Source organism: Streptomyces sp. NPDC040545 (assembly GCF_055595065.1).
The window spans coordinates 169,281-226,468 of record NZ_JBVIWA010000013.1 but is presented as its reverse complement, the minus strand read 5'-3'; the positions used below and the strand labels follow the sequence as shown (position 1 = coordinate 226,468).

Annotated in this window: 48 protein-coding genes, 10 tRNA genes and 1 other RNA gene (2 of these 59 cut by a window edge); 27 read left to right on the top strand and 32 right to left on the bottom strand. The window is 72.2% G+C overall.

Annotated features, from left to right (window positions below; translation table 11 throughout):
* A protein-coding gene (locus tag ACZ573_RS24585; protein WP_471307470.1) for an asparagine synthase-related protein crosses the window boundary here: on the bottom strand, positions 1-1,771 show its 5' portion. The gene continues 446 nt to the left of window position 1, outside the view; the window shows 1,771 of its 2,217 coding nt (coding positions 1-1,771); it begins with the start codon at positions 1,769-1,771; its stop codon lies off the left edge, out of view.
* 630 nt (positions 1,772-2,401) lie between these two features.
* Between ACZ573_RS24585 and ACZ573_RS24580 the strand changes: the two genes are divergently transcribed.
* The 4 genes from ACZ573_RS24580 (at position 2,402) to ACZ573_RS24565 (ending at position 7,966) form a co-directional block, all read left to right on the top strand.
* Positions 2,402-4,225 carry a sporulation protein gene (locus ACZ573_RS24580; RefSeq protein ID WP_471307468.1) on the top strand — a complete coding sequence of 608 codons (1,824 nt, stop codon included), beginning with the start codon at positions 2,402-2,404 and terminating at the stop codon, positions 4,223-4,225.
* A 44-nt stretch (positions 4,226-4,269) separates the two neighbouring features.
* Positions 4,270-5,502, top strand: coding sequence for an L-2-hydroxyglutarate oxidase (gene lhgO, locus ACZ573_RS24575; RefSeq protein ID WP_471307466.1), 1,233 nt, complete (start codon positions 4,270-4,272; stop codon positions 5,500-5,502).
* A gap of 234 nt (positions 5,503-5,736) precedes the next feature.
* Positions 5,737-6,483, top strand: a complete 747-nt coding sequence (gene trmB, locus ACZ573_RS24570; RefSeq protein WP_471307502.1) for a tRNA (guanosine(46)-N7)-methyltransferase TrmB — start codon at positions 5,737-5,739, stop codon at positions 6,481-6,483.
* 43 nt (positions 6,484-6,526) lie between these two features.
* Positions 6,527-7,966 (top strand): PrsW family intramembrane metalloprotease, encoded by a 1,440-nt coding sequence (locus ACZ573_RS24565; protein ID WP_471307465.1) that lies wholly within the window; start codon positions 6,527-6,529, stop codon positions 7,964-7,966.
* On the opposite strand, the gene ACZ573_RS24560 is transcribed toward ACZ573_RS24565, so the two are convergent.
* The 10 genes from ACZ573_RS24560 to ACZ573_RS24515 form a co-directional block, all read right to left on the bottom strand.
* Positions 7,875-8,897: a M23 family metallopeptidase gene (locus tag ACZ573_RS24560; RefSeq protein ID WP_471307462.1), complete on the bottom strand. Its 1,023-nt coding sequence runs from the start codon at positions 8,895-8,897 to the stop codon at positions 7,875-7,877. The genes ACZ573_RS24565 and ACZ573_RS24560 overlap by 92 nt on opposite strands.
* 306 nt (positions 8,898-9,203) lie before the next feature.
* Positions 9,204-10,316, bottom strand: a complete 1,113-nt coding sequence (locus ACZ573_RS24555; RefSeq protein WP_471307460.1) for a PP2C family protein-serine/threonine phosphatase — start codon at positions 10,314-10,316, stop codon at positions 9,204-9,206.
* A gap of 265 nt (positions 10,317-10,581) precedes the next feature.
* Positions 10,582-10,655 (bottom strand) — tRNA-Met (locus ACZ573_RS24550).
* A gap of 140 nt (positions 10,656-10,795) precedes the next feature.
* The gene (locus ACZ573_RS24545; RefSeq protein ID WP_471307458.1) at positions 10,796-11,314 is read right to left on the bottom strand and encodes a GNAT family N-acetyltransferase; all 519 of its coding nucleotides are present in this window, start codon (positions 11,312-11,314) and stop codon (positions 10,796-10,798) included.
* Between the two features lie 131 nt (positions 11,315-11,445).
* Positions 11,446-11,518, bottom strand: a tRNA-Lys gene (locus ACZ573_RS24540).
* Positions 11,519-11,736: 218 nt separating this feature from the next.
* A complete protein-coding gene (locus ACZ573_RS24535) occupies positions 11,737-14,082 on the bottom strand; it encodes a DEAD/DEAH box helicase (RefSeq protein WP_471307456.1) in 2,346 nt (781 codons plus the stop codon).
* A gap of 307 nt (positions 14,083-14,389) precedes the next feature.
* A complete protein-coding gene (locus tag ACZ573_RS24530) occupies positions 14,390-14,926 on the bottom strand; it encodes a hypothetical protein (RefSeq protein WP_471307454.1) in 537 nt (178 codons plus the stop codon).
* Between the two features lie 122 nt (positions 14,927-15,048).
* Positions 15,049-15,423: a fluoride efflux transporter CrcB gene (gene crcB, locus ACZ573_RS24525; RefSeq protein WP_471307453.1), complete on the bottom strand. Its 375-nt coding sequence runs from the start codon at positions 15,421-15,423 to the stop codon at positions 15,049-15,051.
* Positions 15,420-15,944 (bottom strand): FluC/FEX family fluoride channel, encoded by a 525-nt coding sequence (locus tag ACZ573_RS24520; protein WP_471307451.1) that lies wholly within the window; start codon positions 15,942-15,944, stop codon positions 15,420-15,422. Before ACZ573_RS24520 ends, crcB begins: the two co-directional genes overlap by 4 nt.
* On the bottom strand, positions 15,941-16,291 hold the full coding sequence (locus ACZ573_RS24515; RefSeq protein WP_471307449.1) for a metallopeptidase family protein: 351 nt from the start codon (positions 16,289-16,291) through the stop codon (positions 15,941-15,943). Before ACZ573_RS24515 ends, ACZ573_RS24520 begins: the two co-directional genes overlap by 4 nt.
* A 103-nt stretch (positions 16,292-16,394) precedes the next feature.
* Here ACZ573_RS24515 and ACZ573_RS24510 point away from each other — a divergent pair.
* The 3 genes from ACZ573_RS24510 to ACZ573_RS24500 all read left to right on the top strand — a co-directional run bounded on the left by ACZ573_RS24510 (position 16,395) and on the right by ACZ573_RS24500 (position 16,679).
* A tRNA-Glu gene (locus ACZ573_RS24510) sits at positions 16,395-16,467 on the top strand.
* Between the two features lie 39 nt (positions 16,468-16,506).
* Positions 16,507-16,580: transfer RNA gene (locus ACZ573_RS24505), tRNA-Asp, on the top strand.
* A 22-nt stretch (positions 16,581-16,602) separates the two neighbouring features.
* Positions 16,603-16,679, top strand: a tRNA-Phe gene (locus ACZ573_RS24500).
* A 38-nt stretch (positions 16,680-16,717) separates the two neighbouring features.
* Here the strand turns inward: ACZ573_RS24500 and ACZ573_RS24495 are convergent.
* The 3 genes from ACZ573_RS24495 to ACZ573_RS24485 are packed head-to-tail and all read right to left on the bottom strand — an operon-like array spanning position 16,718 to position 18,782.
* A complete protein-coding gene (locus tag ACZ573_RS24495) occupies positions 16,718-17,563 on the bottom strand; it encodes a cytochrome c biogenesis CcdA family protein (RefSeq protein WP_471307448.1) in 846 nt (281 codons plus the stop codon).
* On the bottom strand, positions 17,560-18,309 hold the full coding sequence (locus tag ACZ573_RS24490) for a DsbA family protein (protein WP_471307447.1): 750 nt from the start codon (positions 18,307-18,309) through the stop codon (positions 17,560-17,562). The genes ACZ573_RS24495 and ACZ573_RS24490 overlap by 4 nt, the downstream gene beginning before the upstream one ends.
* Before the next feature lie 53 nt (positions 18,310-18,362).
* Positions 18,363-18,782: a hypothetical protein gene (locus ACZ573_RS24485; protein ID WP_471307446.1), complete on the bottom strand. Its 420-nt coding sequence runs from the start codon at positions 18,780-18,782 to the stop codon at positions 18,363-18,365.
* Between the two features lie 111 nt (positions 18,783-18,893).
* Here ACZ573_RS24485 and hrpA point away from each other — a divergent pair, with 111 nt between their 5' ends.
* Positions 18,894-22,826, top strand: a complete 3,933-nt coding sequence (hrpA, locus tag ACZ573_RS24480) for an ATP-dependent RNA helicase HrpA (RefSeq protein WP_471307444.1) — start codon at positions 18,894-18,896, stop codon at positions 22,824-22,826.
* A gap of 81 nt (positions 22,827-22,907) precedes the next feature.
* Positions 22,908-22,981: transfer RNA gene (locus ACZ573_RS24475), tRNA-Asp, on the top strand.
* Between the two features lie 698 nt (positions 22,982-23,679).
* On the opposite strand, the gene bldC is transcribed toward ACZ573_RS24475, so the two are convergent.
* Both bldC and ACZ573_RS24465 read right to left on the bottom strand, forming a co-directional pair.
* Positions 23,680-23,886, bottom strand: a complete 207-nt coding sequence (gene bldC, locus ACZ573_RS24470) for a developmental transcriptional regulator BldC (RefSeq protein ID WP_003949541.1) — start codon at positions 23,884-23,886, stop codon at positions 23,680-23,682.
* A gap of 567 nt (positions 23,887-24,453) precedes the next feature.
* On the bottom strand, positions 24,454-25,308 hold the full coding sequence (locus ACZ573_RS24465; RefSeq protein ID WP_471307442.1) for a DUF8083 family protein: 855 nt from the start codon (positions 25,306-25,308) through the stop codon (positions 24,454-24,456).
* Between the two features lie 179 nt (positions 25,309-25,487).
* On the opposite strand from ACZ573_RS24465, the gene ACZ573_RS24460 reads away from it, so the two are divergent.
* Positions 25,488-26,597, top strand: coding sequence for a Leu/Phe/Val dehydrogenase (locus tag ACZ573_RS24460; protein WP_301369321.1), 1,110 nt, complete (start codon positions 25,488-25,490; stop codon positions 26,595-26,597).
* 290 nt (positions 26,598-26,887) lie between these two features.
* A complete protein-coding gene (locus tag ACZ573_RS24455; RefSeq protein ID WP_150261950.1) occupies positions 26,888-27,151 on the top strand; it encodes a DUF3073 domain-containing protein in 264 nt (87 codons plus the stop codon).
* 80 nt (positions 27,152-27,231) lie between these two features.
* Here ACZ573_RS24455 and purM read toward each other — a convergent pair whose 3' ends face one another.
* Entirely contained in the window at positions 27,232-28,302 is a 1,071-nt protein-coding gene (gene purM / locus ACZ573_RS24450) for a phosphoribosylformylglycinamidine cyclo-ligase (protein WP_301369319.1), read from the bottom strand.
* Positions 28,303-28,393: 91 nt separating this feature from the next.
* Positions 28,394-29,911: an amidophosphoribosyltransferase gene (gene purF / locus ACZ573_RS24445; protein WP_030009390.1), complete on the bottom strand. Its 1,518-nt coding sequence runs from the start codon at positions 29,909-29,911 to the stop codon at positions 28,394-28,396.
* Positions 29,912-30,033: 122 nt separating this feature from the next.
* Here purF and ACZ573_RS24440 point away from each other — a divergent pair, with 122 nt between their 5' ends.
* The 3 genes from ACZ573_RS24440 to ACZ573_RS24430 all read left to right on the top strand — a co-directional run bounded on the left by ACZ573_RS24440 (position 30,034) and on the right by ACZ573_RS24430 (position 32,320).
* Positions 30,034-30,156, top strand: coding sequence for a putative leader peptide (locus ACZ573_RS24440; protein ID WP_351150916.1), 123 nt, complete (start codon positions 30,034-30,036; stop codon positions 30,154-30,156).
* A gap of 117 nt (positions 30,157-30,273) precedes the next feature.
* Positions 30,274-31,707 carry a sulfatase-like hydrolase/transferase gene (locus tag ACZ573_RS24435; protein WP_471307438.1) on the top strand — a complete coding sequence of 478 codons (1,434 nt, stop codon included), beginning with the start codon at positions 30,274-30,276 and terminating at the stop codon, positions 31,705-31,707.
* Positions 31,708-31,726: 19 nt separating this feature from the next.
* Entirely contained in the window at positions 31,727-32,320 is a 594-nt protein-coding gene (locus ACZ573_RS24430) for a hypothetical protein (RefSeq protein WP_471307436.1), read from the top strand.
* Between the two features lies 1 nt (position 32,321).
* On the opposite strand, the gene ACZ573_RS24425 is transcribed toward ACZ573_RS24430, so the two are convergent.
* The 5 genes from ACZ573_RS24425 to purS form a co-directional block, all read right to left on the bottom strand.
* The gene (locus tag ACZ573_RS24425) at positions 32,322-33,128 is read right to left on the bottom strand and encodes an META domain-containing protein (protein ID WP_471307434.1); all 807 of its coding nucleotides are present in this window, start codon (positions 33,126-33,128) and stop codon (positions 32,322-32,324) included.
* Positions 33,129-33,178: 50 nt separating this feature from the next.
* A complete protein-coding gene (locus ACZ573_RS24420; protein WP_471307432.1) occupies positions 33,179-33,970 on the bottom strand; it encodes a maleylpyruvate isomerase family mycothiol-dependent enzyme in 792 nt (263 codons plus the stop codon).
* Positions 33,971-34,061: 91 nt separating this feature from the next.
* Positions 34,062-36,311 (bottom strand): phosphoribosylformylglycinamidine synthase subunit PurL, encoded by a 2,250-nt coding sequence (purL, locus tag ACZ573_RS24415; RefSeq protein WP_301369308.1) that lies wholly within the window; start codon positions 36,309-36,311, stop codon positions 34,062-34,064.
* Positions 36,308-36,988 carry a phosphoribosylformylglycinamidine synthase subunit PurQ gene (purQ, locus tag ACZ573_RS24410; RefSeq protein ID WP_030768819.1) on the bottom strand — a complete coding sequence of 227 codons (681 nt, stop codon included), beginning with the start codon at positions 36,986-36,988 and terminating at the stop codon, positions 36,308-36,310. The genes purL and purQ overlap by 4 nt, the downstream gene beginning before the upstream one ends.
* A 2-nt stretch (positions 36,989-36,990) precedes the next feature.
* On the bottom strand, positions 36,991-37,236 hold the full coding sequence (gene purS / locus ACZ573_RS24405; protein ID WP_030009438.1) for a phosphoribosylformylglycinamidine synthase subunit PurS: 246 nt from the start codon (positions 37,234-37,236) through the stop codon (positions 36,991-36,993).
* Positions 37,237-37,563: 327 nt separating this feature from the next.
* On the opposite strand from purS, the gene ACZ573_RS24400 reads away from it, so the two are divergent.
* From ACZ573_RS24400 to ACZ573_RS24365, 8 genes are all read left to right on the top strand, one after another.
* On the top strand, positions 37,564-37,881 hold the full coding sequence (locus ACZ573_RS24400; RefSeq protein WP_468119389.1) for a histone-like nucleoid-structuring protein Lsr2: 318 nt from the start codon (positions 37,564-37,566) through the stop codon (positions 37,879-37,881).
* An 88-nt stretch (positions 37,882-37,969) separates the two neighbouring features.
* Positions 37,970-38,041: transfer RNA gene (locus tag ACZ573_RS24395), tRNA-Gly, on the top strand.
* Positions 38,042-38,115: 74 nt separating this feature from the next.
* Positions 38,116-38,188 (top strand) — tRNA-Gly (locus ACZ573_RS24390).
* 151 nt (positions 38,189-38,339) lie between these two features.
* The gene (locus tag ACZ573_RS24385; RefSeq protein ID WP_471307430.1) at positions 38,340-39,287 is read left to right on the top strand and encodes an ABC transporter ATP-binding protein; all 948 of its coding nucleotides are present in this window, start codon (positions 38,340-38,342) and stop codon (positions 39,285-39,287) included.
* Entirely contained in the window at positions 39,284-40,048 is a 765-nt protein-coding gene (locus ACZ573_RS24380; protein WP_471307427.1) for an ABC transporter permease, read from the top strand. The genes ACZ573_RS24385 and ACZ573_RS24380 overlap by 4 nt, the downstream gene beginning before the upstream one ends.
* A gap of 22 nt (positions 40,049-40,070) precedes the next feature.
* On the top strand, positions 40,071-41,318 hold the full coding sequence (locus ACZ573_RS24375) for a sensor histidine kinase (RefSeq protein WP_471307426.1): 1,248 nt from the start codon (positions 40,071-40,073) through the stop codon (positions 41,316-41,318).
* Entirely contained in the window at positions 41,315-41,926 is a 612-nt protein-coding gene (locus tag ACZ573_RS24370) for a response regulator transcription factor (protein WP_030009443.1), read from the top strand. Before ACZ573_RS24375 ends, ACZ573_RS24370 begins: the two co-directional genes overlap by 4 nt.
* A gap of 24 nt (positions 41,927-41,950) precedes the next feature.
* Positions 41,951-42,023: transfer RNA gene (locus ACZ573_RS24365), tRNA-Gly, on the top strand.
* Between the two features lie 50 nt (positions 42,024-42,073).
* Here ACZ573_RS24365 and ACZ573_RS24360 read toward each other — a convergent pair.
* From ACZ573_RS24360 to ffs, 6 genes are all read right to left on the bottom strand, one after another.
* Entirely contained in the window at positions 42,074-42,979 is a 906-nt protein-coding gene (locus tag ACZ573_RS24360; RefSeq protein ID WP_471307424.1) for a phosphoribosylaminoimidazolesuccinocarboxamide synthase, read from the bottom strand.
* A gap of 154 nt (positions 42,980-43,133) precedes the next feature.
* Positions 43,134-44,621: a N,N-dimethylformamidase beta subunit family domain-containing protein gene (locus tag ACZ573_RS24355; RefSeq protein WP_471307422.1), complete on the bottom strand. Its 1,488-nt coding sequence runs from the start codon at positions 44,619-44,621 to the stop codon at positions 43,134-43,136.
* Positions 44,622-44,862: 241 nt separating this feature from the next.
* Positions 44,863-46,671 (bottom strand): M48 family metalloprotease, encoded by a 1,809-nt coding sequence (locus ACZ573_RS24350; protein WP_471307421.1) that lies wholly within the window; start codon positions 46,669-46,671, stop codon positions 44,863-44,865.
* Between the two features lie 288 nt (positions 46,672-46,959).
* Entirely contained in the window at positions 46,960-48,213 is a 1,254-nt protein-coding gene (purD, locus tag ACZ573_RS24345; RefSeq protein ID WP_471307419.1) for a phosphoribosylamine--glycine ligase, read from the bottom strand.
* Between the two features lie 60 nt (positions 48,214-48,273).
* Positions 48,274-50,451, bottom strand: a complete 2,178-nt coding sequence (locus tag ACZ573_RS24340; protein ID WP_471307418.1) for a DNA polymerase III subunit gamma and tau — start codon at positions 50,449-50,451, stop codon at positions 48,274-48,276.
* Positions 50,452-50,528: 77 nt separating this feature from the next.
* An RNA gene (gene ffs, locus ACZ573_RS24335) (signal recognition particle sRNA small type) lies at positions 50,529-50,627 on the bottom strand.
* Positions 50,628-50,734: 107 nt separating this feature from the next.
* Here ffs and ACZ573_RS24330 point away from each other — a divergent pair.
* The 3 genes from ACZ573_RS24330 to ACZ573_RS24320 all read left to right on the top strand — a co-directional run bounded on the left by ACZ573_RS24330 (position 50,735) and on the right by ACZ573_RS24320 (position 54,075).
* Positions 50,735-50,822 (top strand) — tRNA-Ser (locus tag ACZ573_RS24330).
* Positions 50,823-51,309: 487 nt separating this feature from the next.
* Complete coding sequence (locus ACZ573_RS24325) at positions 51,310-53,736, top strand: helicase-associated domain-containing protein (RefSeq protein WP_471307415.1); 2,427 nt, start codon at positions 51,310-51,312, stop codon at positions 53,734-53,736.
* Between the two features lie 114 nt (positions 53,737-53,850).
* Entirely contained in the window at positions 53,851-54,075 is a 225-nt protein-coding gene (locus tag ACZ573_RS24320; protein WP_471307414.1) for a hypothetical protein, read from the top strand.
* 47 nt (positions 54,076-54,122) lie between these two features.
* On the opposite strand, the gene ACZ573_RS24315 is transcribed toward ACZ573_RS24320, so the two are convergent.
* Both ACZ573_RS24315 and ACZ573_RS24310 read right to left on the bottom strand, forming a co-directional pair.
* Positions 54,123-54,470: a DoxX family protein gene (locus ACZ573_RS24315; RefSeq protein WP_471307412.1), complete on the bottom strand. Its 348-nt coding sequence runs from the start codon at positions 54,468-54,470 to the stop codon at positions 54,123-54,125.
* A 145-nt stretch (positions 54,471-54,615) separates the two neighbouring features.
* A complete protein-coding gene (locus ACZ573_RS24310; RefSeq protein ID WP_471307410.1) occupies positions 54,616-55,428 on the bottom strand; it encodes a VOC family protein in 813 nt (270 codons plus the stop codon).
* Positions 55,429-55,540: 112 nt separating this feature from the next.
* Here ACZ573_RS24310 and ACZ573_RS24305 point away from each other — a divergent pair, with 112 nt between their 5' ends.
* Together ACZ573_RS24305 and ACZ573_RS24300 are read left to right on the top strand one after the other, a co-directional pair.
* Complete coding sequence (locus ACZ573_RS24305) at positions 55,541-56,143, top strand: HhH-GPD-type base excision DNA repair protein (protein ID WP_471307408.1); 603 nt, start codon at positions 55,541-55,543, stop codon at positions 56,141-56,143.
* 135 nt (positions 56,144-56,278) lie between these two features.
* The gene (locus ACZ573_RS24300; RefSeq protein WP_471307407.1) at positions 56,279-56,752 is read left to right on the top strand and encodes a cupin domain-containing protein; all 474 of its coding nucleotides are present in this window, start codon (positions 56,279-56,281) and stop codon (positions 56,750-56,752) included.
* On the opposite strand, the gene opcA is transcribed toward ACZ573_RS24300, so the two are convergent.
* Positions 56,701-57,188, bottom strand: partial view of a glucose-6-phosphate dehydrogenase assembly protein OpcA gene (gene opcA / locus ACZ573_RS24295; RefSeq protein ID WP_471307405.1) — the 3' portion only. It continues 445 nt past the right edge of the window; the window shows 488 of its 933 coding nt (coding positions 446-933); its start codon lies beyond the right edge, outside the window; its stop codon occupies positions 56,701-56,703. The two genes, ACZ573_RS24300 and opcA, sit on opposite strands and share 52 nt — an antisense overlap.

The window sequence follows — 57,188 nt, the reverse complement described above, 5'->3', positions numbered from 1 at the left end:
GGAAGGGGGCGTGCAGCCGCTGGCTGCGGACCTCTACGGCCTGCTCGAAGACCCGGTGGTCGGCGGCGTGGCGGGCGAGCAGCGAACGGGCGCGGGCCTCCCCCGGCCGCAGCGACAGCGGCGGCCGGCCGGCCGCGACCGTCAGACGGATCGATACTTCCGCCAGTGCCTCCCCCGTGAGCCAGCCCGCCGCCGGTCCCGGGCGGGACCAGGTCAGGGCGGCGAGGGAAGCGTCCACCGGACCGGAGGATCTCTCGGTGACCCCGCCCTCGCGGAGCCGGGCCGCGGCGGCCTCCATGCCCGCGCGGTACGTCGTACGGGCAAGTCTTCGGGCCGCCGAGTACACGGTGAGCGGGACCAGCAGGGACTCCCCGGCGGCTCCGGAGGCGGAGGCCGACCGGGCCAGTGCCGCCACCGGGCGCAGCAGGTGCCGCCGCCGGCGGTCCATCAGGAGGTCGGCCATGCGGGCCGGGTGGGCGTCGAGGACCTGGCGGGCGCCGTGGCCGGTGAAGTGGTCGGCGGACCCGGCGGCCAGCCGGCGCCGCTCGCGGGCGGCGAAGACCAGCGAGGGGCCGGGTTCGTCGGTGAGCGGGCCGTCGAGTTCGGCGTACGGGAGGGCCTCCGCGGCGGCGGCCACCACGACGTGGTGCAGGCGCGGGTCGGCCGCGATGGCCCTGGCCCGTTCCAGTTCGGCCTCGCGCCCCTGCGGGGTGGCCAGGTCGTTGAAGGTGACGGCCAGCAGCCGCGCCCCGGCGGGGCTCAGCAGGGTGCCGGGTGCCCCCGGCAGACCGGCTGCCAGCAGCGCCAGCGTCGCGGAGGCGCTGCCGCCGGAGAGGTCGGCGCCCACCCCGGGGGCCGGGGCGCCACGGGCGGCGCGCCGGTCGGCGGGGCCCATTCCGGGCACGGGGCCGGGATCGTACGGTGGCAGCGTGTCGGGAGCATGCCGCGGAGCCGTGAGCCGGGCGCGCACCGCGTCCACCAACGCTTCCCGTACGCCCTCCACCGCGCGCTCGGCATCGGCCTCGGGGGCGGCCACGGCGAGCGAGGCGACCTGCTCGTAGCCGGTGATCTCGCGGGAGCCCTCGCGCAGGATGAGCGCGTGCCCGGGCGGGATGCGCCGGACCCCGGCGTACGGTGTGCCGTCGCCCAGTGCCTCGGGACTGTCGGGGCAGGCCAGCAGGGCGGCGAGATGGCCGATGTCGAGCTGGGCCTCGATGAGGTCGGCGAGCGGGAGGGCGGCGGTGGCGTAGGCCGTGCCGCTCGCCCAGGGGGTGTAGAAGACGGGCCGGGCGCCCGCGAGGTCGCCGAGGACGGTGATGCGGCGGCCGGCCTGGACGACGGCGGTGTAGCTGCCGGACCACTGGGTGAGGTGGCGCAGGGCGCCACCGCGGGCGGCGTAGAGGGCGCGGCGCAGTTCGGCGTCGGTCGCGCCGCAGCAGCCGAGGACGGCGAGCCTGGTGAAGGGGTCCGCCGGGTCGGCGGTGAGCGTGCGGATCTCGTCGGGGCGCCAGTCGCCGACGGCCCACAGGGGGTCTGGGTCTCCCCAGAGCAGCTGTGCGCCGACGGGGTGGACGGTGCGTTCCGCGTCCGCTCCCGGGTCGTCCGGATGGGCGGCGTCCGCGAGGCCGCCGCGCAGGGGCGCACCGCCGTCGCCGTAGCCGCCCTGGCCGTATCCGCCCTGGCCGGAGGCATGGCCGGAGCCCTGGCCGGAGACCCTTCCGGCCGTGCCGAAGCTCGCGGCGATACTGCTCCAACCCACCAACCAGCGCACCGCCGCCTCCCCAGCCCGTGGGCACATGACCGGGGCACAGGCAGCACGGACAGCGCTGAGGGCGCGGCCGCGGGACCCCGGGTGGCTCGGGGTCCATGCTGCCACGGGACAGGCGTGCGAGAGTGGTTAAAGGGGGCGCACACGCAAACGAACACGCCCCGGCAACTCGGTATTTGGCGTTCCGTTCCCACCGCCCCATAGGTCGCTTTCAGCCATTCTTCGGCTGCCTGAAGGGCCGTCACGGGCGGTCGGCGCCCGGCCGCGGGGGCGCGGTCCGGGGGGCGCGTTCCACCCCCCGGACCGTTCCGCCACCCGCGGGGATTGAGGCAGCGGCATCCCCCGACCCGCCCGGTCAGGCGGCGGGCCGACCCACGCACCGCACATCGAATCGCCGGGTCCGGGGACCGGCCAGAGCGCACGGGCGGGCGCACGGCCACACGGGCGGAGCACGCGATGACACGTGCGCCCCGGCGCCGGGTCCGGGGCGGACTGTGCAAACGGACAACAATCCCGCCATACGGAAGTAAGGGCCTTAACGCTTGGGAGGCGGGGAACTACGCTGGGTTTACGAAATGCCGGGCGCCTATGCCCCGGCGGCGTCTGCGTTCCGCGTGTGACGAGGGGTGGCGCATGTCCAGGGAGCTCCGCGAGCCCAATGAGAAGCTCGGCGCCGTCCTCGCCCTCGCGGGCATCAGCAACGCCGGGCTGGCCCGGCGGGTCAACGACCTCGGCGCGCAGCGCGGCCTGACGCTCCGGTACGACAAGACGTCGGTGGCCCGGTGGGTGTCGAAGGGGATGGTGCCCCAGGGCGCCGCCCCGCATCTGATCGCCGCGGCCATCGGCGCGAAGCTGGGGCGGCCGGTGCCGCTGCACGAGATCGGGCTGGCGGACGCCGATCCCGCGCCCGAGGTCGGGCTGGCCTTCCCGCGCGACGTGGGCGCGGCGGTGCGCTCGGCCACCGACCTCTACCGGCTCGACCTCGCCGGGCGGCGCGGCGGCGGCGGGATCTGGCAGTCGCTGGCGGGCTCGTTCTCCGTGGCGGCGTACGCGACGCCGGCCTCGCGCTGGCTGATATCTCCCGCCGACAGCTCGGTGGCGCGGGAGCCGGCGGGCAGCCGGGCTCCGCACCTCACGGCCGGCGCCCCGGCGACCGGAACCCCGGCCACCGGCAGCGAGACCAGCGGCAGCGCGGCGCCGGACCACGCGGCACCAGGCAGCGCGGCACCCGACAATGCGACGGCCGACAACGCGACGGCCGACAACGCGACGGCCGACGACCCGCCGGCCGGTACCTCCGCGGCGCTCGACCCCGCGGCGCGGCACTCCATGGTCCAGAGCCCCGTATCAGCGCCCCCCTCGGCTCACGACGCGCCGGCGCGCGAGGCGACGGCGGCATCAGGTCCCCGGTCCTCCCCGGACGGCCGCACGACCGGCCCGATGACAGGTCTGGCAGGACCGATGGCAGGCTCGGCGACAGGCCCGCCGTCCACCGTTGTGCCCGCCCAGCCCAGCCCCGAAACGCCGCGCGACCACGGCCAGCGCGTGGGCCACAGCGATGTGTCCAAGCTGCGCGAGGCCGCGGAGGACGCGCGCCGCTGGGACTCCAAGTACGGCGGCGGGGACTGGCGTTCGTCGATGGTGCCCGAGTGCCTGCGGGTGGACGCGGCGCCGCTGCTGCTCGGCTCGTACACCGACGAGGTGGGCCGCGCGCTGTTCGGCGCGACCGCCGAACTGACCCGGCTGGCCGGGTGGATGGCCTTCGACACCGGCCAGCAGGAAGCGGCCCAGCGCTACTACATCCAGGCGCTGCGGCTCGCCCGCGCGGCCGCGGACGTACCGCTCGGCGGCTACGTGCTGGCCTCGATGTCCCTGCAGGCGACCTACCGGGACTTCCCCGACGAGGGGGTGGACCTCGCGCAGGCCGCCGTCGAGCGCAACCGCGGCCTGGCCACCGCCCGCACCATGAGCTTCTTCCGGCTGGTCGAGGCGCGGGCGCATGCGAAGGCCGGCGATTCGACGGCCGCCGGGGCGGCGCTGCGGGCCGCGGAGGGCTGGCTGGAGCGGTCCCGGGAGGGCGATCCGGATCCGACATGGCTGGGTTTCTACTCGTACGACCGTTTCGCGGCAGATGCTGCAGAATGCTACCGGGATCTGAAATTGCCCCGACAGGTAAGGCGGTTCACCGAGCAGGCCCTGTCGCGCCCCACCGAGGAGTACGTACGGTCGCACGGGCTGCGGCTGGTGGTGAGCGCGGTCGCCGAGCTGGAGTCGGGCAATCTCGACGCGGCGTGCGCGGCGGGCACCCGGGCGGTTGAGGTGGCGGGGAGGATCTCCTCGGCACGGACGACCGAATACGTACGGGACCTGCTGCACCGCCTGGAACCGTACGGGGACGAGCCGCGTGTGGCGGAGCTGCGGGAGCGGGCCCGGCCGCTGCTGGTGGCGCCGGCGTAGGACCTGTCTTCCGGGGGCCGCGTGGCGGCGTTGTCGGTGCCGGGGTGCAGTATGCAGGGGTGGGAGGTGTCAGCGTGGGTGGCGGCGTGGACTGCGATGTGCTGGTGATCGGCGGCGGAATCGTCGGCCTGTCGACGGCGCATGCATTGTCGCGCCTGGCTCCGGGGACCAGGGTCGTGGTCCTGGAGAAGGAGTCGGGGCCGGCCCGGCACCAGACGGGCCGCAACAGCGGGGTGATCCACAGCGGGATCTACTACCGCCCGGGTTCCCTGAAGGCGCGCTTCGCGGTGAGCGGGGCCGCCGAGATGGTCAAGTTCTGCGCGGAGCACGGGATCGCGCACGAGGTGACGGGCAAGCTCATCGTCGCCACGGAGCGGGAGGAGCTGCCGCGGCTGCACGCGCTGGTCCAGCGCGGCCGGGAGAACGGCATTCCGGTGCGCGAGCTCGGCCCGGCGCAGATCACGGAGTACGAGCCGGAGGTGCGGGGGCTGGCGGCGATCCATGTCGGCAGCACCGGGATCGTCGACTACGGCCGGGTGAGCGCCCAGCTCGCGGAGTCCTCCGGCGCGGAGATCGTCTACGGCGGCGCCGTGGACCTGATCTCGCGGCGCCCCTCGGCCGTGGCGGTCCGCACGACGTCCGGCCTGGTGGTCAGGGCGCGGGTGCTGGTGAACTGCGCGGGCCTCCAGTGCGACCGGATCGCCCGTCTCGCCGGGGACGACCCGGGCATGCGGATCATCCCCTTCCGCGGCGAGTACTACGACCTGGCGCGGCCGGACCTGGTCCGGGGCCTGGTGTACCCGGTGCCCGACCCGGCTTTCCCCTTCCTCGGGGTGCACCTGACCCGGGGCATCGGCGGCGGCGTCCACGTCGGCCCCAATGCCGTGCCCGCGCTGGCCCGCGAGGGATACGCCTGGTCGACGGTGCGGCCCCGGGACCTCGCGGACGAGCTCGCCTGGCCGGGATCCTGGCGGATGGCCGCACGCCACTGGCGGTACGGGACGGGCGAGATCCACCGCTCGCTGTCGAAGCAGGCCTTCACCCGGGCGGTACGGCGCCTGCTGCCAGCCGTCACCGCCGCCGACCTGCGGCCCGCCGCGGCCGGGGTCCGCGCCCAGGCCGTGCTGCGCGACGGCACCCTGGTGGACGACTTCCTGATCCGCGACGCCCCGCGTACGGTCCATGTCCTCAACGCCCCCTCGCCCGCGGCCACCGCTTCGCTCCCGATCGGCCGCGAGATCGCCTCCCGGGCCCTGCGGACCCTCGGCTCGGCCTGAGCGGTCCCGAAGCCCGGGCGACGGCCGCGAACGTCCCGCTGCGCGGAGCCTTCTCCCCGCCCCGCCCTTTCACCATCCCCCGGACTCCGTCCGGGGGGACCCCCAGCCGACCGGCCGGAGCCCCAGGTCGGGCGGCCGCGCTGACCCCCGTCGTAGAATCACGGCATTGTGTCTGAGTCCCTGAATCCCCAGTCGCCCCGCCTCCCGGACGCCGCGCCGGAGACGAACTCGTACGTGCCGCCCAAGTGGCGCACCGAGCCCCGCTTCCCCGACGGGCCCGCGCCGGACCCGGCCGGCTCGCACCACGAGCGGCGGATCCGGAGCTTCCAGCCCCGGCGCAGCCGGGTCACCACCGGGCAGGGTGAGGCCCTGAAGCGCCTGTGGGGCACCTGGGGCCTGGACATCGACGGCCACCGGGTCCTCGACCTCGAGGAGCTCTTCGGCGGCCTCCCGGTCGTCCTGGAGATCGGCTTCGGCATGGGCGAGGCCACGGCCCAGATGGCAGCCGACGACCCCGGCACCGGGATCCTCGCCGCCGACGTGCACACCCCCGGGCAGGGCAACCTGCTCGCCCTCGCCGAGCGCGGCGGGATGACCAACGTCCGGGTGGCCAACGGCGACGCCATCATCCTGCTCCGCGAGATGCTGCCGCCCGACTCGCTGGCCGGTATCCGCGTGTACTTCCCGGACCCGTGGCCCAAGGCCCGCCACCACAAGCGCCGGCTGATCCAGCCCGACTTCCTCACGCTGGCCGCCACCCGCCTGGCGCCCGGGGCGGTACTGCACTGCGCGACCGACTGGGAGCCGTACGCCGAGCAGATGCTCGAAGTGCTCACCGCGCACCCGGACTTCGAGAACACGCAGCCCGACGGCGGCTTCTCCCCGCGCCCCGGCTTCCGGCCGCTGACCCGCTTCGAGGGCCAGGGGCTCGACAAGGGCCACCTCGTACACGACTTGCTCTTCCGTCGCACGGAGAACTGACAAGGTCACCGCGCGTGTCAGACCGGCTCGCTAGGGTCATGGTGTGTACCGAGCGCTCCACCTCGTGCTCCCACGTCCGTCCGGCACGGTCCGCACGTGCGTGCTCCTCGCCCTGCTCGCCGCGACCGGGGTCACCATCCTCGAACTCGTGCGGGAACAGACCGGCACCTCCGGCTTCTTCGTCGGTCTCGGTCTGGCCCTGCTGCCGGTGGCGCCGCTCATGGCGGCCTTCCGGTGGCTGGGCCGGGCCGCACCCGTGCCCTGGTCGCAGCTGCTGTTCTGCTTCGGCTGGGGTGCCTGCACCGCGGCACTGATCGCGATACTGGCCAACAACTTCGCCACCCAGTGGATAGCCGCGACCACCACCGACGCCTCCGCCGCCGATCACCTCGGCTCGGTGGCCATCGCCCCGGTGGTGGAGGAGAGCGCCAAGGCGGCCGCCCTGCTGCTGGTGTTCGTGTTCCGCAGACGTCACTTCACCGGCCCCGCCGACGGGTTCGTGGTGGCCGGCTTCACCGCCACCGGCTTCGCCTTCACCGAGAACATCCTCTACCTCGGCAACGCCTTCGTGGAGGACCTGGCCGACCGCAGCGGCGCGCTGGAATCGGTGACGGCGGCGACCTTCTTCGTGCGGATAGTGCTGTCGCCGTTCGCGCACCCGCTGTTCACCGTGCTCACCGGGCTGGGCTTCGGCGTGGCCGCCGTCAGCGCCCGCCGCTCGCGCAGGATCTGGCCGCCGCTGCTCGGCCTGGCGCTGGCCATGGGCATGCACGCGCTGTGGAACGGTTCCTCGCAGTTCGGGGAGCACGGGTTCTACGTGGTCTACAGCTGCGTGATGGTCCCGGTGTTCGGGCTGCTGGTGTGGCTGGCGGTGCGGATAAGGCGCAACCGGTTGCGGGCCGTCGAGGGTGAGCTCGCGCTGTACGCGGCCGCGGGCTGGCTCGGTCCGGCCGAGGTCCCGGCCCTGGCTTCGATGCCGGCCCGGTCACTGGCCCGCTCCCTGGCCCGGCGCAGCGGGGGCCGGGCGGCCGGACGCACGGTCGCCCGCTACGAGGCGGACGCGGCGGCCCTGGCCCTGCTGCGGAACCGGGCGCGGCGCGGCGGCCCCGTACGGGAGCGGGATTTCGCGGGCCGGGAGCGGGAGCTGCTGCACCGGCTCTGGCAGTCCCGGGCGACGGCGGGTCCCGCGCTGGCCCGGGCGGCGGTGATCGAGGAGCTGGTTCCGCCGTGGTTCGACCCTCTGGCCCCGGGGGCCGCGCGGGCGGATGTACCCGGGCCGCGGCGGACGGACCTCGACCGCGGCGCGCCGGACCCGGCCCGGGGAACGAAGCCAGGAACGAACCCGGGGACGGCCCAGGGGATGTGCCCGGGAACGAACCCGGACCCGGGGCTCAGACGTTCAGGCCCTTGGAGTTCAGCCACGCCAGCGGGTCCTGTGTCGATCCGCCCTTGCGTACTTCCAGGTGGAGATGAGGTCCGGTGACGTTGCCGGTGGCGCCGACGCGGCCGATGGTCTCGCCGGCGCCGACCGCGCCGGAGGTCACCGACATCGAGGAGAGGTGGCAGTACCAGATCTCCGTGCCGTCCGGGAGTTCCAGCACGATCCGGTAGCCGTACGCGCCGGACCAGCCGGCCGAGGTGATCTTTCCGGCGGCCACGGCCTTGACCGGGGTCCCCGTCGGGGCCGCGAAGTCGAGGCCGGTGTGGTGGCCGGAGGACCACATGGAGCCGGAGTCCCCGTAGTGGGAGGTGAGGGTGTAGGCGGAGGTGGGCAGGGAGTAGCTGCCGGACGGCTTGGCGAGGCGCTCCTGCTCGGCCTTGGCCGCCGCCTCCTCCGCGGCCCTCGCCTCGGCCTCTTCCCTGGCCTTGGCCTCGGCCTGCGTCTTCGCTTCCTCGGCGGCCGTGCGGGCCGCCTCCAGCTTCTCCTTGGCCTCCTGGGCGGCGGCCTGCTGCGCGGCCTGTTCGGCCTCCGCCCGGGCCTTGGCCTCAGCGGCGTCCTGCTGGGCCTCGGCCTGCTGGAGGATGCGGTTGCGCAACGCCTCGCCTGCGTCCGCGCCCTGGGCGGACTGCTGCGCGATGATCCCCGTCCGCTCGCCCGTCGAGGCCGCCGGTCCGGAACCGCCCTCCTCCTGCGGGGCCTTGTTCCCGGTCATCAGGTCGGGCAGGGCCGGCAGGGATATCGCGACCTGGGGCCGGTCCTGCGCCGTGGCGATACCGCCGGCTCCGACCGCCGCGATGACACCGACGCCGAGCACGGTGGAGCTGCGGGCAAGTCCCCCGCGCTGCTTGGCGACGCGGTGCTTGCCGCGGACCGGCCGCACCGAATCCTCGGTGGGGTTCCACTCGCCCCAGGCACCCGCGGTGGGCGGCTCCTGGATCTCGATGCCTTCAGGGGCAGGCAAGTTGGAGGCCACCGGGGCACACTCCTCATCCACGCGCAGGACGCGCGCGCGCACGGTGCCGTCTCTTGCGACGGCTGGGACGACCGCGCTGCGTTATCGAAAGGTAATAGACGTAGGGGAGTGATTCCAAGCTCATCCGCTTGATCGTTCCCACCAATCAGCCACGCACCGACCGGCTTTGGCCATTCCTTTTCACTGTGAAACAGCCTCAACCAGGGCAAAAATCAAGCGACTCACCCACCTCTTCAGCCACAGGCCAGAAATGACGGCTCGTCAACAACCTCGCAGAGAGCACCCTTTCAGTCACACATCGTCACATCATGTCGCGCGGGGCACCACCGGCACGGTCCGGCGCCGTTCCGGCTCCCGCTCCCCCGGACGGCCCACCGCGAGCAGCGCCATATCGTCCGTCGCCCCGCCGCCCGTATGCCGGCGCACATCGCTGCTGAGCGCGCTGAGCAGCGCCTGCGGCCCGGGGAAGATCCGCCCCCGCAGCCGGGCCGCCGGATCGTAGAACTCCCCCGCCCCGTCACGGGCCTCGGTCAGCCCGTCCGTGTAGAGCAGCAGGGTGGTCCCCGCCGGGAAGGCCCACTCCTGCACCAGGTCCGGCCAGCCGCCCAGCTCCCCCATGCCGAGCGGCAGGGCCGGCTCCGCCGGGGCGAGGACCGCCAGCTCACCGTTCTCGTGCAGCAGCAGGGGCTCGGGATGGCCCCGGTTGAGCAGCCGCAGCACTCCCACGCCCGGCGGGATCTCCCCGAGCACGCACGTCGTGAACCCCTCCACCACGTCCAGGCTGTCGCGCCGGGTGCCCTCGCGGGCCAGCGCCCGCTCCAGCCGCTGCGCCAGTGCCTCCAGCGTGGGCTCGGTCTCCGCCGCCTCCCGGAACGCGCCGAGGACCACCGCGACGGCCTCCACCGCCCCCAGCCCCTTGCCCCGTACGTCGCCCACCGCCAGCCGCACTCCGTACGGGGTCTCCTGGACCGCGTACAGGTCGCCGCCGATGAAGGCGTCGGCCTGCGCGGCCTCGTACCAGGCGGACACGTGCAGCCCCCCGATGCGTTCGGCGGGCTTCGGCAGCACCGCCCGCTGCGCGGCCTCGGCGATCCCGCGCGCCGAGGCGAGCCGTTCGCCGCTGCGCCGCACCATGCGGTTGATCAGGAGCGCGAGCCCGGCGACGGTCAGTACGGTCACCAGCTCGGTCAGCGCCTCGACCTTCCAGCTGGTGCCGTTGAGGATGTGCAGCACGAACACCGCGAACACGGCCAGGCCGCCGGTCAGGGCCGTGGCCCAGAGGGTGAACAGCGGGGCGGCGATCAGCGGGGCCGCCGTGAAGAACGGGGACCCCGTGAAACTGGGCGGGGTCAGCACGTCGAAGACCATCCCGAGGGCGATCAGCGCACCCGGCAGCACCCGGACCACGCGACGGGTCACACCGCTCCCGCCCCCACCCGCGTGCCCACCGCCGTTGCCCTGCCGGCCCAGCCCCACCACGCTGCTCTCCTGCCGCCCGGTCCGCCGCACGGGTCCGGTCCCGCCGCCTCCTCGCCCCTCAAGGCTGGTGGCAGGGGCATCCACAGGCGACCTGACGGCGGCCGGACGGATGACGAGGCGTGAGAAAGCGTGAGAAGAGCGCCCGGTGGAGCCGGAACACGACGAAGGCCCGGTTCCTCTGGAGGAACCGGGCCTTCGTACTGAGTAGCGGGGGCAGGATTTGAACCTACGACCTCTGGGTTATGAGCCCAGCGAGCTACCGAGCTGCTCCACCCCGCGTCGGTAAACACAACTCTACGCCATCCGGGCGGAGCCCTTCGCCAATTAACCGCCGCACCGCCCCCAGAACCACATCACCGCAGGTCAAGTCCCCAAAACCGGACCGGAAACGGCCGCATGCCGGCCTCCGCGAACGAGGATCATCCCTGCTGCGCGGCATCCCGGCGGCGGGTCAGCACGTGCGTGGTGCTCCCGTCGTCCTCCAGCAGATCCCGTACGCGGGTGAAGCCGATGCGCTCCAGCAGGACCAGGGAGGCCGTGTTGGCGTCGGCCACAGTGGCGTGCACCTCGGTGAGGCCGAGGGGGCCGAAGCCGTACGCGACGATCGCCTCGGCGATCTCGGTGCCGAGACCCGCTCCCCAGGCCTCGGGGGCCAGGGCGTAGATGATCTCGTGGCCGCCGGCCTCGTCGGTCCGCTTGATCTCGGCGTGCCCGACCAGCCGACCGTCCCGGCGCACGGCCCACACGTCGAAGAGGTTCTCGGCGTAGACCTTCGTGAAGACCCGTCCGAAGAGCGCCCGGTCCTCGGCCTCGGAGACGGGACCGTCGCCCATCCACCGGGACACCCTGGTGTCCTGGAAGAGTGCGACGAAACCTTCCTCGTCCTCGGGGGTGTACGGGTCGAGGAGCAGGCGTCCGGTATGCAGAACAGGCGTCATGGTCGGCGACGCTACCCTCACCGACCTGCGGGGTCACCGGATTTACCGGTACGGCGAAGCGCCCCACCCGAAGGAATCGGATGGGGCGCTCCCGTACAGGTCGGAGGATGTCTCCCCGTCCCTGCGAGCGGTAGGCCATGTCGGACTCGAACCGACAACCAACGGATTAAAAGTCCGCTGCTCTGCCAATTGAGCTAATGGCCCTCCAGGTGCTCACCCCAGAGCATAGCCGGACCGCGCCGGTCAGCCGATCGGGTATCCGCCGACCGGCCTGTCGCCGCCGGTCCGGCGGCGCTCCGCAGGGCCTGGGACCTGCCCCCGAAGGGGTGTTACGCGTCATCAGTTCCCCGGAGCGAGGAAAGGGCCCGTACGGCACCTGGGTGTCGTACGGGCCCTTCCTCAGGGGTTCAGCTCAGCTGCGATCAGCCGTTGCGCTTCCAGCGCGGCTTGTCGTCGCGGCGGCCGCCGAAGCCGCCGGTGGAACCGGAGCCGGAGCCGGACGGACGGTGGTCGTCGCGGCGGCCGTACGGGCGGTCGCCGCCACCGGAGCGGAAGCCGCCGGCCGGACGGTCGTCACGACGGTCGCGGTTGAACGGGCGGTCGCCGCCACCGGAGCGGAAGCCGCCGGAGGGACGGTCGTCACGGTTGTACGTGCCGTTGCCCGTGGCCGGACGGTCGCCACCGGAGCGGAAGCCACCCGAGGGACGGTCGTCGCGGCGGAAGCCACCACGGTCGCCACCACGGTCATCGCGGTTGAAGCCACCGGAGGGACGGTCGTCACGACGGAAGCCACCACCGGCCGGACGGTCACCACCGGAGCGGAAGCCACCCGAGGGACGGTCGTCGCGGCGGAAGCCACCACGGTCGCCACCACGGTCATCGCGGTTGAAGCCACCGGAGGGACGGTCGTCACGACGGAAGCCACCACCGGCCGGACGGTCACCACCGGAGCGGAAGCCACCCGAGGGACGGTCGTCGCGGCGGAAGCCACCACGGTCGCCACCACGGTCGTCACGGTTGAAGCCACCCGACGGACGGCCACCGCGGTCACCGCGGTCGTCACGGCGGAAGCCGCCGCGGTCGCCACCGCGGTCGCCGCCACGGTTGTCGCGACGCTCGAAGTTGCCACGGTCGTCACGCTGGGCGCGCTGCTCCTCGCGGCGCTCCTGCGCGGCCAGCTCGGCGGCAGCGGCGGCGGCAGCAGCCGCGACCTCGGCCTCGGCGGCCTCGGCCACCTCGGCGACAGCGGCCTCCGGGTCCTCGCCGCGCTCACGGGCGGAGCGGGCGACCAGGCGGTCGGCCTCCTCGCGCAGCTCCACGGCACGGCGCGACAGGCGCTCGAGCTGCTTGGTGAGCTCGGCGACCTCGCGCTCGGCCTGCTTGGCGGCGTTGTTCGCGGAGTCGGCCTGGACCTCGGTCAGCGAACGGGCACCGGTGATCTCGGCGACCTCCGGCTCGAAGGCGCCGGCGCCCTGGACGATGTGACGCGAGGCGTCGACGCCCGCGTCCTCCATCAGGCGGAAGATCTGGCGACGCTGGTGCGGCAGCGCGAGGGAGACCACGACACCGGACTTGCCGGCGCGGGCGGTACGGCCCGAGCGGTGCAGGTAGTCCTTGTGGTCGCCGGCCGGGTCCACGTTCAGGACCAGGTCGATGCCGTCGACGTGGATACCGCGGGCGGCGACGTCGGTGGCGACGAGCGCGTTGACGTAGCCGTCCTTGAAGTCGGCGAGGACGCGGGTACGGGCACCCTGCGTCATGCCGCCGTGCAGCGCGTCGGCCTTCACGCCGGCCTCGACGAGCTGCTCGGCGATGCGGTCGGCGCCCAGCTGGGTGCGGACGAAGATGATGGTGCGGCCCTTGCGGGCGGCGATGGCGGCCGTGACCGGCGCCTTGTCCTTCGGCTTCACGACGAGGACGTGGTGCGTCATGGTCGTGACGTTGCCCTGCGCGCTGTCGACCTCGTGCGTGACGGGGTTGGACAGGTAGCGCTTGACCAGGGTGCCGATCTCGTTCTCCATGGTGGCGGAGAAGAGCATGCGCTGGCCGCCGCCGGGGATCTGGTCGAGCAGCTCGGTGACCTCGGGCAGGAAGCCCAGGTCGGCCATCTGGTCGGCCTCGTCGAGAACCGCGACCTGGACGTTCTCCAGGGAGCAGGCGCCACGGTTGATGATGTCGCGCAGACGGCCGGGGGTGGCGACGAGGACGTCGACACCGCGCTCCAGAGCGTAGATCTGGTTGCTCATGGAGGTACCGCCGCAGACGACCTTCATCTTCAGGCCGAGCACGTCGCCGTAGGGCTGGAGCGCGTCCGCGACCTGCATCGCGAGCTCACGGGTCGGCGTGAGGATGATCGCGCGGGGCTTCTTCTTCTCGGTGTGACCGCCGGCCAGGGAGGCCAGGGTCGGCAGACCGAAGGAGAGGGTCTTGCCGGAGCCGGTACGGCCACGGCCGAGGATGTCCTTGCCGGCCAGGGCGTCCGGGATGGTCGCGGCCTGGATCGGGAAGGGGGCGGTGACGCCGTTCTGGGCGAGCTTGCGCACGATGCCCTCGGGCAGACCGAGGTCGCCGAAGGTGATCGAGGGCTCGGCGTCGGCGTCAGCGTCCGCGTCGTCGTCGAAGTCGGTGGTCGAGTCCTCGAAGGACCCGTCGGTGTTCACGTCGGCCTCAAGAGCCTCGATGATCTCGTCCGCCTCGGCGGCCTCGATCGCCTCGGTGACCACAAGGGCCTCGGCGTCGATCATCTCGTTGGAGTCGTTCTCGGGCATGACGGAACGGTCAGAGCTGGAAATGGACATGCGAAATGCGAAACCTTCCGGAGTCTCGGCACGCGCCCAAACTCCGTGAATCGCAAATCGACCGCCTCAATGCGGTCAGCCACGGCTAGGGAGAGTACGCGCCACACGGCGCTCTTCGGATTCGGCGCCGGGCAATGGGATCAAACGATCTATAACCATACGCACCCTCCCCGGGGTCTGGCAAGTCGCTCCCGCAGAAACCCCTCTGACCTGCGAAGACGCTCGGGCGCCGGTACCGGACCGGGTCCTTACGGACCCGGCCGGGTGCCCGCCGGGCCTACAACTCGGGAGCCGGCTGGGTGGTCGGCTCCGGCTGCGGACTCGGCGGCTGCGGAGTGGGTTCCGTCACAGGGGGAGTCGTGGCCGGCGGCGCCGGGGTCGGGCTCGCCGACTGCTGCCCGCCGGCCGAACCGCCCGGGCCGCCGGAGCCGCCGCCCGACCCGCCCGTCGTGGGTTCCTGCGGCCCCTGCCCGCCCGCGCCGCCGCCCGGTCCCGCCGACGGTGCGGGCACCCCCGGCCGGCCGCTCGGCGCGCCCGGGCTCGGCGAAGCCCCGGTCGCACCGGAGGCCTTGCCGTCCTCCTTGGGCCTGCCGCCCTGGCTCCCCGTACCGTCCTTCACGCCGTGCCCGTTGCCGCGGACCCCGGAGCCCCGCCCCGAGGCGGTCCCCGCGACCGCCTCGGCGCCGCCGTGGCGGTCCCCCGAAGCTGAGGGCCCGGGCTTGGCCGCGTTCTCGCCGACACTCATGCAGCCGGCCGTCGCCGCGACCGCGAGCGCGGTGACGGCCAGTCGGAGGGAAGCGGACAACTGGCGCACGGGGGCACCTCCGGAGCCTGAGGGTGAACTTTCCGCATGAGCGGGTCAATGTGCCCAACTCCCTTTGACCCGCAAGGGACACGCCCTCGGGCGAACACCGGGACGAGACCCGGGCCGGACCCTCAGCCGAAGAGCCGCAGCGCCACCTGCGACCCGAGGCGCACCGCGCCCAGCCCGACCAGCACCGACACCACCACGTTCGCCACGGCCAGGAACCCCCGGCCGCGCTCGGCCAGCCGCAGCGTCTCGTACGAGAACGTCGAGTACGTACTGAGCGCCCCGCACAGCCCGGCCCCGAGCAGCAACTGCAGCCGCGAGGAGGCGGACCCCGCCAGCGCCGCCCCGGCCAGCGCCCCGAGCACCAGACAGGCGGCCGCGTTGACCACGAAGGTGCCCCAGGGGAAGACGGACTCGTGCCGCGCCTGCACCGCGCGGTCCAGCAGGTAGCGCAGCGGCGCGCCGACGGCCGCGCCCGCCACCACGAGCAGCCAGTTCACCGCGGCACGCGCCCGGGTCCGCGGCCGCGGACCGCGCGCCGGGTCGCCGCGGCCGCCGCCCACACCGCGCCGAGCGCCGCCGGCACCGTGAGCCCGCCGTAGGCCAGGGCGCGTCCCGTCTCCCCCTCGTCCAGGAGCCGCGAGAAGTCCACCGCGTAGGTGGAGAAGGTGGTGAAACCGCCGAGCACGCCGACCCCCGCGAAGGGCCTCAGCAGCGGGTGCGGGGACGTCCGGCCGCCCTCGCTGATCAGCACCATGAGTACGCCGATCAGCGCACTGCCGGAGGTGTTGATCCACAGGGTCGCCCACGGGAAGGCCCCGGGCCCGGCCGGCCACAGCAGGGAGATCCCGTACCGCGCCGCGCCCCCGACCGCGCCGCCCACCGCCACCGCCGCGAGCACCCGGCCCTGCGGCTCGGCGCGCTGCGCGGGTACGTGCAGGTCGATGTCCGGATCGATCGCCTCCGCCGGCCGCGCCGCATGCGCCGCCCCGTCACCGGGAGCCGGGACCGGCCGGGTCACCCGTACCCCAGCGCGTGCAGCCGGTCGTCGTCGATCCCGAAGTGGTGGGCGATCTCGTGCACCACGGTGACCTCCGTCTCCGCGACCACGCTCTCCCGGTCCTCGCACATGCGCAACGTGGGATTGCGGTAGATCGTGATCCGGTCCGGCAGCACCCCGGCGTACCACTCGCCGCGGTCCGTCAGCGGAGTTCCCTCGTACAGACCGAGCAGCTCGGGGTCTTCGGCGGGCGGTTCGTCCTCGACGAACACCGCCACGTTGTCCATCAGCCGCGTCAGCTCCGGCGGGATCCGGTCCAGGGCCTCTGCGACGAGCTCTTCGAACTCCTCGCGCGTCATCTCCAGCACCCGGCCATTGTCGCTCCGGGGGAAACCGTTTTGGCGATAGCTCCCCGGATCCCATATGCTTCTCACGTCCCCGACGCGCTGAGAAGTGCCCGGCGGGCCTTTAGCCCTCATCGTCTAGTGGCCCAGGACGCCGCCCTTTCAAGGCGGTAGCACGGGTTCGAATCCCGTTGGGGGTACGCATTACCGTGTGCAAGACTTGTTCTCGCACACTGCAAGGTCCTGTGGAGCAGTTGGTTAGCTCGCCACCCTGTCAAGGTGGAGGTCGCGGGTTCAAGTCCCGTCAGGATCGCTGAAACCGGAAACGGTTTCGTGGCTGGGTAGCTCAGTTGGTACGAGCGATCGCCTGAAAAGCGATAGGTCGCCGGTTCGACCCCGGCCCCAGCCACCATCAAGAAGGCCCCGTCCATCGGACGGGGCCTTCTGTGGTTACTCCCCTTCGGCCTCGGCCGCCGCCGCGCGCTCCCTGCGGCGCCACTGCACGACGCCGACGGCCGCCGCCCCGGCGGCCACCAGCCCGAGCAGCACCCCGTCCGGGACCGCGTCCGCCAGCGAGCGGACCCGCTGCTCCACGGCGAACGAGTCGTCCACGTCCAGCAGCCCCGGCAGCGCGCTCGCCCCGTCGTAGGCGAGGAACAGCGCGCCCAGGGTGATGAAGAACAGCCCGGACAGCAGCGAGGTGGTGTGCAGCTCGAAGCGGCCGACGCGCAGGGCCCGCCCGCGCAGCCAGCGCCGCCCGCCCAGGTCGAACCGCTCCCACAGCAGTGCAAGGACGAACAGCGGTACGGCCATCCCCAGGGCGTAGACCGCGAGCAGCAGGCCGCCGTAGACGGGGCTGCCGCTGACCGCCGCGACCGTCAGGACGCTGCCCAGGATGGGGCCGGCGCAGAACCCGGCCAGCCCGTAGACCGCGCCGAGCGCGTACACCGACAGGGCGGTGGTCGGCCGGATCCGGCCCGACAGCTCCGAGATCCGCTTCGGGGCGAAGCCGAGGCCCAGGATCTGCGCGAGGCCCAGCGCGATGATCAGCCAGCCGCCGGCCAGCACGAGCTGGTCGCGGTTGCTGTGGAAGAACCGCCCGGCGTACGAGCCGGCCGCCCCGAGCGGTACGAGGGTGCTCGCGAGGCCCGCGTAGAAGATCCCGGTGCGCGCCAGGAGCCGCGAGGTGGAGTCGATGGAGTACGCGAAGAAGGCCGGCAGCAGCAGGGCGCTGCAGGGGCTGAGCAGCGCGAGGAGGCCGCCCAGCAGGGCGGCCAGGTATCCGATGCCGGTCACTGCTTCGCGGCCTCGGCCTTCGCCTTGGCGATGGCGGCCGTGAAGGTGTCGAGCGGCTGGGCGCCGGCGATGGGCCTGCCGTTCAGCAGGAAGGAGGGGGTGGAGGTGACGCCGATGCGGTAGCCCTCCTCCTGGTCCTTCTTCAGGGCCGCCACGGCCTGCTCGCCGGCCAGATCCGCCTTGAAGCGCTCCAGGTCCGCCACCCCGGCCTCCCGGGCCAGCTCCACGAGCCGGGGCTCGGCGAAGCCCTTGTCCTTCGAGCCCGCGGCGTAGGCGGCGGCGTGGAAGGCGTCGAAGCGGTCCTGCTGCCCGGCCGCCCAGGCGGCCTTGGCGGCCGCCTCGGACTCGGCGCCGAAGATCGGGAAGTTGCGCCACTCGATGCGCAGGGTTCCGTCCTCCACGAACTTCTTCATCAGTTCGGGCTCGGTGTCCCGGGCGAACTTGCCGCAGTAGCCGCACTTGAAGTCGGAGTACTCGATGAGCACGACGGGCGCGTCGGCGCGGCCGACGGCGAGCTTGTCGCCGGACTCGCGGCGGGCCAGCGCCTTGAGCCCGGCGGCGGGGTCGGACCGGGGCGCGGTGACGGAGGCGGAACCGGCCGAGCCGGTCTCGGCGGGGGCGGTGGCCCGCCAGGAGACGAGGCCGAGGGTGATCGCGGCGAGGGCCACCCCGGCGGAGAGCAGCAGAGGCTTCGTGGCGGACTTCTCGGCGGACTTCTTGGCGGCGGACTTCGGGGAAGAGGGCATGCGGGTGCTCCGTTGCTGCGGGTGGGTGGGACGGGACCGGGGGACCGGTCCGTCTAGACCCGCATCACACAGAGCTGCAGCCGGTCGGGGGCCGGGCGGTCGGGGCCGCGTACGGGGGTCCGTACGGTGACGGCCGCGGCCGGACCGGCGTCCTCGGGCGCCGCCCGGACCGGCGGGACCTGGGCGTGCTGCTCGCCCGCGGCGCGCGTGGGGACGGCGGGCGAGCCGCCGTGTCCCGGAGCCGCCGGCGCGCAGGCGGGCCCGTCGGCGTCGGTGGACACGGCCGCCCGGGGCCACGCCGTGGCCGACCCGGTGGCCGGGGCCGGCACCGGGACGGCTGCCGAGGCCGGGGCAGGAGCCGGGGCCGGGGCCGTTCGGGTCGTCGGGGCGAGCGCCACCGCCGGGGCCGCGCAGCCCAGCAACACCGCCAGTACCGCGAGCACGGCGCAGCCGAAGAGGCGGGGGCGGGACAAGGTGGGACGCCTCTCACTCGTACAACCGACGGACTCGTCCCGAAATGGTACGGGTCCACCCGACAAATGCGTTCGCCACCCGGAGGGCCCAGGTGAGATCCTCGATCAGGTATGTCTACTTCCTTCGCCGCCCTGCAGACGCTTCTCGGTGAGATCTCCCTCCGTGACGCGCACCGCCTCGGCCGCCGCCTCGAAGGCGCCCGCCGTATCCGCAAGCCCGAGGCCAAGCAGGCCGTGCTCGACGAGATCGCCGCGGAGGCCGCCAAGGCCGCCGAGCGACTGGCCGGCCGTGCCTCGCGGATGCCGGAGGTCACGTATCCCGCGAACCTGCCCGTCAGCCAGAAGAAGGACGAGATCGCCGAGGCGATACGCGACCACCAGGTCGTGATCGTCGCGGGCGAGACCGGGTCCGGCAAGACCACGCAGATCCCCAAGATCTGCATGGAGCTCGGCCGCGGCGTCCGGGGCATGATCGGGCACACCCAGCCCCGCCGGATCGCCGCCCGCACGGTCGCGGAGCGCATCGCCGAGGAGCTGAAGTCCGAGATCGGCCAGACGGTCGGCTGGAAGGTCCGCTTCACCGACCAGGTGGACCAGGACGCGACCTTCGTGAAGCTGATGACGGACGGCATCCTGCTCGCCGAGATCCAGACGGACCGCGAGCTGCGCGCCTACGACACGATCATCATCGACGAGGCCCACGAGCGGTCGCTGAACATCGACTTCCTGCTGGGCTACCTGGCCACGCTGCTGCCGAAGCGTCCCGACCTCAAGGTCGTCATCACCTCGGCGACCATCGACCCCGAGCGCTTCTCCCGGCACTTCGGCGAGGCGCCGATCGTCGAGGTCAGCGGGCGTACGTATCCGGTGGAGGTGCGCTACCGGCCGCTCCTGGAGGAGGACGCCGAGGAGGGCGACGACTCCGACCGGGACCAGATCACCGCGATCTGCGAGGCCGTGGACGAGCTCCAGTCCGAGGGGCCGGGCGACATCCTGGTCTTCCTCTCCGGCGAGCGGGAGATCCGCGACACGGCGGACGCCCTGAACAAACGGAACCTTCGCTTCACCGAGGTTCTCCCTCTCTACGCACGCCTCTCGCACGCCGAGCAGCACCGCGTCTTCCAGCAGCACACCGGGCGCCGGATCGTCCTCGCGACCAACGTCGCCGAGACCTCGCTGACCGTCCCCGGCATCAAGTACGTGATCGACCCGGGCACCGCCCGGATCTCCCGCTACAGCCACCGCACCAAGGTCCAGCGCCTGCCGATCGAGCGGATCTCGCAGGCCAGCGCCAACCAGCGCAAGGGCCGCTGCGGCCGTACCTCCGACGGCATCTGCATCCGGCTGTACTCCGAGGCCGACTTCGACGCCCGTCCCGAGTTCACCGACGCCGAGATCCTGCGGACGAACCTGGCCTCCGTCATCCTCCAGATGACCGCGGCGGGCCTCGGCGAGATCGAGAAGTTCCCCTTCATCGACCCGCCGGACCACCGCAACATCCGCGACGGCGTGCAGCTGCTCCAGGAGCTCGGCGCGCTGGACCCGGCCGAGAAGGATCCGTCGAGGCGGCTCACCCCGATGGGCCGCCAGCTCTCCCAGCTCCCCGTGGACCCGCGGCTGGCCCGCATGGTCATCGAGGCCGACAAGAACAACTGCGTCCGCGAGGTCATGGTCATCGCGGCCGCCCTGTCCATCCAGGACCCGCGCGAGCGGCCCTCGGACAAGCAGACCCAGGCCGACCAGAACCACGCCCGGTTCAAGGACGAGACCAGCGACTTCCTCTCGTTCCTGAACATGTGGCGCTACGTGCGCGAGCAGCAGAAGGAGCGCGGCTCGTCCTCGTTCCGCCGGATGTGCAAGCAGGAGTACCTGAACTTCCTGCGGATCCGCGAGTGGCAGGACATCTACTCCCAGCTGCGCACGGTCGCCAAGGGCATGGGCATCCACGTCAACGAGGCCGACGCCCCGGAGCAGGTCGTCCACGTCTCGCTGCTGGCCGGTCTGCTCTCGCACATCGGGCTCAAGGACACCGACAAGAACGAGTACCTCGGTGCCCGCAGCGCCAAGTTCGCGATCTTCCCGGGCTCCTCGCTCTTCAAGAAGCAGCCGAAGTTCGTGATGTCGGCCGAGCTGGTGGAGACCTCGCGGCTGTGGGCCCGGGTGAACGCCAAGGTGGAGCCCGAGTGGGTGGAGCCGCTGGCGCAGCACCTGGTCAAGCGCACGTACAGCGAGCCGCACTGGGAGAAGGACCAGGCGGCCGTGATGGCGTACGAGAAGGTCACGCTGTACGGCGTACCGATCGTGGCCCAGCGGAAGATCAACTACGGCCGGATCGACGCCGAGGTCTCGCGCGAGCTGTTCATCCGCAACGCGCTGGTCGAGGGCGACTGGCGCACCCACCACAAGTTCTACGCCGACAACCGCAAGCTCCTCACCGAGGTGGAGGAGCTGGAGAACCGGGCGCGGCGCCGCGACATCGTGGTGGACGACGAGACGCTCTTCGACTTCTACGACCAGAAGATCCCCGCCCACGTGGTCTCGGGGGCGCACTTCGACTCCTGGTGGAAGCACAAGAAGCGCGAGGAGCCGGAACTCCTCGACTTCGAGCGCGAGATGCTGCTGACCGAGAAGGCGGCCGGGGTCACCAAGGCCGACTACCCGGACTCCTGGCGGCAGGGGCAGCTGAAGTTCCGGGTGACCTACCAGTTCGAGCCGGGCGCGGACGCCGACGGCGTGACCGTCCACATCCCGCTCCAGGTGCTGAACCAGGTCACCGACGAGGGCTTCGACTGGCAGATCCCGGGCTTGCGCGAGGAGGTCGTCACCGAGCTGATCCGCTCGCTGCCCAAGCCGATCCGCCGGCACTACGTGCCCGCGCCGAACTACGCCGGCCGCTTCCTGGACACGGCGGTTCCCCTGCAGGAGCCGCTGCCGGTCACGCTGGCGCGTGAGCTCCAGCGGATGGTCGGGGTCCCGGTCTCGGCCGAGGACTTCGACCTCACCCGGATCCCCGATCACCTGAAGATCACCTTCCGGATCGTCGACGAGCGCCGCAAGAACCTCGCCGAGGACAAGGACCTGGAGGCCCTGCGGCTGAGGCTGAAGCCGAAGGCCCGCCAGGCCCTCTCCAAGGCCGCCGCGGCCACCGCCGAGCGGGCGGGCGGGGAGTCGGTGGAGCGCACCGGGCTGACCGACTGGACGATCGGCACGCTGACCAAGGTCTTCGAGACCCGTCGGGCGGGCCAGCCGGTGAAGGCGTACCCGGCGCTGGTGGACGAGGGCGCGACCGTCTCCGTCCGGCTCTTCGACACGGAGGCCGAGCAGCAGCAGGCGATGTGGCTGGGCACCCGGCGGCTCATCCTGCTGAACATCCCGGTGAACCCGGCGAAGTTCGCCTCGGACCACCTGACCAACCAGCAGAAGCTGGCCCTGTCCAGGAACCCGCACGGCTCCATCCAGGCGCTCTTCGACGACTGCGCGACCGCGGCGACCGACAAGCTGATCGCCGACCACGGCGGCCCGGCGTGGGACGAGGCGGGCTTCCGGAAGCTCTACGAGGCCGTCCGCGCCGACCTGGTGGACACGACCGTGCGCACGGTGAGCCAGGTGCAGCAGGTGCTGGCCGCCTGGCAGGCCTGTGAGCGCCGCCTGAAGGCCACCAGCAGCCTGGCGCTGGTCGCGAACATCCAGGACGTCAAGACGCAGCTGGCCGCCCTCATGCCCGCCGGCTTCGTGACGCTCACGGGGCTGCGCAGGCTGCCGGACCTGATGCGCTACCTGGTGGCGGTGGACCGGCGGCTCCAGCAGATGCCCACGGGCGTCCAGCGCGACACCACGCGCATGGAGAAGGTCCACGAGATGCAGGACGAGTACGCCTGGCTGCTGGAGCAGTTGCCGAAGGGGCGCCCGGTCCCGTCCACGGTCACCGACATCCGCTGGATGATCGAGGAACTGCGCGTCAGCTACTTCGCGCACGCGCTCGGCACGGCCTACCCGATCTCCGACAAGCGGATCGTGAAGGCGGTGGACGCGGCGGCGCCGTGACCGGCGCGGCGGTCCGGTTCGACTGCACCCCCTGAGCTGCGGTACAGTCTGATTCGCAGCCGCCGAGCGGCCGCAAATCAAGGACCTGTGGAGCAGTTGGTTAGCTCGCCACCCTGTCAAGGTGGAGGTCGCGGGTTCAAGTCCCGTCAGGTTCGCAGAAACGTCAGGGCCCGTATCCCTCTGGGGATACGGGCCCTGACGCGTGGGCGGGCGGCACCGCCGGGCGGCCTTGGGGGCCTCCTGGGGCCCGCGGAGCGCCCGAGCTGCCCGTGCGCACCTCCGGGCCGCGTCCGCCGCGTCTGCGGGGCACCCATGAGCGCATACCGGGTCCTCCCCGTGCCCGCGCCGACTTCTCCGGAGCTCGACGGGCCTCTCCGGAGCTCTTCGGAGCTCTTCGGAGCTCTTCGCCGGACCTGGTCGGGCCGGTGCGGGCCCATCCGGACCTCCTGGCGCCGCACAGGAGGCGCCCCCGGGCCGGCCGTCACCCGGAATCCCCCGTTCGCATGATGTGCCTCGCGAAGCGCGTCCCCATTACGGGGTGCATTACCGGATATACAAGAGTGATCATCTGTGACGGGAGTCACCGCATGAGTTTTTGAGACTCATACTTTTATCGCACCCATACGCCCGCTCGATAGAATATGTGCAATGGCACCTACTCCGCCGGTACTCCCGCGCGCGCTCGAGACTGCCCTGACCTGGGCATAAAAAGATCGCGCTGGACCCGGCGGAGTCCAGCGCGATCGAACGACTTGGAACCTGTTGGGGCAGGCCCGGTCGTATGAAGCTATGTGGGTTTCATCGGATTGGGGGACCCGATATAAGCCCGTTAAAGCGGGGTGTTTACGCGACCTCAGGCTTCGCTGCGCTGCTGCGGAATTCCCGCGAGCAGTGCGCGAACCTCGGCCTCGCGGTACCGGCGGTGTCCACCCAGGGTGCGGATGGACGTGAGCTTGCCAGCCTTGGCCCAGCGGGTGACCGTCTTCGGGTCCACGCGGAACATCGTGGCAACCTCAGCCGGGGTCAGCAGCGGCTCGGCATCAGGGGTGCGAGCGGTCATGAGCGGCCTCCTCGGGAGAACCGAACCATCTCGGTTCTTTCCTCTAAATTCTGCACCTTGGCCCGCGTTGCCCGAAATGGACATACGCGGGCCGAGTCGGTTATAGGACGAACGGCTTGTCCTCGGCACTACAACTACACCATCCGTCCAGCCTCGACGGCCAAACCGACGGAATTGCCCTCCGAGGTGTTCATCAGCGGCGGAAGCCGATGGACCGTCCCATAACGGACAGTCACCCCACTGTGACGATCAGTCACAGAGCGATCAGGAGTCGTCAGACCCCCCGTAGAGTGCAATGCCGAGCATTCCGCCCTTAGTTGGGCGGAAGGAACCCTCCCCGGACTCCTTGTCCTATTTTGGCACGAGGGTAGGGGAAGGGCGCAAGGGTGTAGTTAGTGCGGTCCGTCACGCTTGGGCCAATGGCCCGTATCGGGACGTAGGTCCTGGCACTACGTCCCAAATGACATGATCAGGCCTCTGATCAGCCACTATTGACCGATCGACCGATACCGGACGATACGTACTGACCCCTCCCGAGTGAAACCAGCCACACAGGCCCCTTTCGGCCTAATTCGCGAAAAGCCGCTCCCGGACCGCCCGCCACCGCTCCGCCAGCTCCTCGTAGACCTCGGTCGCGCCCTCCGTGTCCCCGGCCCGCAGGGCCGCGATACCCGCCGCGAGATCCCCGGCCGAGCGGTCGGCCGCCAGCCGCTCCGCCGGCAGCGCGTGCAGCAGCCCGCCGTAGTCCAGCTCGACCATCGAGCGCGGGTGGAACTCCTCCAGCCAGCTCCCCACTTCCACCAACCCGTCGGCGAGCATCCCGTACCCCTCCGCGTCCCGCACGGTCCGCAGCGCGCGGGCGAGCCGCCGCCGGGCCTGCACCATCGGCGTGCGGTAGCGCAGCCGCTCGCCCGGCACGTGGTCCCGCTCCTCATCCGCCACCAGCACGAACCAGCGCAGCGGAACCTGCCACACCCCCGTACGGATCCAGGGGCGCGCGTCCGGGTTCCGTTCGCGCCAGCTCTCGTACTCCTCGGCCGCCCGCCGGCGCGCCCCCGGCGGGAGCGCCGCGTCCAGCACCGGTCGCGGGAACCACTCGACGAGTTCCTGGAGGGCCAGCCAGCCGCGGAGCCGGGTGCGCCACGGGCAGACCAGCAGCACCCCGTCGACCACCGCCGTGAAGGCGTCCGCGCTCTCGTGGGCCGGCACCCCCACCACCGGGACCCGCACCAAGTCCGACAGCGACCGGCGCAGTTCGTCCTGGGCGGTCGGGGCCGTCCCGCGCCGGGCGTAGTCGGCCCAGTGCGTGCGCTCCGGCTCGGCGAAGGCCACCAGGGGCTCGTAGACGCGCAGGTAGGAGGCGTACGGAACGGTCGGCGCCGAGCGCGCGGACGGCAGCGGGAGATCGGAGGATTCGCTCACGCTCTCGTACTGCCCTTCCGCGGGGTCCGGTTCACCTCCGGGGCGCCCCCGCCGCCGCACACCACGGGAGTGTTTCGATCCTCGGACAGGTCACCTACGGGCGGCCCCCAGGTCTTACTCTGCTCCCAGCACGCCCTCCCCCACCCGCAGGGCGGGCGTCTTTCCGCCGCATCTCTTCCATGGGAGTCACCACCGTGACCGAAATGACCGACGGCGTCCTGCACACCCTGTTCCGTACGGAGCAGGGCGGCCACGAGCAAGTCGTGCTGTGCCAGGACCGCGCCACCGGCCTGAAGGCCGTCATCGCCATCCACTCCACCGCCCTGGGCCCCGCCCTCGGCGGTACGCGGTTCCACGCGTACGCCTCCGACGAGGAGGCCGTCCTCGACGCGCTGAACCTCTCGCGCGGCATGTCGTACAAGAACGCGCTCGCCGGTCTCGACCTCGGCGGCGGCAAGGCCGTGATCATCGGCGACCCGGACGTCCTCAAGACCGAGGAACTGCTCCAGGCCTACGGCCGGTTCGTGGAGTCCCTCGGCGGCCGCTACGTGACCGCCTGCGACGTCGGCACCTACGTGGCCGACATGGACGTCGTGGCCCGCGAGACCCGCTGGGCGACCGGCCGCTCCCCCGAGAACGGCGGCGCCGGCGACTCCTCGGTCCTCACCGCCTTCGGCGTCTTCCAGGGCATGCGCGCCAGCGCCCAGCACCTGTGGGGCGACCCGACCCTGCGCGGCCGCAAGGTCGGCGTGGCCGGTGTCGGCAAGGTCGGCCACTACCTGGTCGAGCACCTCCTGGAGGACGGCGCCGAGGTCGTGATCACGGACGTACGGGAAGAGTCCGTACGCCGGATCCTGGACAAGCACCCGGGCAAGGTGACCGCCGTCGCCGACACGGACGCGCTGATCCGCACCGAGGGCCTGGACATCTACGCCCCCTGCGCGCTCGGCGGCGCCCTGAACGACGAGACCGTCCCGGCGCTCACCGCGACGATCGTCTGCGGCGCGGCGAACAACCAGCTCGCCCACCCGGGCATCGAGAAGGACCTCTCGGACCGCGGGATCCTCTACGCGCCCGACTACGTGGTCAACGCCGGCGGTGTCATCCAGGTCGCCGACGAGCTGCGCGGCTTCGACTTCGACCGCTGCAAGGCCAAGGCCACGAAGATCTTCGACACCACGCTGGAGATCTTTGCTCGTGCGAAGGCGGATGGCATTCCGCCGGCCGCCGCGGCCGACCGGATCGCCGAGCAGCGCATGGCCGACGGCCGCGCCGCACGCGCCGTCTAGGCCCTTCCCGGGGCTTCTGGGTGCGCCCGCCGGGGTGCGGCGAGACGGAACTCACTGCACTTCGGCGGGTCGCCCGCCAGGAAAAGGTTAAAATCGCAGCTGACCAGCGAGGACGGGGCGCCTTGTTGGTTCTGCACCGGGGCGCGTCATGCGGGCGGCGTACCGTATGGCCGCGGAAGCAGGTACCGTTAAACCCCTACGGACGGTCTCTCCACGGAGAGCCCGCTCCGAACCATGAACGCGTGTCAGACTCTGGGGCCGTCGAGCCCCGTCACCGAGGGGGTCGAGCCATGGGGCGCGGCCGGGCAAAGGCCAAGCAGACGAAGGTCGCCCGCCAGCTGAAGTACAGCAGCGGCGGGACTGACCTCTCGCGTCTGGCCAACGAGCTGGGCGCATCGACCGTGGAACCGCTGCCTGTCAGCGAGCCGGTCGAGGTAGACGACGACGAGCTGGACGAGGACGACCCGTACGCTCGGTACGCGGACCTCTACAACACGGATGACGACGACGAGGACGAAGAGTCCGGGCCGTCGTCACAGCGTCGCGGCGCTTGACGCCCTGAGGCGTCTGCACGACAGACAAAAAGACTGAAACCCGGTCCAGGGCATCGCCCCGGGCCGGGTTTCAGTGCTGCTCAGCTCGCGTAGGAACCGGTCATGGTCGCGCCCTCGGTGTGGTCGCCGCGGTCCAGGATCTCTCCCGCGACCCACGCGTCGACACCCCGGTCGGCCAGCGCGGTCAGCGCCACGTCCACCGACTCCTGCGGAACGACGGCCATCATGCCGACGCCCATGTTCAGGGTCTTCTCCAGCTCCAGCTGCTCCACCTGACCGGCCTTGCCGACCAGGTCGAAAATGGCGCCGGGGGCCCAGGTCGAGCGGTCGACCGTGGCGTGCAGGTGGTCCGGGATCACCCGGGCCAGGTTCGCCGCGAGGCCGCCGCCGGTGATGTGCGAGTAGGCGTGCACCTCGGCCGTACGGGTGAGAGCCATGCAGTCCAGCGAGTAGATCTTGGTGGGCTCCAGGAGCTCCTCGCCGAGGGTCCGGCCGAGCTCCTCCACGTGCTGGTCGAGCGACATCTTGGCGCGCTCGAAGAGGACGTGGCGGACCAGCGAGTACCCGTTCGAGTGAAGGCCGGACGAAGCCATCGCGATGACGGCGTCACCCGTACGGATGCGATCCGCACCGAGCAGGCGGTCGTACTCGACGACGCCCGTTCCGGCACCGGCGACATCGAAGTCGTCCGGGCCCAGCAGGCCGGGGTGCTCGGCGGTCTCGCCGCCCACCAGCGCGCAGCCGGCGAGGACACAGCCCTCGGCGATGCCCTTGACGATCGCCGCGACACGCTCGGGGTGCACCTTGCCGACGCAGATGTAGTCGGTCATGAAGAGCGGCTCGGCACCGCAGACGACGATGTCGTCCATGACCATCGCCACCAGGTCGTGGCCGATGGTGTCGTACACGCCGAGCTGGCGGGCGATGTCCACCTTGGTGCCGACGCCGTCGGTGGCCGAGGCGAGCAGCGGGCGCTCGTAGCGCTTGAGGGCGGAGGCGTCGAAGAGGCCGGCGAAGCCGCCGAGGCCGCCGAGGACCTCGGGGCGCTGCGTCTTCTTCACCCACTCCTTCATCAGCTCGACGGCGCGGTCGCCCGCTTCGATGTCCACGCCTGCGGCTGCGTAGCTGGCACCGGTGGTCTTCTCTGTCATGACAGGAGAGAGCTTTCGTGTCGTTACTGCGTGTGGTGCCGGGCCCTGGGAGAAGCCTCAAAGACAGGGCCCGGCGCAGGTTGAGCCAGGACTACGGGCGGCGGAGCGCGTCGGCGGCGTCCGTGCCGCCCGCGAGCTCGGACTCCAGCAGCTGCTTGCCCAGGAGCTGCGGGTCGGGCAGCTCCATCGGGTACTCGCCGTCGAAGCAGGCACGGCAGAGGTTGGGCTTCTGGATCGTGGTCGCCTCGACCATCGCGTCGAGCGAGATGTACGAGAGCGAGTCCGCGCCCAGGGAAGTGGCGATCTCGTCGACCGTCATGCCGTTGGCGATCAGCTCGGCCCGGGTGGCGAAGTCGATGCCGAAGAAGCACGGCCACTTCACCGGCGGCGAGGAGATCCGGATGTGGACCTCCGCCGCGCCGGCCTCGCGGAGCATCTTGACCAGGGCGCGCTGGGTGTTGCCGCGGACGATCGAGTCGTCGACGACCACCAGGCGCTTGCCCCGGATGACTTCCTTGAGGGGGTTGAGCTTGAGCCGGATGCCGAGCTGGCGGATCGTCTGCGAGGGCTGGATGAAGGTCCGGCCCACGTAGGCGTTCTTGACCAGGCCGGATCCGTACGGGATCCCGCTGGCTTCGGCGTATCCGACGGCGGCGGGCGTGCCCGACTCCGGCGTCGCTATCACCAGATCGGCGTCGACCGGGGCTTCCTTGGCCAGGCGCCGGCCCATCTCGACACGCGAGAGGTAGACGTTCCGGCCGGCGATGTCGGTGTCCGGGCGCGCCAGGTAGACGTACTCGAAGACACAGCCCTTGGGCTTCGCTTCCGCGAATCGAGAGGTGCGCAGACCGTTCTCGTCGATCGCGATGAGCTCGCCCGGCTCGACCTCGCGGACGAAGCTGGCGCCGCAGATGTCGAGGGCGGCGGTCTCACTCGCGACCACCCAGCCGCGCTCAAGGCGGCCGAGGACCAGCGGGCGGATGCCCTGCGGGTCACGGGCGGTGTAGAGGGTCCCCTCGTCCATGAAGACGAGGGAGAAGGCGCCCTTGACCTGAGGCAGGACCTTGGCGGCCGACTCCTCGATGGTCAGGGGCTTGCCCTCGTCGTCGGTCTGACCGGCGAGCAGGGCGGTGACGAGGTCGGTGTCATTGGTGGCGGCCACCTGGGTGGCACGGCCGTCCTGACGGGGGAGGTCGGCGACCATCTCGGCAAGCTCGGCGGTGTTCACCAGGTTGCCGTTGTGACCCAGGGCAATGGAGCCGTGGGCGGTCGCACGGAAGGTCGGCTGGGCGTTCTCCCAGACGGAGGCCCCGGTGGTCGAATAGCGGGCGTGACCGACCGCGATATGACCTTGGAGCGAGCCGAGGGAGGTTTCGTCGAAGACTTGGGAAACGAGTCCCATGTCCTTGAAGACGAGGATCTGGGAACCGTTGCTCACAGCGATTCCCGCGGACTCTTGTCCACGGTGCTGCAGGGCATACAGTCCGAAGTAGGTGAGCTTGGCGACCTCTTCACCCGGAGCCCAGACACCGAAGACGCCGCAAGCGTCCTGGGGGCCCTTTTCGCCGGGGAGCAGGTCGTGGTTGAGTCGTCCATCACCACGAGGCACGCTCCCGAGTGTAGGCGAGATCGACCACTGGTCCGAATTGGGGACGGCCGGGAAATGTCACAGCACAGAGGGTGACCGATCCATTCCGTCTCGGCATCCGGAATGCCCTTGTTGACAGGCGCATGGGCATTCGTACAGGCTCTCGCCCCATGCAGCCTCTCGGTGACCGAACCGTCACCCTCGTCGAGCGCCGGCACGTGGACCTTGTCCGTGTCGCGAGCGCCATCTGTCGCTGTTCTGCGTAGTCACACGCCGCTTTCCGTTCTTTTCCTTTCCTGATCCCTGCCCGAGCCTGCCCTGCCGTGCCGCGCGCCGTCCCGCGCCGCCCGGGGCTGGCCGGCGGGCCATGCCTTGGAGTACCCGTGACCTCGTACGAACCCAACCTGTCCCGGCGCGCCTTCGGCGGCGCGGTCGGCGTGAGCGCGGCCGCCGCGGCGGTGGGGCTGGGCGCCGCCCCGGCCGCCGCCGCCCCGGCCGCCGGGGACGGGCAGAACGCGCCGCAGGAGCGGGAGTTCCGGGCCGGGCGGCCCCGGCCGTCCCGCCGGCCGAACATCCTGTTCATCCTCGGCGACGACCTGGGCTGGGCCGACCTGTCCTCGTACGGCTCCCCGCACATCAAGACCCCGAACCTGGACCGCCTCGCCCGCCAGGGCGTCCGGTTCACCGACGCCTACTCGGGCTCCGCGACCTGCTCGCCGACCCGGTTCAGCCTGTACACCGGGCGCTACCCGGCCCGTACCAAGGGCGGGCTGGCCGAACCGATCGCCGACAAGTCGGCCGGCCTGGACCCGACCCACCCGACGCTCGCCTCGCTGCTGAAGTCGGCCGGCTACTCCACCGCGCTGATCGGCAAGTGGCACGCGGGCTACCTGCCCGACTACAGCCCGACCAGGTCCGGCTGGGACGAGTTCTTCGGCAACTTCGGCGGGGCCCTGGAGTACTACTCCAAGCTGGGCCTGGGCGGCGAGTACGACCTCTACGAAGGCGACGCCGAGTACAAGGACCTGCGCTACTACACCCGGATCATCACCGAGCGGGCGAGCGAGTACGTCTCGCGCGACCACCACGGCAAGCCGTGGCTGCTGAACCTCAACTTCACCACCCCGCACTGGCCGTGGATCGCCGACGGGGACACCGAGCAGAGCGCCGAGATCGTCCGGCGGATCAAGGCGGGCGACGGGCGCGCCCTGTGGCACCAGGACGGCGGCTCGGTCGAGAAGTACAAGGAGATGGTCGAGGACCTCGACCGCTCGATCGGCAAGGTGCTGGAGGCGCTGCGGCGCTCCGGCCAGGAGCAGGACACCCTCGTGGTCTTCTCCAGCGACAACGGCGGCGAGCGTTTCTCGTACAACTGGCCGCTGTCCGGCAACAAGGCCTCCCTGCAGGAGGGCGGTATCCGGGTGCCGAACATCGCGCGCTGGCCCGCCCGGCTGGACGGCGGGCAGGTCAGCCACGTCCCGGTGTTCAGCCCGGACTGGACGGCGACGCTGCTGGAGCTGGCCGGGGCCCGCCCGCACCCGGCCTACCCGCTGGACGGGGTGAGCCTGGCCGGGTACCTGCTGCGCGGCGAGAAGGTGGCCGAGCGGGACCTGTTCTGGCGGGTCCGGGGCGAGCGGGCGCTGCGCCGCGGGGACTGGAAGTACTACCGCGGCAAGGCGGGCAAGGACCAGCTGTTCAACCTGGCCGGCGACGTCCGCGAGCAGGCCGACAAGGCCGCCGCGGAGCCGGCCCGGCTGGCGCAGCTGCGGGCGGCCTGGGAGAAGGTGGACGCCCAGCTCCTCCCGTACCCGGTCTGACCGATGCCATGATCACCGCATGACCGAACCCAGTGAGTACGTACGCCGGTTACCCGTCGGAGAGCCCATACCCTTCGCCTCCGACGGCGTCGCCCTGTGGGAGACCTTCCCCTTCGAGGGCGAGCTCGGCATCAGGCCCCTGGAGCCGCCGGTGCTCCCCGAGCCGCCGCGCAACGGGGAGGACGGGCCGGAGGGCTGCGAGGTGTGCGTCCTGCCCGATTCCGCCTTCCTGTGGACCGACGAGCACTGGCGGCTGCGGGGAATCCACTCCTCCATGCCCGCGATCGTGCAGCTCGTCCCGCGCGTCCACCGCGACCTGACGGACCTGCCGCCCGAGCGGGCGGCGGAGATCGGTCCGATGCTGCAGCGGATCGAGCGGGCGGTGCGCGAGCTGGGCGGGATCGCCCGGGTGCACGTCGCCAAGTACGGGGACGGGGCCGCCCACCTGCACCTGTTCCAGTTCGCCCGGCCGGAGGGCATGCTCCAGCTGCGCGGCTCCAACCTGCCGCTGTGGGACGACGTGCTGCCGCGGATCCCCGACGAGGTGTGGGCCGGATCGGCGCGCACCATCGCCGCCGCCATGGCGAAGGACGGCGGCACGGCGCACGTGTGAGTCACTCGGCGGCGGAGGCCGCCTTCGCGGTCAGGCCCTTGCCGTCGGGTGCGGTGAGGGTGAGGGTCCGGCCCTCGACCTTCGCGGTGAGCGGGCCGCTGCCGAACAGCTGGGTCAGCGTCCGCTCGAGCTCGCCGACCGGTCCCTCGCAGGCCATCCGGGTCGAGGTCAGCGGCCCGAAGGTGACCGTGGAGCCCTCCGCGGTCACCTGGGCGCTGAACCGGTTGCAGCCGAGGCTGCCGCTCACGGTGAGGTCCGGGGCGATGGTGAACCGTGCCTTCCCGGCCGCCTCGGCGGGCAGGGAGGCCGCGGTCCCACCGCTGACCAGGGACTCCACGGTCCACTCGGTCGTGGTGAGCGGGGCGTCGGTGACCGCGGGCGCCGAGGTCATCGCGATCGTGCTCCCGTCCGCGGTCTTCAGGGTGAGCCTGTCGGGTCCCCGGTCGATCGTCAGCCTGCCCTGGAACAGCTTGGCGAAGGCCGTCTCGAACTCCATGTCCGCGCAGGCCATGGTCGTCGATGCGCCGGGAGTGACGGTCACCGCGGAGGTACCGGCGAAGGCCGCCACCGCGGTGAAGCCGTTGCAGCCGTAGTTGCCCTTGACCTCGTTCCGGCCGATGTCGAGGTGGGCCGTCTCGGGCGCGTGCAGGGTGCGGCCGCCTGTGGTCAGGGACTCGACGGCCCAGGAACCCATGGGATCGGGCAGCCGGGCGCCGCGGGCGTCCTCGGTCAGGCCGCAGCCGGCCAGGGCGAGTGCGAGGGCCAGGGCCAGGCCCGCGGAGGCGGGGACGTGCCGGAAGGTACGCATGCCTCTGGGACGGACCGGGCGTCGCGAAGGTTCCACCATGGCCGTTCCCCTCAGCTCATCAGCGGGAGCAGCGCCGACAGATCGGCCCGCTCGCCACTGGCCCGTACGTGCGCCCCGTCGAGGGCCGCGGCCCATTCCGTACGGCCGGTCGCGAGCCGGATCCAGGTCAGCGGATCGGTCTCCACCACGTTCGGCGGGGTGCCTCGGGTGTGCCGCGGGCCCTCGATGCACTGGACCACCGCGAAGGGCGGGACGCGGACCTCGACCGAGCCGCCCGGGGCCTTGAGGGCGAGGGCGTCGGCGAGCAGCCGGGTGCAGGCGGCCAGGGCCTGCCGGTCGATCGGGATGTCCAGTCCGGCGGCCCGGTTCAGGTCGTCGGTGTGGACCACCAGCTCCACGGTCCGGGTGACCAGGAAGTCGGCCAGGGTCATGTCCCCGATCCACAGGTCCAGCACGCGCTCGCCCGGATGCGCCGCGAGGGCCTGCGCCATCCGGGCGGCCGCCCGGTCGTACAGCTCGGGCAGCGGGGCCCCGGTCAGGGTCTCCCGGGCCGCCTCGGAGATCTTCCCGGCGAGGGAGGCGGTGGCGAAGGGCCACTCGACCGCCGACAGCTCGGGGACGGCGGCGGGCGGCCGGGCCAGGCCGGCGGCCAGCGAGTCCGCGATCCAGGCGATGTGCCCGGCGAGTTCGGCGACGTTCCAGTCGCCGAGCCCGCTGGGGCGCGCCAGCTGTTCGGGCCCCAACTCCCCGACGGCCCGGCACACATGCGTGAACTGCGCGGTGACGGCCGTACGGATCTTCGCGGGGTCGTAGGTACGCGGCTTCTTCCCTCGGGGCGGCATGCCCCGACCCTACTCGGGCCGTCGGTTCCACCGATGGCACGAGCCCCCGGCCGCAGGATGCGGGCGGGGGCTCGTGGCCGAGGCGGTGGGATCAGGCCAGCAGGGCCGGGATCGTCGTCTCGTGGGCCTCGCGGAGCTCGGCCAGGGGGAGGGTGAACTCGCCCTGGATCTCGATCTCCTCGCCGTCCACCACACCGATGCGGGTGACCGGCAGGCCGCGCGCACCGCACATGTCGGTGAAGCGGAGCTCCTCGCTGCGCGGGACGGCCACGATGGCCCGGCCCGCGGACTCGGAGAACAGGAAGGTGAAGGCGTCCAGGCCCTCGGGCACCACGATCCGGGCACCGTTGCCGCCGCGCAGGCAGGACTCGGTGAGCGCCTGGATCACGCCGCCGTCGGACAGGTCGTGCGCGGCGTCGATCATGCCGTCGCGCGAGGCGGAGATCAGGATCTCGCCGAGCAGCTTCTCGCGGCCCAGGTCCACCTTGGGCGGCATGCCGCCGAGATGGTCGTGGACCACCTGCGACCAGGCCGAACCGCCGAACTCCTCGGCCGTGTCGCCCAGCAGGTACAGCAGCTGGCCGGCCTCCTTGAAAGCCATCGGCGTACGGCGGTTGACGTCGTCGATCACGCCGAGGACCGCCACGACCGGGGTCGGGTGGATCGCGATGTCGCCCGTCTGGTTGTAGAGCGAGACGTTGCCGCCGGTCACCGGGGTGCCCAGCTCCAGGCAGCCGTCCGCCAGACCGCGGCAGGCCTCGGCGAACTGCCACATGACGTCCGGGTCCTCGGGGGAACCGAAGTTCAGGCAGTCGGAGATGGCGAGCGGCTTGGCGCCGGTCGCCGCCACGTTGCGGTACGACTCCGCCAGCGCCAGCTGCGCGCCCGTGTACGGGTCGAGCTTGGCGAAGCGGCCGTTGCCGTCGGTGGCCATGGCCACGCCGAGGTTGGACTCCTCGTCGATGCGGACCATGCCCGCGTCCTCGGGCTGCGAGAGGACGGTGTTGCCCTGGACGAAGCGGTCGTACTGGTCGGTGACCCACGACTTCGACGCCTGGTTCGGGGAGGAGACCAGCGCGAGGACCTGCGCGCGCAGCTCCTCGGAGGTCTGCGGGCGCGGCAGCTTGCCGGCGTCGTCCGCCTGGAGCGCGTCCTGCCAGGAGGGGCGCGCGTAGGGGCGGTTGTAGACGGGGCCCTCGTGGGCGACGGTGCCCGGGGGCACGTCCACGATCTGCTCGCCGTGCCAGAAGATCTCCAGGCGCTCGCCCTCGGTCACCTCACCGATGACGGTGGCGATGACGTCCCACTTCTCGCAGATCTCCATGAAGCGGTCGACGTGCTGCGGCTCGACGATCGCGCACATGCGCTCCTGCGACTCGCTCATGAGGATTTCCTCGGGCGAGAGCGTCGCGTCGCGCAGCGGCACGGTGTCCAGCTCGACCCGCATGCCGCCGCTGCCGGCGGAGGCGAGCTCGGAGGTCGCGCAGGAGAGCCCGGCGCCGCCGAGGTCCTGGATGCCCGCGACCAGCTTCTCCTTGAAGATCTCCAGGGTGCACTCGATGAGGAGCTTCTCCTGGAAGGGGTCGCCGACCTGGACGGCGGGGCGCTTGGTCGGCTTCGTGTCGTCGAAGGTCTCGGACGCGAGGACCGAGACGCCGCCGATGCCGTCGCCGCCGGTGCGGGCGCCGTAGAGGATGACCTTGTTGCCGGGGCCGGAGGCCTGGGCGAGGTGGATGTCCTCGTGCTTCATCACGCCGATGCAGCCGGCGTTGACCAGCGGGTTGCCCTGGTAGCAGGCGTCGAAGACGACCTCGCCGCCGATGTTGGGCAGGCCCAGGCAGTTGCCGTAGCCGCCGATGCCCGCGACGACGCCGGGCAGGACGCGCCGGGTGTCGGGGTGGTCGGCCGCGCCGAAGCGCAGCGGGTCCACGACCGCGACCGGGCGGGCGCCCATCGCGAGGATGTCGCGGACGATGCCGCCGATGCCGGTGGCCGCGCCCTGGTAGGGCTCGATGTAGCTCGGGTGGTTGTGCGACTCGACCTTGAAGGTGACCGCGTAGCCCTGGCCGACGTCGACGACGCCGGCGTTCTCGCCGATGCCGACGAGCATGGCGTCGTTCTGGGGGGCCTTCTCACCGAACTGCTTCAGGTGGACCTTGCTGCTCTTGTACGAGCAGTGCTCGGACCACATGACCGAGTACATGGCGAGCTCGGCGCCCGTGGGGCGGCGGCCGAGGATCTCCCGGATCCGGGCGTACTCGTCCTCCTTGAGGCCGAGTTCCTTCCAGGGCTGGGAGGCGTCCGGGGTTTCGGTGGCGTTCTTGACGGTGTCGAGGCTCATGCGCTGACCAGCTTCTTCAGGACCGAGGTGAAGAACGGGAGGCCGTCGGTGCGGCCCGTCCCGATCAGCGGCTCGACCGCGTGCTCGGGGTGCGGCATGAGGCCGACGACGTTGCCCGCGGCGTTGGTGATGCCGGCGATGTCGCGCAGCGAACCGTTCGGGTTGCCGTCCAGGTAGCGGAAGGCCACTCGGCCTTCGGCCTCCAGTTCGTCGAGCGTGCGCTCGTCGGCGGTGTAGCGGCCGTCCATGTTCTTGAGCGGTACGGAGATCTCCTGGCCGGCGGTGTAGTCGCCGGTCCACGCGGTCTCCGCGTTCTCCACCCGCAGCTTCTGGTCGCGGCAGATGAAGTGCAGGTGGTTGTTCCGGAGCATCGCCCCCGGCAGCAGGTGGGCCTCGGTGAGGACCTGGAAGCCGTTGCAGATGCCCAGGACGGGCATGCCGCCCTTGGCCTGCTCGATGATGGTCTCCATCACCGGCGAGAAACGGGAGATGGCCCCGGCGCGCAGGTAGTCCCCGTAGGAGAAGCCGCCCGCGAGGACGACCGCGTCGACCTGGTGCAGGTCCTTGTCGCGGTGCCACAGCGAGACCGGCTCGGCCCCCGCGAGGCGGACGGCGCGCAGCGAGTCACGGTCGTCGAGCGTTCCGGGGAACGTGACGACTCCGATGCGAGTGGTCACCGTCAGGCCTCGACCTTCACGGTGAAGTCTTCGATGACGGTGTTGGCGAGGAACGTTTCGGCCATCTTGTGGATGCGGTCGAGGGCGGCCTGGTCGACCGGTCCCTCCACCTCGAGCTCGAAGCGCTTCCCCTGGCGGACGTCGGCGATCCCTTCGAAGCCCAGGCGCGGCAGTGCACGCTGCACCGCCTGGCCCTGGGGGTCGAGGATCTCCGGCTTGAGCATGACGTCGACTACGACGCGTGCCATCGGGCACTCCCGTGTGGTGGTTGGTGCGAAGGCGGTTCCATCAGCGTACCCGGCTGAAATTTCTACGCGGGTAGATATCCCGGAGGCGTGATCACCGGGCCGTTTCGGCTTCACCAACGCTTCGCAAAATCCGCCGGAAAACCACGCGCCCGGCATTGCGGTGGGACACGCGGAGAGAATTAACTGGGCTTCGCAATGCAATGGGAATCGAGGTACAAAGGAATCACTCCGGATTCCGGATGAAAGTTGCATTGCCCCGAAACATCCACACAGGCGACATCGCCCCTCGTCAGCAGGTGGCGACGTCGCACGAAGGGACCGATATCCGTGGCGCAGCGCGTAGTAGTCACGTTCTCCGACGACATCGATGGCGGAGAAGCGGCGGAAACGGTCGTGTTCGCTCTGGACGGAAAGTCCTACGAGATCGACCTCAATGTGGCGAACGCAAAGAAACTGCGGAAGGGCCTCGCCCCCTTCGTGGCCGCCGGCCGTCGCCAGTCGCGCTCGGGGAAGGCCTTCAAGCACACCGCCGTCGCCCCGGACCCGGCGGTCGTCCGCGCCTGGGCCCGGTCGAACCAGTTCGACGTGCCGCCGCGCGGCCGCATCCCGAAGAAGATCTACGAGGCCTACAACGCGGCCCACTGAGCGTCGATTTGCCATGCACCCCCATCCGTCGGCTAGTGTGTGGATCACGCCGAGGGGCCAGACCGCAGGTCAGAGCCTCCGAGGTCGTGCGGGTGTAGTTCAGTAGCAGAACATCCCTCTTCCAGAGGGAAGGCGCAGTGTGCGATCCCTGTCACCCGCTCTGCATCACTTCCGGACCACTGCTGTGGATCGGGTAGAGTGATGCACGCATCGCCTCACGGCAATGCAGTGCATGCGGACGTAGCTCAGTTGGTAGAGCACCACCTTGCCAAGGTGGATGTCGCGCGTTCGAGTCGCGTCGTCCGCTCTGTATGCAGAAGGCCCCGATCATTGCGATCGGGGCCTTCTTCGTGTTCCCCCTGACTTCGGCACCCGGGGCGCCGGGTCCTGACAAATGTCATCGGCGGCGGTGACAGCGCGCACTGCCGGCCCGGCACCGGCGCCGCGAGTCTTGGATCATGACTGACACCGTGATCGAAGCCGAGGGCCTGCGCCGCGGCTACGCAGGAGGGTTCGAGGCCGTACGGGGCGTCTCCTTCTCCGTGGCCCGGGGCGAGATCTTCGCCCTGCTCGGCACCAACGGCGCGGGCAAGACCTCCACCGTCGAACTGCTGGAGGGGCTGGCCGCGCCGAGCGAGGGCCAGGTACGTGTCTTCGGGCTCGACCCGTACACACGGCGGGCCGAGGTCCGCCCGCGCACCGGGGTCATGCTCCAGGAGGGCGGATTCCCCTCCGACCTGACGGTGACCGAGACCGTCCGGATGTGGGGCGGGGTCACCACGGGCGCCCGCCCGGCGGCGGAGGTGCTGGAACTGGTCGGCCTGGCCGCGCGGTCCTCCGTACGCGTCAAACAGCTGTCCGGCGGCGAACGGCGGCGCCTGGACCTGGCGCTGGCCCTGCTCGGCGGGCCCGAGGTGCTCTTCCTGGACGAACCGACCACCGGAATGGACCCGGAGGGGCGCCGGGACACCTGGGCGCTGGTCCGGGAGCTGCGCGCGCAGGGCACCACGGTGCTGCTGACCACGCACTACCTGGAGGAGGCCGAGGAGCTCGCGGACCGGCTCGCCATCCTCCACGAGGGCGAACTCGTCCTCTCCGGCACTCCGGCCGAGGTGACCGCCACCCGGCCGGCCCGGATCCGCTTCACCCTGCCGGCCGATGTGCCCGCGGCCCGGCTCCCGCTCGCGCTGCGCGCGGCGGCCCACGGGCAGCGCGTGGAGATCCGTACCGAACACCTCCAGGCCGACCTTGCCGAACTGCTGGGCTGGGCCCGGGAGGGCGGCGTGGAACTGGCCGGGCTCGACGCCCGGTCCGCCTCCCTGGAGGAGGCCTTCCTGGAGATCGCGGAGAACCGCCGCACCGCCGGCACCCGCACCGAGGACGACGCGAAGGCGGGGACCCGATGACCATGCTCACCCTGAACCCCGGCCGGCTCACCGCGCTCGGCCGCTCGGAACTCACCCTGCTGGTGCGCAACCGGGCGGCGCTCAGCCTGGCCGTCCTGATGCCCCTGCTGATGGTGTTCGTCCTGCGCTCCTCGCTGAGCGGGACCGAGGGTGCCGAGGCGGCCGGCGTGGCCACCCTGACGGGCGGGATCGGCATGGTGCTGATCCTCGTCGTCCACATGAACCTGGTGTCCGCCTACGTCGCCCGGCGCGAGGAGCTCGTCCTCAAGCGGCTCCGTACCGGTGAGGCGACCGACGTGGAGATCCTCGCCGGGACCGCCCTGCCCGCCGCCGTCCTGGCGCTCGGGCAGATCATCGTCCTCGCCGTGGCCGGAGCGGCCGTCCTGGACGTGCCCATGCCGCAGAACCCCTTGCTGCTCGTGGGAGCCGTCCTCGCCGGCATCGTGGTGCTGGCCGGGCTGTCCGCGCTGACCAGCTCCTTCACCCGGACCGTGGAGACCGCGGGCCTCACCACGCTGCCGCTGTTCCTGGCGACCGTGCTCGGCTCGGGGCTGTTCCTCCCGGCCGACTCGCTGCCGGACCTGGCGGCCTCGCTGTGCGAACTGCTGCCTCTGAGCGGGGTGATGACCCTCGTACGGGCCGGGTGGAGCGGCGGCTCGGCCGGCGGGGACCTGCTGGGGGCCGGGCTGAACACATTGGCCTGGACCGTGATCACCGTGTTTGCTGTCCAGCGGTGGTTCCGCTGGGAACCGCGCCGGTAGAGCGAGTCGGGGGACGGGAACCGTGTCGAAGATGACGGGGTGGTGGAAGAACCGCAGCAGTGCGGGGAAGGTCGAGCTGTACACGCGGTGGTCGTTCCATCTGTTCGTGCTCATCGAGATCACGTCGTTCGCCATGCCGGCGTTGGCCCCCGCCGCCGAGAACTCCTCCGACCTGGCGCTGCCCCTCTCGCTCTTCCTGCTGCTGTGCGCCCATGCGGTGCTCTGCGGGGTGCTCTCCTCCAAGGCGCTCACCTGGGTGGTGGGGCGGCGCGAACGCCCCACGCGGCTGGCGGTGACCACGGCCTCCCTCACGGCCGCGGCCGTCCTGGGTGTCCTCGCCCTGAAGGCGGCCGGAAAGATCGACGAGGCGGCGGTGGCTCCGATCCTGGTGCTGGGGCTCACCTGTTTCACCGCCGGATCGCTGGTGCTCTGCATGCGATCGGTGCGGAGCATGCGGTACGTCGCCCCGGTCGCGGCGGCCGGGACGGGGGTGGGGGTGCTCGCCCTGGGCCTGCCGGCCGCACATGCTCTGGGGTACTTCCTCGGGGTGCTGCTGTGCGGCCTGTTCTTCAGCGCCACCAGCGGGTTCTCGGCCTGGCTGCTGAGGACCGTCCACGAGCTCGACCGGGCCCGCGAGGTGCAGTCACGCCTCGCGGTGGCGGAGGAACGCCTGCGGTTCGGCCGTGACCTGCACGACGTGATGGGCCGCAATCTGGCGGTGATCGCGCTCAAGAGCGAGCTGGCGATACAGCTGGCCCGGCGCGAACGGCCGGAAGCGGTGGAGCAGATGATCGAGGTGCAGCGGATCGCCCAGGAGTCCCAGCGGGAGGTACGGGACGTGGTGCGGGGCTACCGGGAGGCGGACCTCTCGGTGGAGCTGGAAGGCGCGCGCGGGGTGCTCAGCGCGGCCGGGATGGACTGCCGCGTGGACTTCCGGGCCGCGCGGGGCAGGGAACTGCCGGCGGAGGTCCAGTCGGCCCTGGGCTGGGTGGTGCGGGAGGCGACGACGAACATCCTGCGGCACGGGGACGCGCACCGCTGCCTGATCCGGCTGACCGCCGCGGAGACGGGCTCCGTGACGCTGGTGGTGGAGAACGACGGGGCGCCCGAGACCCCGGCCGGGCCGCCGGGCTCGGGGCTGGCCGGGCTGCGGGAACGACTCGCGGCCCTGGACGGGACGTTGCAGGCGGGGCTGGTCGGCGACGGCCGCTTCCGGCTGCTGGCACAGATCCCGGACCGACGACTGCAAGAACTGGAGGTGCGGGCGTGAGCCCCGTACGCGTACTGCTCGCCGACGACGAGCATCTGATCCGGGGCGCGTTGGCGGCGCTGCTCGCGCTGGAGGACGACCTGCTCGTCGTCGCGGAGGCGGCCTCGGGCCCCGAGGCGCTGGCGATGGCGCGGGCCCACCGGCCGGACGTGGCGGTGCTGGACCTGCAGATGCCGGGGGCGGACGGTGTGAGTGTCGCCACATCCCTGCGGGCCGAACTGCCCGGCTGCAAGACCATGATCGTGACCAGTCACGGCCGTCCCGGGCACCTGAAGAGGGCACTGGCGGCGGGGGTGCGGGCCTTCGCCCCGAAAACCGTTTCGGCGCAGCGGCTGGCCGAGCTGATCCGCACCGTGCACGCCGGAGGCCGCTATGTGGACCCGGAGTTGGCGGCCGACGCGATCAGTGCGGGGGACTCGCCGCTGACCGCGCGGGAGGCGGAGGTGCTCGAACTCGCGGCGGACGGGGCACCGATCGCCGAGATCGCGGAGCGGGCCTCGCTGTCGCAGGGGACGGTACGGAACTACCTGTCCTCTGCGGCGACGAAGCTGGGCGCGGAGAACCGGCACACGGCAGTGCGTCTCGCACGCGAGCGAGGTTGGGTATAGTAGTTCTCGCGTTACGGCGCACCTGCGGACATAGCTCAGTTGGTAGAGCACCACCTTGCCAAGGTGGATGTCGCGCGTTCGAGTCGCGTTGTCCGCTCTGTAACGAAGAAGCCCCCCGGTCCTCGGACCGGGGGGCTTCTCTCGTCCCTACGACCAGGACTGGCCGGTGAGGCGCTCGAAGGCCTCGATGTACTTGGCGCGGGTCCGGGCGACGACCTCCGCCGGCAGGGCCGGCGGCGGGAGCTCTCCCTTGCGGTCCCAGCCGGACTCGGGAGAGGTCAGCCAGTTGCGGACGTACTGCTTGTCGAAGGAGGGCTGCGGGCGGCCCGGCTCCCACGCGTCGGCCGGCCAGAAGCGGGAGGAGTCCGGGGTCAGCACCTCGTCCGCGGCGACCAGGGTGCCGTCCGCCGGGTCGAAACCGAACTCGAACTTGGTGTCCGCCAGGATGATCCCGCGCTCGCGCGCGATCTCCCGGGCGCGGCTGTACACGGCGAGCGTGGTCTGACGCAGCAGCGCCGCCGTCTCGGCGCCGGCGGTGCGCGCGACCTCCTCGTAGGGGACGTTCTCGTCGTGCTCGCCGACGGCGGCCTTGGCGGCCGGGGTGAAGATCGGGGCGGGCAGCTCGGAGCCGTCCACGAGCCCCTCGGGGAGGGCCAGCCCGCACACCGTGCGGGTCTGCTCGTACTCGAGGAGGCCGGAGCCGGTGAGGTAGCCGCGGGCCACGCACTCGACCGGGACCATGTCGAGGTTCTTGCAGATCAGCGTGCGGCCGGCCCAGTCGGCGGGGGCGCCGGCGGGCAGGTCGGTGGAGATGACGTGGTTCGGGACGAGGTCCGCGAGCTGGTCGAACCACCACAGGGAGAGCTGCGTCAGGACGCGGCCCTTGTCCGGGATCTCGGTGGGCAGCACCCAGTCGAAGGCGGACATGCGGTCGCTGGCGACCATGACGAGGCGGCCGTCCTCGTCACGGTAGAGGTCGCGCACCTTGCCGGTGTGGAGGTGGACGAGGCCCGGAACCTGAACCGGCTCGGGCTTTTCGACGAATCCGGACACGGGGTCTCCCTGTGGTTCTGTATGAAGCGCACCCCGATTCTCGCGCACCTGTGACCCCTCCCGTGGACAGGGGTCCGCGCCGCGGGCCGGTGGCGGCGTCGATCGTGGGCCGTCGCGGGCCGGTCGCGGGCCGGTCGCGGGGCCGGTCGCGGGGTCAGTCGCGCTTGCAGATCCGGTCGAGGAGATTGGCCGTGGCCCGCTGCACGCGCTCGTCGACGTGGCCGGGGCGGTCGAGGGCCGGGGACCAGGCGAAGGTGCCGGAGGCGAAGACCAGCGCGCCGCTGGGCGCCCGGTAGAGGGAGGTCTCCTGGTGGCGGGGGTGGCCCTCGCTGTCGAGGTACGGGGAGTGCGCCAGCAGGATCCGGTCCTCGTGCTCGGGGAGCTGGGTCCGCGGGAAGTAGCGGTCGGCCTCACCCGCGACCAGGCCGGGCAGCTCGTCGTTCTCGCCCGCGCCGGTGGAGTCCCAGAGCCAGTGGGTGGCGTTGCGCACGATCAGGGGCGCGGGTTCGGGGACCCGGCCCGCGTACTGGATGCCGAGCAGCTGCTGCTCCGGGCGGTCGACCTCGCGCCACAGGCTGGGGCGGCCCGGTCCGCGCCGTTTTCGGCAGGTGAGGAGCCGGTCGTCGACCCCGGAGGGCGACGGACCGAGCTCGACCTGCCAGTACATGGTGTTGGCGGAGAGGAAGACGAGCGAGGTGCCGTGCCGACGGGCGCGTTCGACGGTGCGGCGCATGGGTGCCGACCAGTACTCGTCGTGGCCGGGGAAGACCAGGCCGCGGTAGCGGGTGGGGTCCACGCGGCCGGCGTGCAGGTCGCGGGTGTCGGCGTAGGCGATGTCGTAGCCGTAGCGCTCGGCCCAGCGGATGAAGTCGTAGGCGTGGCCGACGTGCAGGGGCAGGCCCGCACCCGCGTAGGGGCGGTCGAAAGACACGGTGACGGCGGCGTCCTGCTCGCCGAGCAGCCGGCCCTCCTCGTCCCAGGCGTGGTAGAGGCTGGCGCCGCTGCGGCCGTCCTCCGGATAGAGGTTGTAGGCCTGCCAGGTGATGTCGGGGAGCAGGAGCAGGAGGTCGGCGGGGTGGTCGTCGCGGACCGTGAAGGGGATGTGGGAGCGGTAGCCGTCGGCGGTGGTCAGCACGGCGACGTACGCGCCGACGCTCCAGTAGGAGGGGACCTGGAGGCGCCAGGACAGCCACCAGTGGTGGCAGGAGACGGTGCGGTCGGCGGCGAGCGGGGCCGGCTGGACGATGCCGGAGAGCCGGGGACTGGTGGTGATCTTGGAGGCGCCGTCGCCGCCGTAGTGGCCGATCCGGTAGACGTCGACGGAGAACTGCTGGGGCGGGTCGACGGTGATGTGGAAGTCGATGGCCTCGCCGGGGGTGACGGCGCCGGTGGAGGCGAAGCCCTTGATCTGGCGGTGCACGTCGTCGGCGGTGCGGGGACCGCCGTTGCCGCGGGCGCGGGGGATCTGGCCGGTACCGGCCGCCGCGGCGGCCGGGTCCACGTACCAGGGCACGACCTGGCCGGTGTCGTCGAAGTAGAGCTCACTGCCCCGGAACCAGGGCAGGGGGCCCTGTCCGAAGGGGTCGTTCACCGCGTGCGCGAGCGCACCTGACTCCCAACGCCGGATCTGGTCCGCACCCATGACCGCTCCCCTCCCTCGCTCCCCCGACCGGGCGTACATCGCTTCGGCACGCGGTTCCTGGCTGAGCTGAGACGGTGTTTTCTCTGCACCCGCTCCGGAACAACCCGCCGCGACCGGTCCCAGCACATCACATAACGCACGCAGTCCGTCACTGTTCGTCGCGAATTGACGGGACCGGAACATCGACACCCGGTTTCCCCGTACGAGCCGGGGCTCTCCCGGGGAGCCGTCCCCGACCGCCTCAGACCAGGCGGACCGGCTTCTCCGGGCGGACGCCGAGGGCCGAGAGCCAGTCCCGCAGCGGCTCCGGGTTCCCCTCCTCGACCAGGCACAGCACGCGCGGCGCCAGGTCGGAGCGGCGGTCGCCGCCCACCAGCAGGACCGGCCCGTCGAGCCAGTCCAGGCCGGGGGTGGCCCCGGCCGAGTCCACGGCCGCGCAGCACACCATCGCCGTGACGTGGTCGGCCAGCAGGTCCCGGCCGCTGCGCGGCGGCTGGAGCGGGAACAGCGGGACGGCGTCCGCGCCGCGCGCCTTCCCGGCCCCGGCGGCCGGTCCGGCGGCGCGCTCCTCGCGGGCCAGCTCCCCGGTGATGCGGCCGGCCAGCGCCTCGCCGGCCGCGCCCTCGCCGCCGAGGTCGGTGAGGTAGCCCAGCACCCGCTCCAGGGTGGGCCCGGCGAAGGCGTCCGCGGTGGGGGAGGGGGAGTCGGCGGCCGCGAGCGTGGCGGGGCCCGCCGCTCCGGCCGCTCCTGAGGCGCCCGAGGAGCCGGGACGGGCCGTGGCCCCGGCGGCGCCGCTCGCGGCGGCGGGGGAGGCCGGAGCGGCTGGAGCGGGGGATCCCGCAGGGCCGGCGGGCAGCCCCGCCGGGACGGCCAGGGCGTCCAGCGCCGCGTGCAGGCGGGCCGCCTCCGTCCGCCACTTGCGGTCCACGACCTCCTCCGGATACGCCGCCCAGTCCACCGGGGACCAGTCCGGACCGGCCTCGGCCGGACCTCCGTGGAAGAGCCGGGCGGCCAGCAGCGAGGTCGCCTCGTCGATCAGCCCGGGCTGCTCCAGCAGGTCGCAGGCGGGGCGCTCGCCCAGCCGCGAGGTGAACCCGTCGGCCAGCCGGTCCCGCCGGGACAGCTCGGTCAGCGCGGAGACCACCCCGGCGTCGAGGTGCGCCGGCCAGCGGCCCATCCGCCAGGCGGGCAGCGCGACCCGGGTCAGCAGCCGGTCCCAGCCCGCGTAAGCGAGGCCGACCTGCTCCTGGGCGACGATGCGCAGCCCGTAATCCACACCCTGTGCACGCTCCGAGGCGGCGGCGGCCACCCCGCGCTCCATCTCGGCGGCGTCCGTCCGGCACAGCCGCAGCAGCAGCCGGGCCGGCGGGGCGATCCAGCCGAGGCCGCGCCGGCTGCCCACGTCCACGGCCGCGTCCAGGCCGCGGACGAAGCCGCGGGCGTCGGCTATGTCCGGGTGCGCGGAAGGGCCCGTACCGGCGACGACGGGCGCGAGGACCGCCCGTAGCTCCGCGACCCGCATCCACCACAGGAAGGGCGAGCCGATCACCAGCACCGGGGCGGCGCCCGGCTCGGACTCCGGCCCGGCGGATCCGGACGCGCCGCCGAAGACACGGGCGGCGCCGCGGCGGTGGGCCGCGTGGCTGCGGTCCTCCAGCCAGCTGTCGCAGTCCGGCGTCAGGGCTATCGCGGAAGGCGGCGGCACGTCCATCCGGTCGGCCAGGTCCCGCACCAGCCGGTAGAGATCGGGCGCAGCGGCCTCCGAGAGCGGCACCGTGGGCGTCACTGCCGGGCTCGCCCGGAGCACCACCGCGGCGAAGGCACCGCCGACGAGCAGCACGAGAGCGGCGACCACGCACACGACGAGGGTCACCGTGGGCCAGGGGTCACCGGCCAGCCGGCCCGTCGCCCGGGCGGCCACCAGGACCACCGCGAGGGCGGCGGGCAGCAGCCCGACGGCCGAGGCCCTGCTGCGCACGCGCAGCACGGCCAGAGCGCGGGAACGTGCGGACGGTGCGCCCGCTTCCAAGATCGAACCGGTTCCGGACACGGCCGGACCTCACCCCCTCTGCCCTGCGGCGACGTTGCTCACTCCCCCACTGTGACACCCGCCACTGACATCGCAATGCCGGTGGGCCAAGTGCCGGAATGCTTGGCATCGCACCCTAGTTGGGGCACGCACGGCCGTCAGGCAGACCGGGTGACGATCACCCGATGGAATGGCTTTGGGTAAAGGTGGATGCGTTCGAACGCGGCCGGATGCAGTCGCACGCGCACACGCCCGCGGGCCCGGGCGCACGGGGTGCGCACCGGGCCCGCAGGTCTGCGGAGCCGCTGGTCAGCGGCCCTCGGCCGCCTTGGCCGCAATATCCGTACGGTGCTGCGAGCCGTCGAGACGGATGCGCGCCACCGCCTTATACGCCTTCTCGCGCGCCTGCGCCAGATCGGAACCGGTCGCCGTCACCGACAGCACCCGGCCGCCCGCGCTGACCACCGCGCCGCCCTCGTGGCGGGTCCCGGCGTGGAGCACGTAGGCGTCCGGCCCGTCCTCGGCGGCCACCTCGGCCAGACCCTCGATCGGGTCCCCGGTGCGGGGGGTCTCGGGGTAGTTGTGGGAGGCGATGACCACCGTGACGGCCGCGTCCTCGCGCCAGACCAGCGGGGGCAGGGCGTCCAGGGTGCCGTTGGCGGCGCCCAGCAGCACGCCCGCGAGCGGCGTGCGCAGCCGGGCCAGGACCACCTGGGTCTCGGGGTCGCCGAAACGCGCGTTGAACTCGATGACCCGGGTGCCGCGGCTGGTGATCGCGAGGCCCGCGTAGAGCAGTCCCGAGAAGGGGGTGCCGCGGCGGCGGAGCTCGTCGACGGTCGGCTGGAGGACCAGCTCCATGACCTCGTCGACCAGCTTCGGGTCGGCCCAGGGCAGCGGGGAGTAGGCACCCATGCCGCCGGTGTTGGGGCCCTCGTCGCCGTCCAGGGCGCGCTTGAAGTCCTGCGCCGGCTGGAGCGGGACCACGGTGACGCCGTCGGTGATGGCGAAGAGGGAGACCTCGGGGCCGTCGAGGTACTCCTCGATGACCACTCGGTCGCAGCCCAGCGCGTGCGCGCGGGCGGTGGCCAGGTCCTCGGTGACCACGACGCCCTTGCCGGCGGCGAGGCCGTCGTCCTTGACGACGTACGGGGCGCCGAAGGCGTCGAGGGCCTCGTCCACCTCTTCGGGGGTGGTGCAGACGTAGCTGCGGGCGGTCGGGACCCCGGCCGCGGCCATCACGTCCTTGGCGAAGGCCTTGGAGCCTTCGAGCTGCGCCGCCTCGGCGGACGGGCCGAAGACGGGGATCCCGGCGGCGCGCACGGCGTCGGCGACGCCGGCGACCAGCGGGGCCTCCGGTCCGACGACGACCAGCCCGGCTTCGAGTTCGGTGGCGAGAGCGGCCACGGCGCCGCCGTCGAGGGCGTCGACCGGGCGGAGCTCGGCCACCTCGGCGATGCCGGCGTTGCCGGGAGCGCAGTACAGCGCGGAGACGTCGGGGTCGAGGGACAGAGAGCGGCACAGGGCATGTTCGCGGGCGCCGCCGCCGATGACGAGGACCTTCACGCTGCTCAGACTAGCCCGGACGGCGCGGCCGCCTTCGTGCGGCCACCCAATCAGGACCGGTCACTCATTTGTGTATTCCTCCACAACGGTGGCTCCGAGCTCGCGCACGATCAGGTCGTGTCCGGTCAGCGCGCTCTCGACGAGGTCGGGATCGTCCTCCTCGGCGAAGTCGTCCTCGGGGGCGACCGGCGGGGGCGCCTGCTGCACGGGGGGCTGCGGGGCGGGAGCCGACTGCTGGGACGGCTGCTGCGGCGTGTACTGCGGGGCGGGCGGGGCGTGCGGCGGGGGAGCCTGCTGCTGCGCCTGGGCCGGCGGCGGGCTGTAGGCGGGGGCGGGCGCGGCCGGGGCCCCGTACGAGGAGCCGTACGAGGAGGTCTGGACCGGGGCCGGGGCTCCGCCGCCCACGACGGCCTCGATCTTCCAGTTGACCTGGAACTGCTCGGACAGGACCGCCTTCAGGACGTCCTCGCTGCCGCTGCTGGCGAAGTTGTCGCGGGCTCCGGCATTGGGGAAGCCCAGCTGGAGGGTGGTCCCGTCGAAGCCGGTGACCTGGGCGTTCTGGCTGAGCAGGATCCAGGTGAAGCGGCGGCGGTTCTTGACGGCCTCCAGCACGCCGGGCCACATCGCCTGTACCTGCCCGGCTCCGGCGGCCATGCCGGGGGAGGGCGCGGCTGCCGCCGCGGCCGGGGCGGGGGCGGCAGCCGGGGCGGCGGGCGCGGGAGCGGGGGCCGGGGCGGAGGCGGCCGCGCCGGGCCAGGCACCCGGGGCGGGAGCCGCGGCGGCGGCCGGGGCCGCGGCGCCGGGCCAGGCACCGGGCGCGCCGCTGCCGGGCTGCGCCGCGCCGGGCCAGGCGCCAGGAGCGGGGGCGGCCGGGGCGGGAGCGGCGGCGGGCGCGGGTGCCGGGGCGGCCTGGACCGGCTCGGGAGCCTGCACCGGGGCGGGCGCGGGCACGGCGGCGCGTGCGGCGGCCGCACCCCCACCGGGACCGGCGGGCGCCATGGCATGCGCCTCGGGCCCGGGCACGTAGCCCATGGCGGGCGCGGCGGCCGGCGGCGCGGCGAAGGCCGCGGCGGCGGGCGGGCCGCTGCGCTCCAGCCGGTCGAGCCGGGCCTGGAAGGACCGCTCGTCGTCGAAGGCGGCGGGCAGCAGCACCCGGGCGCAGATCAGCTCCAGCTGCAGTCGCGGCGAGGTCGCGCCCCGCATCTCGGTGAGCCCGGTGTTGACCAGGTCGGCGGCGCGCGACAGCTCGGCGGCCCCGAACACGGACGCCTGGGCCTGCATCCGCTCCACGACGTCGGCGGGGGCGTCGATCAGCCCCTTCTCCCCGGCGTCCGGCACGGCGGCCAGGATCACCAGGTCGCGCAGCCGCTCCAGCAGGTCGGCGACGAACCGGCGCGGGTCGTTGCCCCGCTCGACGACCCGGTCGACGACCTCGAACGCGGCCGCCCCGTCCCCGGCGGCGAAGGCGTCGACGACGGAGTCGAGCAGCGAGCTGTCGGTATAGCCGAGCAGCGAGGTAGCCATGGCATACGTCACACCGTCGGCGGCGGCGCCGGCGAGCAGCTGGTCCATGACGGACATCGAGTCACGTACGGACCCGGCGCCCGCGCGCACGACCAGCGGCAGCACGCCGTCCTCGACCTGAGCGCCCTCGCGCCCGCAGACCTCGCCCAGGTAGTCCCGCAGGGTGCCGGGCGGCACGAGACGGAAGGGGTAGTGGTGCGTCCTGGACCGGATGGTCCCGATCACCTTCTCCGGCTCCGTGGTGGCGAAGATGAACTTGAGGTGCTCCGGCGGCTCCTCGACCACCTTCAGCAGGGCGTTGAAGCCCGCCGAGGTGACCATGTGGGCCTCGTCGATGATGTAGATCTTGTAGCGGCTGGACGCCGGTCCGAAGAAGGCCTTCTCGCGCAGGTCACGGGCGTCGTCCACACCACCGTGCGAGGCGGCGTCGATCTCGATGACGTCGATGGACCCCGGCCCGTTCCTGGCCAGGTCCCGGCAGGACTGGCACTCCCCGCAGGGGGTGGGGGTGGGACCCTGCTCACAGTTAAGGCACCGGGCGAGGATGCGCGCGCTGGTGGTCTTGCCGCAGCCGCGCGGACCGCTGAACAGGTACGCGTGATTGACCCGGTTGTTGCGCAGGGCCTGCATCAGCGGGGCAGTGACATGCTCCTGCCCGATGACCTCGGCGAACGACTCGGGGCGGTAGCGGCGGTACAGCGCAAGGGACGACACGTATACGAGGTTATCCGGGCCCACCGACATCAGCGGCCCGCCGAAGCCCCTGGAGGGCATCCCGGACCCCGCCCGGAACGCAAAGCGCCCCCCACGCACCCGCCAGAGCCCACTTACCCTTGCTGCCTTCCGGCCCTGGGGGAGTTGGGTGAGATAGCGCCACGTGAGGGGCTGGCCCCACCCTAGCGGATGGAAGGCCCCGGAATCGAGCCGGACCCCGACCTGCTCTCCCCGCGACGATCACGTTCGCGAGCACCCCTCAACGTCTTGTATTGTTTGCGGCGGAGGATTCGCCTAGTGGCCTAGGGCGCACGCTTGGAAAGCGTGTTGGGGGCAACCCCTCACGAGTTCGAATCTCGTATCCTCCGCCAGTGCCTCACCGGGCACTTGAAGGCCCCGACCGGGAAACCGGCCGGGGCCTTCTGCGTGGCTCAGACAGAGGGCAGGATCTGGAACCGACCTGGCCCAGGCGGCGACGGCCGGGGCAGGCTTCGGCCGGGTGGTGATCTCCGCGAACCGCATGGGTGTCGAGCAGACAGATCACTCGCCGTCCGCCGCGTCGTCATAGGAACGCTGCCCGAACTCCAGACCCTCGAACGGGGCCACCGTGAGCCGCTCGAGGAACCCGTGAAGCTGTCGCCGTGTTCACCGCAGCACAGACAGTAGCCGGACTGCGCCCGCGGCGGTTGACGCGGCATCAGGGCGGGCAGGGCGCGTCCGCGGCTCGACGTCACCCGTGGGCGGGGATCTTTCGCCTCGCGAGACGTCCACACCCACCGGATGGGCCATCCTTGAGCCCGGTGCCGGACCGGCCGAGGTCCGGCCACGGGCCGTTTCCTGCCCGGAGGAGAGGTTTCCATGGCGTCCGGATCAACGCTGGCAGCCTGGCTGCGCGGTCTCGACGGCCCGCGCCTGGCACGCGTGCTCGCGACACGGACCGACACCGCGTCCCCTCCGGAGCCCCGCTCGGTGGGGGAGCTGGCGGACCGCCTTCAGCGGCCGGGGTCGGTGGCACTCGCGCTGCCCCTGCTCACCCTGCCCGACCTGCAGGTGGCCGAGGCCGTGGCGGCGCTCGGGACGACCGCGTCGCGCGAGGCCCTGGCGAAGCTGCTGGGAGCGACGGCAGGCGAGGCCGGCCTCGCACTGGAAGCGGTCCTGGAGACTCTGGCCGGGCACGCGCTGGTCTGGCCGGACGGCGACGGGACACTCCGCATGGCCGCGCCCCTGCGGCAGGCGTGGGACGCGCCGCTCGGGCTGGACGCACCGCTTGCGGAGCTGCTGGCGGACATGACCTCCGACGGGCTGCGCGGCATGTTGGCGGCGCTGGGCATCAAGCCGCCCGGCACCAAGCAGCAGCGTACGGCGGCGCTCGTCGCGCACCTCAGCGACCCCGAAGCCGTTGCCGAAGTGGTGGCCCGAGCGCCAGCGGTCACACAGAAGCTGCTGACCCACCGGGCCGGGTCTGCGCCGAAGCCGCCGCAGACCCTCATGTTCGGGGCCCCTGGCCCCGTCCTCGAACCGGGGGCGCGATGGGCACTCGACCGGGGACTCCTGATCCAGGACCGCCACCGGTATGGTGCTGCGCGCATGCCCGTCGAAGTCACGCTCGCGTTGCGCGGGCCCCGCTGGCACGCCCCCTTCGACCCGCTGCCGCCCTCCCCTCAGCTGGTGCCCATCACCTCCGCCGAGGTGGAGCGGGAGGCCGCAGCCGCAGCCACGGCGTTCGCCGCCCATGCCGCCTCAGTCCTCTCGGCCTGTTCCTCGACTCCACCGGCCACACTCAAATCCGGTGGGATCGGCGCCCGTGAGCTGGCCCGGATCGGCAAGGCCGCCCAGGCCGACGGTGCCGTGGTCCGCATCACCCTGGAGACCGCGTACACGGCCGGGCTGCTGGCCCGGGACGGCGACCGCGTGGCGCCGACAGAGGCATATGACGTCTGGGCGGAACAGGAGCCCGCGGAGCGGCTTGCCACGCTGCTCCAGGCATGGCGCGACCTGCCGCTCACCCCCACGCAGGCACGCGACGAGGACAACAAGACGCTCCCCGCCCTCGCGGGGGCGCCGCCCTGCATCGGCTGCCGCCAGGCCCGCCACGGATTGTTCGCCGCAGCGGCACAGCTCCCGGCCGGTCAGGGTGTGAAGGCCGCCTCTGGTCTCGGACCGACGGTGGCCTGGTACCGCCCGCTCGCCGACACCTCACCCATGGACGGCACCCCGTTCGCCGCGGTGATCCGCGAGGCCGAACTGTTCGGAGTGATCGCCCGGGGCGCCCTGTCGGCTCTCGGCGCCAGTCTGCTCGCCGACGACGCGCAAGGACTGACCGCCACCTGTCGGCGGCTGCTGCCCCCGGCCACCGGAACGGCCCGGATCGGCGCCGACCTCACCGCCGTCGTCGCCGGTACACCGGCCGCGCGGCTCGCCGTGCTCCTGGATGCCACCGCGGACCGTGAAACCAGCGGCACTGCCTCGGTGTGGCGGTTCAGCTCCGGCAGCATCCGACGGGCCCTGGACGCCGGCCGCGCCGCGGAGCACATCGCAGCCGATCTGGCCGCCATCGCCGCCGGGCCGCTGCCCCAGCCGCTGTCCTATCTCATCGCCGACACCGCGCGGGGCCACGGACGCGTGCGCATCGCCCCGGCCGCCTGCGTCCTCCATGGCGAAGAGCCGGCGCTCCTCGCCGAGCTCGCCGCCCACCGCAAGCTCGCCAAGCTCGGCCTGCGGCAGCTCGCGCCGACTGTTCTGGTCAGCCGCAGCTCACTCGACACGACCATCGCAGCGCTCCGCGCCGAGGGCTACGCCCCCGTCGCCGAGACGGCCGGGGGAACCGTACGCGTCGAGAAGGTCCGGCCCCGGCGGGCGGCCGCTCCTGTGCCGGCCCCGCGGCGGACCAGCGACAGGCACGGCACCCGCAGCACGGCCATCCGCACATCGGAGGTCCCGGCCGCCGCCGACATGGATGCCCTGGCCGTCCGGCTGTTGACCGCACCACCGAGCGCGCCGGAACCCGATCCGTTCGGCAGCGGAGTCCCGTTCGGAACGGACACCGAGGAGATCGTCGCCGGATACGCCAAGCACCTGTCGTACAGCGATGTCCGCCAGCTCGCCCATGCCATCGACGCCGGCACCGCCATCACCGTCGAGTACGTCGCCACGTCGGGCAGCCGCACCGTACGCACCCTCAGCAGCCTGGAACTCGACCCGCCCTACCTGGAAGCCTGGTGCCACCTGCGCGAAGCCGAACGCGTCTTCACGCTCTCCGGCATCCACGGCGTCATGCCCCTGTAGGCCGGTCAGGCGCCCGAGTCCGACGTGCTCTTCGCGATGCTCCGCGACGGCACCTTCTGCGAACCCCAACCCGCCCCATCAGCTTGACCAAACCCATAGGGGCACACCCCCGCCGTGCTGGTCTCGGAGGTGGTGGACTTCGCCGCCGAATACCGGCTGTCCCTGCTCGACGGGGAGGTCGCCGCGGCGCGACGGCCGGTACGCCGTGGTCGAGGCCAACATGCCGTGGTTCTCGAACAGTTACGCCGCCCGGCCCGAAGCAGTCTGGAGGTGGTCCTGCGCGCGGCTGGCCCGCTCCACCGCGTCCGCGCCGCCGACCTGCCGTTCGTGACCTCGTAGGGGGAGGCCTCGGGCCGGCCGGCCTCCCCGCCCCTCCCCCGCTCCGCTCAGCCGTTGAAGCCGAGGACCAGGGCCACGACCGCCGGGGCCGCGTAGATCACCGGGAAGGCCACGTGGGCGTAGGACTTCGCGCGGAGCACCGTGATCACGGCCCCCGCAAAGTACAGGGCGACCCCGATCGCCGCCGCGATGCCGATCGCCGGGACGAAGACACCCACCGCCAGGCCCACCGCGCCGGCCGCCTTCGCGGTGGCGAGCCAGGTCCACCACGAGCGCGGAACCCCGTACTCGGCCAGCGGCTCCACGACCCACTTCGCCTTGAAGAACATCGAGGCCGCCGAGAATCCGACCATGAACGCGCCGACCAGGGCGAAAACAACAGCGGTGGTGGACATCCGAGCTCCCCTCGGGCGGGCGCCGGTGCGGACTCGCTCCGGTCTGTCTCCCGCCTCCTTCACTCCACTGACCCGCCCCGCCGCACCGATGTGACAGGCCGCGCGAAAAACTTCCGCCCACCCGGCGGCACGGCGGGGGCGCCGCTCAGCCGAAGCTCGGCATCTCACCCACTGTTGTCGACATGTCGATCACCGCGAAGGCGGCACCCTGCGGGTCGGTGACCGCCGCGAACCGGCCGAACGGGCTGTCCATCGGGCCGAAGTGCAGCTTCCCGCCGTGCTTCTGGGTCTTCGCCACCGCCTCGTCGCAGTCCGGCACCCCGAAGTAGACCTGGATGTACGGCGGCACCTCCGGCGGGAAGTCGTCGTCCATCTTCATCCGGCCCAGCACCGGGTTCCCCGCGCCGCCGACGCTGAAGACCTTGAAGTCCATGCCGGCCATCTCGGGATCGTCGCCCGCGTCCATCTGCTGGGCGCCGTACGGGAAGACCTTCGCCAGGAACGCGTCCGCCTTGGCCGGGTCCCGGGTGAAGACCTCCGCCCACGCGTACGAGCCCGGCTCGCCCATCTTCTCGAACCCCTTGTGCTCGCCCGGCTGCCAGACGCCGAAGACCGCGCCGCTCGGCTCCTTCGCGATCAGCATCGTGCCGAAGGCGCCCACCTGCATCGGGCCCATCAGCACCTCGCCGCCGTTCGACGTCACCTTCTCGGCGGTGGCCGCCGCGTCGGGCGAGGCGAAGTACAGACACCACTGCGAGGGGGCGTCGGCTCCCGGCATCGGCGGGACCACGGCCGCGACGGCCTTGCCGCCGGAGTAGGCCTGCGTGTAGTTGCCGTACTCGCTGCTGGCCTCGCCGAAGGTCCAGCCCAGCACGTCCGCGTAGAAGGTCTTGGCCCCCTCCACGTCGGCGAACATCGCGTCCACCCAGCACGGAGCGCCTTCGGGGAACTCAGACATGATCGATCGACTCCTCGTCTCGTACCTGTCGTCGTCGTAGACGGTCGTACTCACGCTAGGCGGGCGGTGCGGCGACCGCGCGGGGAGCGCGCCCAGGCGGGACGCTGGAGCCATGGACAAGGACATCACCATCCGGCTGGCACAGCAGCCGGAGGCCGACGCGCTGCTCGGCCGGAGCCCGCTCGCCGCACTCGTCGGAATGCTGCTGGACCAGCAGGTGCCGATGGAGTGGGCGTTCTCGGGGCCCTGGACGATCGCCCAGCGGCTCGGCTCCGACGATCTCGACGCGCACACCATCGCCGCGTACGACCCGGAGGCCTTCGCGGCCCTGCTCTCCGAGAAGCCCGCCGTCCACCGGTATCCGGGATCGATGGCCACGCGGATCCAGCAGCTGTGCGCCTACCTCGTCGAGCACTACGACGGGAACGCGGAGGCGGTCTGGGCCGACGCCGCGACCGGTCAGGAGCTGCTGAAGCGCCTCAAGGCGCTGCCGGGCTTCGGGGAGCAGAAGGCCCAGATCTTCCTCGCCCTGCTGGGCAAGCGGTTCGGCGTGCGTCCGACGGGCTGGCGGGAGGCGGCGGGCGGCTACGGCCAGGCGAACGTCTACCGTTCGGCGGCCGACATCACGGGCCCGGAGTCCCTGGCCAAGGTCCGGGCGCACAAGCAGGAGATGAAGGCCGCCGCGAAGGCCGCCAAGGCCGCGGGCGGCTCCTGATCCCGAACGCCAGGGCCCTGGTCAGGCCCTGGCCGCCAGACCCTGTCCCGTTCCGGGAGCGGGCGGAATTGACCGGGCGCACAGGCTGCCGATTGACCCCTGATTCCGGTCGCTCAAGATCATAGATTGGTGGACATGACAGAGATCGCGACCCGCGCCGCCACCGCCGAAGCCATCTATGACGCTCCCGGCAGCCTCATCACCCTGCTCACCGACACCGCCGAGCTCACCTGCAACACGGCCACCTTCGAGGAGGGCGCGGCGGGCGCCCCGGTGCACTTCCACACCAAGGCCACCGAGTTCTTCCACGTCACCGAGGGCCGGCTCGACATCCTCGTCGACGACGAGATCCACACCCTGGGCGCCGGCGACTTCATCGCGATCCCGCCGGGCGTCAAGCACGCCTTCGCCCCCGCCGCCGGCCACACCGCCGCCGTCTTCGTCGGCTTCACCCCCGGCATGGGCCGCTTCGACTACTACCGGCTCCTGGGCCGGGTCAACGCGGGCGAGGCCACCGTGCAGGACATCAAGGACAGCTCGGCGACCTACGACAACCACTACGCGGAGAGCCCCGTCTGGAGCGGCCGCCGCCGCAGCGCGGAGCCGTAGACCACGTCCGCGTCGAGGCGGCGCAGTTCCTCCGCGATCAGTTCGGCGCCGCTGCGGATCTTCAGGGCCACCTTGCGGTCGGGGCTCCCCGGCAAGCTCAAGGTGGCCAGCACGCCCGCGGGCCGGTCCACCCGGATCTCCCCACCCGTGGTCTGCAGGCTCACCCCCGTGACCACCGGGCCCTCGGTCGCCACCCTGGCCACCGGCACCCCCAGCCGGTCCTCCAGCCAGCGCGCCAGGAGCTCCGCGCTCGCGTTGTCGGGCTCGCTCTCCACCGCGGCGCCGGTCACCGCCAGCGGCGTCTGGTCCAGGGCCGCGGCCAGCAGCGAGCGCCACGGTGTCAGGCGGGTCCAGGCCAGGTCGGTGTCGCCTGGCTGGTAGCCGGCGGCCCGCTCGTCGAGCACGCCGACCGGGTCGAAGGCGGCGGCAGCGTCCG

Excerpts from the sequence above, each read along its gene's own strand:
- ACZ573_RS24580 (WP_471307468.1), top strand. The coding sequence starts at position 2,402 with ATGTCCAGGGAGCTCCGCGAGCCCAATGAGAAGCTCGGCGCCGTCCTC.
- ACZ573_RS24545 (WP_471307458.1), bottom strand. The coding sequence starts at position 11,314 with ATGACGCCTGTTCTGCATACCGGACGCCTGCTCCTCGACCCGTACACC.
- ACZ573_RS24535 (WP_471307456.1), bottom strand. The coding sequence starts at position 14,082 with ATGCCCGAGAACGACTCCAACGAGATGATCGACGCCGAGGCCCTTGTG.
- ACZ573_RS24490 (WP_471307447.1), bottom strand. The coding sequence starts at position 18,309 with ATGCCCTCTTCCCCGAAGTCCGCCGCCAAGAAGTCCGCCGAGAAGTCC.
- hrpA (WP_471307444.1), top strand. The coding sequence starts at position 18,894 with ATGTCTACTTCCTTCGCCGCCCTGCAGACGCTTCTCGGTGAGATCTCC.
- bldC (WP_003949541.1), bottom strand. The coding sequence starts at position 23,886 with ATGACCGCTCGCACCCCTGATGCCGAGCCGCTGCTGACCCCGGCTGAG.
- ACZ573_RS24460 (WP_301369321.1), top strand. The coding sequence starts at position 25,488 with ATGGGAGTCACCACCGTGACCGAAATGACCGACGGCGTCCTGCACACC.
- ACZ573_RS24455 (WP_150261950.1), top strand. The coding sequence starts at position 26,888 with ATGGGGCGCGGCCGGGCAAAGGCCAAGCAGACGAAGGTCGCCCGCCAG.
- purM (WP_301369319.1), bottom strand. The coding sequence starts at position 28,302 with ATGACAGAGAAGACCACCGGTGCCAGCTACGCAGCCGCAGGCGTGGAC.
- ACZ573_RS24440 (WP_351150916.1), top strand. The coding sequence starts at position 30,034 with ATGGGCATTCGTACAGGCTCTCGCCCCATGCAGCCTCTCGGTGACCGA.
- ACZ573_RS24430 (WP_471307436.1), top strand. The coding sequence starts at position 31,727 with ATGACCGAACCCAGTGAGTACGTACGCCGGTTACCCGTCGGAGAGCCC.
- ACZ573_RS24425 (WP_471307434.1), bottom strand. The coding sequence starts at position 33,128 with ATGCGTACCTTCCGGCACGTCCCCGCCTCCGCGGGCCTGGCCCTGGCC.
- ACZ573_RS24420 (WP_471307432.1), bottom strand. The coding sequence starts at position 33,970 with ATGCCGCCCCGAGGGAAGAAGCCGCGTACCTACGACCCCGCGAAGATC.
- purL (WP_301369308.1), bottom strand. The coding sequence starts at position 36,311 with ATGAGCCTCGACACCGTCAAGAACGCCACCGAAACCCCGGACGCCTCC.
- purS (WP_030009438.1), bottom strand. The coding sequence starts at position 37,236 with ATGGCACGCGTCGTAGTCGACGTCATGCTCAAGCCGGAGATCCTCGAC.
- ACZ573_RS24385 (WP_471307430.1), top strand. The coding sequence starts at position 38,340 with ATGACTGACACCGTGATCGAAGCCGAGGGCCTGCGCCGCGGCTACGCA.
- ACZ573_RS24380 (WP_471307427.1), top strand. The coding sequence starts at position 39,284 with ATGACCATGCTCACCCTGAACCCCGGCCGGCTCACCGCGCTCGGCCGC.
- ACZ573_RS24355 (WP_471307422.1), bottom strand. The coding sequence starts at position 44,621 with ATGGGTGCGGACCAGATCCGGCGTTGGGAGTCAGGTGCGCTCGCGCAC.
- ACZ573_RS24325 (WP_471307415.1), top strand. The coding sequence starts at position 51,310 with ATGGCGTCCGGATCAACGCTGGCAGCCTGGCTGCGCGGTCTCGACGGC.
- ACZ573_RS24315 (WP_471307412.1), bottom strand. The coding sequence starts at position 54,470 with ATGTCCACCACCGCTGTTGTTTTCGCCCTGGTCGGCGCGTTCATGGTC.
- ACZ573_RS24310 (WP_471307410.1), bottom strand. The coding sequence starts at position 55,428 with ATGTCTGAGTTCCCCGAAGGCGCTCCGTGCTGGGTGGACGCGATGTTC.
- ACZ573_RS24305 (WP_471307408.1), top strand. The coding sequence starts at position 55,541 with ATGGACAAGGACATCACCATCCGGCTGGCACAGCAGCCGGAGGCCGAC.
- ACZ573_RS24300 (WP_471307407.1), top strand. The coding sequence starts at position 56,279 with ATGACAGAGATCGCGACCCGCGCCGCCACCGCCGAAGCCATCTATGAC.